Source organism: Collinsella sp. CLA-ER-H7, from assembly GCF_040092345.1.
In the GTDB taxonomy this organism is placed as follows: Bacteria; Actinomycetota; Coriobacteriia; order Coriobacteriales; family Coriobacteriaceae; genus Collinsella.
Genome location: NZ_JBBNLT010000008.1, coordinates 57,672 through 115,342 on the forward strand (window position 1 = coordinate 57,672; position 57,671 = coordinate 115,342).

General features: G+C 60.4%; 39 protein-coding genes, 1 tRNA gene and 1 other RNA gene (2 of these 41 cut by a window edge). 11 read left to right on the forward strand and 30 right to left on the reverse strand.

Annotated elements, in window-relative coordinates:
• A protein-coding gene (locus AAAX75_RS06025) for a KUP/HAK/KT family potassium transporter (RefSeq protein ID WP_349091429.1) crosses the window boundary here: on the reverse strand, positions 1-63 show its start. Its footprint begins 1,965 nt before the window's first position; 63 of the gene's 2,028 nt are visible here — the first part of the coding sequence; it begins with the start codon at positions 61-63; its stop codon lies off the left edge, out of view.
• Positions 64-220: 157 nt separating this feature from the next.
• A complete protein-coding gene (locus tag AAAX75_RS06030) occupies positions 221-1,096 on the reverse strand; it encodes a nitroreductase family protein (RefSeq protein WP_349091430.1) in 876 nt (291 codons plus the stop codon).
• A 213-nt stretch (positions 1,097-1,309) separates the two neighbouring features.
• On the opposite strand from AAAX75_RS06030, the gene AAAX75_RS06035 reads away from it, so the two are divergent.
• Positions 1,310-3,610, forward strand: a complete 2,301-nt coding sequence (locus tag AAAX75_RS06035; RefSeq protein WP_349091431.1) for an LTA synthase family protein — start codon at positions 1,310-1,312, stop codon at positions 3,608-3,610.
• 561 nt (positions 3,611-4,171) lie between these two features.
• Here the strand turns inward: AAAX75_RS06035 and bilS are convergent.
• The 3 genes from bilS to AAAX75_RS06050 form a co-directional block, all read right to left on the reverse strand.
• The gene (bilS, locus tag AAAX75_RS06040) at positions 4,172-4,723 is read right to left on the reverse strand and encodes a flavodoxin family protein BilS (RefSeq protein WP_349091478.1); all 552 of its coding nucleotides are present in this window, start codon (positions 4,721-4,723) and stop codon (positions 4,172-4,174) included.
• Between the two features lie 127 nt (positions 4,724-4,850).
• Positions 4,851-6,710, reverse strand: a complete 1,860-nt coding sequence (locus AAAX75_RS06045; protein WP_349091432.1) for an ABC transporter ATP-binding protein — start codon at positions 6,708-6,710, stop codon at positions 4,851-4,853.
• Complete coding sequence (locus tag AAAX75_RS06050; RefSeq protein ID WP_349091433.1) at positions 6,711-8,567, reverse strand: ABC transporter ATP-binding protein; 1,857 nt, start codon at positions 8,565-8,567, stop codon at positions 6,711-6,713.
• 209 nt (positions 8,568-8,776) lie between these two features.
• On the opposite strand from AAAX75_RS06050, the gene AAAX75_RS06055 reads away from it, so the two are divergent.
• On the forward strand, positions 8,777-9,790 hold the full coding sequence (locus tag AAAX75_RS06055; protein WP_349091434.1) for a hypothetical protein: 1,014 nt from the start codon (positions 8,777-8,779) through the stop codon (positions 9,788-9,790).
• Positions 9,791-10,297: 507 nt separating this feature from the next.
• Here the strand turns inward: AAAX75_RS06055 and ffs are convergent.
• The 4 genes from ffs to tadA all read right to left on the reverse strand — a co-directional run bounded on the left by ffs (position 10,298) and on the right by tadA (position 24,901).
• An RNA gene (gene ffs, locus AAAX75_RS06060) (signal recognition particle sRNA small type) lies at positions 10,298-10,393 on the reverse strand.
• Between the two features lie 94 nt (positions 10,394-10,487).
• Positions 10,488-21,104, reverse strand: coding sequence for an FctA domain-containing protein (locus AAAX75_RS06065; RefSeq protein WP_349091435.1), 10,617 nt, complete (start codon positions 21,102-21,104; stop codon positions 10,488-10,490).
• A gap of 120 nt (positions 21,105-21,224) precedes the next feature.
• Complete coding sequence (locus AAAX75_RS06070; RefSeq protein WP_349091436.1) at positions 21,225-22,436, reverse strand: hypothetical protein; 1,212 nt, start codon at positions 22,434-22,436, stop codon at positions 21,225-21,227.
• Between the two features lie 683 nt (positions 22,437-23,119).
• Positions 23,120-24,901, reverse strand: a complete 1,782-nt coding sequence (gene tadA / locus AAAX75_RS06075; RefSeq protein ID WP_349091437.1) for a tRNA adenosine(34) deaminase TadA — start codon at positions 24,899-24,901, stop codon at positions 23,120-23,122.
• Positions 24,902-24,952: 51 nt separating this feature from the next.
• On the opposite strand from tadA, the gene AAAX75_RS06080 reads away from it, so the two are divergent.
• Positions 24,953-25,042 (forward strand) — tRNA-Ser (locus tag AAAX75_RS06080).
• Positions 25,043-25,044: 2 nt separating this feature from the next.
• Here the strand turns inward: AAAX75_RS06080 and AAAX75_RS06085 are convergent.
• Positions 25,045-25,629 carry a TetR/AcrR family transcriptional regulator gene (locus tag AAAX75_RS06085; RefSeq protein WP_349091438.1) on the reverse strand — a complete coding sequence of 195 codons (585 nt, stop codon included), beginning with the start codon at positions 25,627-25,629 and terminating at the stop codon, positions 25,045-25,047.
• A gap of 211 nt (positions 25,630-25,840) precedes the next feature.
• On the opposite strand from AAAX75_RS06085, the gene AAAX75_RS06090 reads away from it, so the two are divergent.
• Positions 25,841-26,392 carry a LemA family protein gene (locus AAAX75_RS06090; protein ID WP_349091439.1) on the forward strand — a complete coding sequence of 184 codons (552 nt, stop codon included), beginning with the start codon at positions 25,841-25,843 and terminating at the stop codon, positions 26,390-26,392.
• Between the two features lie 480 nt (positions 26,393-26,872).
• Here the strand turns inward: AAAX75_RS06090 and AAAX75_RS06095 are convergent, their stop codons facing one another.
• Both AAAX75_RS06095 and AAAX75_RS06100 read right to left on the reverse strand, forming a co-directional pair.
• Entirely contained in the window at positions 26,873-27,925 is a 1,053-nt protein-coding gene (locus AAAX75_RS06095) for a branched-chain amino acid aminotransferase (protein ID WP_035138743.1), read from the reverse strand.
• 298 nt (positions 27,926-28,223) lie between these two features.
• Entirely contained in the window at positions 28,224-28,862 is a 639-nt protein-coding gene (locus tag AAAX75_RS06100) for a VTT domain-containing protein (RefSeq protein ID WP_349091440.1), read from the reverse strand.
• Positions 28,863-29,085: 223 nt separating this feature from the next.
• Between AAAX75_RS06100 and cysE the strand changes: the two genes are divergently transcribed.
• Positions 29,086-29,790, forward strand: coding sequence for a serine O-acetyltransferase (gene cysE / locus AAAX75_RS06105; RefSeq protein ID WP_195521049.1), 705 nt, complete (start codon positions 29,086-29,088; stop codon positions 29,788-29,790).
• 108 nt (positions 29,791-29,898) lie between these two features.
• Here the strand turns inward: cysE and AAAX75_RS06110 are convergent, their stop codons facing one another.
• The 4 genes from AAAX75_RS06110 to AAAX75_RS06125 all read right to left on the reverse strand — a co-directional run bounded on the left by AAAX75_RS06110 (position 29,899) and on the right by AAAX75_RS06125 (position 34,589).
• A complete protein-coding gene (locus tag AAAX75_RS06110; RefSeq protein ID WP_349091441.1) occupies positions 29,899-31,893 on the reverse strand; it encodes an ABC transporter ATP-binding protein in 1,995 nt (664 codons plus the stop codon).
• Position 31,894: 1 nt separating this feature from the next.
• Positions 31,895-33,619, reverse strand: a complete 1,725-nt coding sequence (locus tag AAAX75_RS06115) for an ABC transporter ATP-binding protein (protein ID WP_349091442.1) — start codon at positions 33,617-33,619, stop codon at positions 31,895-31,897.
• Positions 33,619-34,119 carry a MarR family winged helix-turn-helix transcriptional regulator gene (locus AAAX75_RS06120; protein ID WP_349091443.1) on the reverse strand — a complete coding sequence of 167 codons (501 nt, stop codon included), beginning with the start codon at positions 34,117-34,119 and terminating at the stop codon, positions 33,619-33,621. The genes AAAX75_RS06115 and AAAX75_RS06120 overlap by 1 nt, the downstream gene beginning before the upstream one ends.
• Positions 34,120-34,298: 179 nt before the next feature.
• Entirely contained in the window at positions 34,299-34,589 is a 291-nt protein-coding gene (locus AAAX75_RS06125; RefSeq protein WP_250787203.1) for a CDP-alcohol phosphatidyltransferase, read from the reverse strand.
• 295 nt (positions 34,590-34,884) lie between these two features.
• On the opposite strand from AAAX75_RS06125, the gene AAAX75_RS06130 reads away from it, so the two are divergent.
• Positions 34,885-35,412, forward strand: a complete 528-nt coding sequence (locus tag AAAX75_RS06130; RefSeq protein ID WP_349091444.1) for a nitroreductase family protein — start codon at positions 34,885-34,887, stop codon at positions 35,410-35,412.
• A gap of 209 nt (positions 35,413-35,621) precedes the next feature.
• Here the strand turns inward: AAAX75_RS06130 and AAAX75_RS06135 are convergent, their stop codons facing one another.
• The 3 genes from AAAX75_RS06135 to AAAX75_RS06145 form a co-directional block, all read right to left on the reverse strand.
• Positions 35,622-36,002: a hypothetical protein gene (locus tag AAAX75_RS06135; RefSeq protein WP_349091445.1), complete on the reverse strand. Its 381-nt coding sequence runs from the start codon at positions 36,000-36,002 to the stop codon at positions 35,622-35,624.
• 278 nt (positions 36,003-36,280) lie between these two features.
• Positions 36,281-37,498, reverse strand: a complete 1,218-nt coding sequence (locus AAAX75_RS06140; protein WP_349091446.1) for a helix-turn-helix domain-containing protein — start codon at positions 37,496-37,498, stop codon at positions 36,281-36,283.
• Between the two features lie 264 nt (positions 37,499-37,762).
• Positions 37,763-38,797, reverse strand: a complete 1,035-nt coding sequence (locus AAAX75_RS06145) for a YeiH family protein (RefSeq protein ID WP_349091447.1) — start codon at positions 38,795-38,797, stop codon at positions 37,763-37,765.
• 193 nt (positions 38,798-38,990) lie between these two features.
• On the opposite strand from AAAX75_RS06145, the gene AAAX75_RS06150 reads away from it, so the two are divergent.
• Positions 38,991-39,692 (forward strand): GntR family transcriptional regulator, encoded by a 702-nt coding sequence (locus AAAX75_RS06150; protein ID WP_118081719.1) that lies wholly within the window; start codon positions 38,991-38,993, stop codon positions 39,690-39,692.
• Positions 39,693-39,803: 111 nt separating this feature from the next.
• On the opposite strand, the gene glmS is transcribed toward AAAX75_RS06150, so the two are convergent.
• From glmS to AAAX75_RS06165, 3 genes are all read right to left on the reverse strand, one after another.
• Positions 39,804-41,651, reverse strand: a complete 1,848-nt coding sequence (glmS, locus tag AAAX75_RS06155; RefSeq protein ID WP_349091448.1) for a glutamine--fructose-6-phosphate transaminase (isomerizing) — start codon at positions 41,649-41,651, stop codon at positions 39,804-39,806.
• Between the two features lie 195 nt (positions 41,652-41,846).
• Positions 41,847-42,494: an amino acid ABC transporter permease gene (locus tag AAAX75_RS06160; protein ID WP_349091450.1), complete on the reverse strand. Its 648-nt coding sequence runs from the start codon at positions 42,492-42,494 to the stop codon at positions 41,847-41,849.
• A gap of 33 nt (positions 42,495-42,527) precedes the next feature.
• Positions 42,528-43,409, reverse strand: a complete 882-nt coding sequence (locus AAAX75_RS06165) for a transporter substrate-binding domain-containing protein (protein WP_349091451.1) — start codon at positions 43,407-43,409, stop codon at positions 42,528-42,530.
• 484 nt (positions 43,410-43,893) lie between these two features.
• Here AAAX75_RS06165 and AAAX75_RS06170 point away from each other — a divergent pair, with 484 nt between their 5' ends.
• Positions 43,894-45,006: a LacI family DNA-binding transcriptional regulator gene (locus AAAX75_RS06170; RefSeq protein WP_349091452.1), complete on the forward strand. Its 1,113-nt coding sequence runs from the start codon at positions 43,894-43,896 to the stop codon at positions 45,004-45,006.
• Positions 45,007-45,119: 113 nt separating this feature from the next.
• Here AAAX75_RS06170 and AAAX75_RS06175 read toward each other — a convergent pair whose 3' ends face one another.
• A complete protein-coding gene (locus AAAX75_RS06175; RefSeq protein ID WP_349091453.1) occupies positions 45,120-45,770 on the reverse strand; it encodes an HAD family phosphatase in 651 nt (216 codons plus the stop codon).
• A gap of 173 nt (positions 45,771-45,943) precedes the next feature.
• Here AAAX75_RS06175 and AAAX75_RS06180 point away from each other — a divergent pair, with 173 nt between their 5' ends.
• Complete coding sequence (locus AAAX75_RS06180; RefSeq protein ID WP_349075115.1) at positions 45,944-46,822, forward strand: ATP-dependent sacrificial sulfur transferase LarE; 879 nt, start codon at positions 45,944-45,946, stop codon at positions 46,820-46,822.
• A 307-nt stretch (positions 46,823-47,129) separates the two neighbouring features.
• Here AAAX75_RS06180 and AAAX75_RS06185 read toward each other — a convergent pair whose 3' ends face one another.
• The 6 genes from AAAX75_RS06185 to AAAX75_RS06210 all read right to left on the reverse strand — a co-directional run bounded on the left by AAAX75_RS06185 (position 47,130) and on the right by AAAX75_RS06210 (position 53,125).
• Complete coding sequence (locus tag AAAX75_RS06185; RefSeq protein ID WP_055310174.1) at positions 47,130-47,582, reverse strand: PTS sugar transporter subunit IIA; 453 nt, start codon at positions 47,580-47,582, stop codon at positions 47,130-47,132.
• Positions 47,583-47,593: 11 nt separating this feature from the next.
• On the reverse strand, positions 47,594-48,532 hold the full coding sequence (locus tag AAAX75_RS06190; RefSeq protein WP_349091454.1) for a transketolase family protein: 939 nt from the start codon (positions 48,530-48,532) through the stop codon (positions 47,594-47,596).
• Positions 48,532-49,362, reverse strand: coding sequence for a transketolase (locus AAAX75_RS06195; RefSeq protein ID WP_349091455.1), 831 nt, complete (start codon positions 49,360-49,362; stop codon positions 48,532-48,534). The genes AAAX75_RS06190 and AAAX75_RS06195 overlap by 1 nt, the downstream gene beginning before the upstream one ends.
• A gap of 63 nt (positions 49,363-49,425) precedes the next feature.
• Positions 49,426-50,109 carry a fructose-6-phosphate aldolase gene (fsa, locus tag AAAX75_RS06200; protein WP_006235616.1) on the reverse strand — a complete coding sequence of 228 codons (684 nt, stop codon included), beginning with the start codon at positions 50,107-50,109 and terminating at the stop codon, positions 49,426-49,428.
• A gap of 124 nt (positions 50,110-50,233) precedes the next feature.
• Complete coding sequence (locus AAAX75_RS06205; protein WP_349091457.1) at positions 50,234-51,508, reverse strand: class II D-tagatose-bisphosphate aldolase, non-catalytic subunit; 1,275 nt, start codon at positions 51,506-51,508, stop codon at positions 50,234-50,236.
• A gap of 144 nt (positions 51,509-51,652) precedes the next feature.
• Positions 51,653-53,125 (reverse strand): fructose-specific PTS transporter subunit EIIC, encoded by a 1,473-nt coding sequence (locus AAAX75_RS06210; protein WP_349091459.1) that lies wholly within the window; start codon positions 53,123-53,125, stop codon positions 51,653-51,655.
• 415 nt (positions 53,126-53,540) lie between these two features.
• Between AAAX75_RS06210 and AAAX75_RS06215 the strand changes: the two genes are divergently transcribed.
• Positions 53,541-54,551 carry a LacI family DNA-binding transcriptional regulator gene (locus AAAX75_RS06215; protein ID WP_040359542.1) on the forward strand — a complete coding sequence of 337 codons (1,011 nt, stop codon included), beginning with the start codon at positions 53,541-53,543 and terminating at the stop codon, positions 54,549-54,551.
• Between the two features lie 119 nt (positions 54,552-54,670).
• Positions 54,671-55,654 (forward strand): DNA/RNA non-specific endonuclease, encoded by a 984-nt coding sequence (locus AAAX75_RS06220; RefSeq protein ID WP_349091461.1) that lies wholly within the window; start codon positions 54,671-54,673, stop codon positions 55,652-55,654.
• 129 nt (positions 55,655-55,783) lie between these two features.
• Here the strand turns inward: AAAX75_RS06220 and AAAX75_RS06225 are convergent, their stop codons facing one another.
• Positions 55,784-57,671, reverse strand: partial view of an elongation factor G gene (locus tag AAAX75_RS06225; protein WP_349091463.1) — the 3' portion only. 188 nt of this gene lie beyond the right edge of the window; only the last 1,888 of its 2,076 coding nucleotides appear in the window; the start codon falls outside the window, past its right edge; the stop codon is at positions 55,784-55,786.

Sequence of the window (57,671 nt, forward strand, 5' to 3'; positions counted from 1 at the left end):
CATCGCCGAGATGCTCACAGGAATCGCAGCGTGCGAGGCTGCCTCCTTGGCCTTTTGTTCCATAAGCCGGTTTCCTCCCAACTTTAATGTTCGAAGGGATTATAGGTAATCGGCCCATGTTTTAATGCACTGTTTTCCCAGCTAGATAAAGATTTATACAGTCTTTAGGCCACCGCGGCGATATGGAATGTGACAAAGGGACTGTCCCCTTGTCCATTTGTCATTTTCCGAGCCAGTTTTTGAACCACCACTCCATGGATCGGCTCATCTCGGCCATAAAGGGGCTCGTGTGCTTGCGGGTGTAGATGTCCACGACGCGCTCCCCCACCTCGCGGGCATGCGGACGGAACATCGCATCCATCTCGGCCACCTGTGCATCCATGGTCGCGGCATCCGCACGGCAGTAGCGCTCCTCGTGCACCAGGTTCACCACGGGATGCGCAATGGCCGAACGCTCCTTACGGGGCGTGCCGATGATGAGCATCGACAGCGGCATGGTATAGGGCGGCAGATCGAGCAGCTCGGCAACTTCCTCGGCATTCTCGACGATATCACCGATATAGCAGCTCCCCAGGCCCAGGGCCTCGGCGGCAACCACGGCGTTTTGCGCGGCGATCACGGCATCTTGAGCCGCGATGGCAAAGTCGCCCAAACCCGGCGCGCGGCGGGGCGCCTTGCCCGTACGCTCGACAAACTCGGGCTCAAAGCAGCCCACGTGCTCAAACAGATCGATCCACTTGGCATAGTCGACCACAAATATAAGTGCCCAGGGCGCCTTGGCGATCATGGGCTGGTGGTCGCACAGGTCGGCCAGGCGGTCGAGCGTTGCCTGCTCGCGGATGCTCACGATGGAATACATCATCATGGCGCCCGCCGACGGCGCGCGGCTCGCCGCATGCAAGATCGCCGCCCGCTGCTCGTCGGTCACCGCCACGGGACGGTCGTCGTCATCACGCGCGAAGGCACGCGTGGACGAGCGGTGTTCCAAGATGTCCAGCGCCGCGTTGCCCGTAGTCTCGACCGGATAGCCGCCCGCGTCCACGCCCACAGCTCCGCCGCAGTACTCGGTGCCCGTCATACAAACCTGCTCGCCCATAGCTCTATCCTCGCTAATTCTTTAAGAAGCCTTTACGTTTCCGTGTAATTCCCGTCCATTATCGCGCAGGCCGCCACTACATTGCGCCACACCGCCGCACGTGCGCGTTAATATGGCTGGTTGTTGTGCGCAGCCACCAATTGCAGCGCCTATCTTGGTAACAATCGGGTAAACCCCCGCTTTCGTACGTTTTAGTTTGTGAGGAGTCTCAGCATGTTCGCTGCCGCCATCTCGCTCGTCGGTCTTGCGGCGACCGTCTACCTTGTCTTGCGCGAGGCCAAGGCCATTCGCGCTCAGTCGGGCACCGTTGCCAAAAGCGCTCTTGGGTGGAGCGTCGTCTTCGGCCTGTTCCAGGTCTTTTTGACTATTTGGGGCGCCATTGGCCTCGTCGCCCAAAACGAGCCGCTCGCCTTTGTGATGCTCATCCTGACCAACGCCATCCTCACCGGCTGCGCTTGGGCCAGCATCGCACGCGACCGCATCGCCCCGCGCGTCTTTGCGTTCGCCGCGCCCGACGCCCCCGCTCCCACCGGCAAGCTCGCCCGCCTGCGCGGCGCCTTTGTGGGCAAGCCACTCGTCGCCACCGTGCTGTGCCTGCTGCTCGCCGGCGTCTTTGCGCTGCTAGGCATGGAGGTATCGTCCAACCACGACTTTACCTGGGTCTACCCCCTGTGCATCCTGCTCGAGTGGGCCATCATCACCACGCTCATGACCGGCCTGTTCTTCCTGTTCCAGCGCCACGGCGCAGCTCCCGCGGTCCTGGCCTTTGCCCTCTTTGTCCTGGGCATTGCCGAGTTCTTCGTCATCACGTTTAAATCCATGCCCATCCAGCCGGGCGACCTTTCGGCCATCTCCACCGCCGCCGCGGTCGCCGGCACCGGCTACACCTTCTCGATCTCACTGTTCTGCGTGCTGTCCGTGGGCTTTACCGCCATCGCCATGCTGCTGTGCGAGTACGCCGGCCTGGTGGCACCGCACCGTCAGAAGGGCGCCGCCAACGCCAAGCGCATGCTGCTCACCAACCTGCTCGTCGCCGTGCTGTGCCTGGGCGGTGTGACCGCACACGTCACGCTCATCGACTACTACAACACCCTCGGCATCACCGTCTACACCTGGCGCCCGCTCGAGAGCTACTGGCGCGAGGGCTACCTGCCCGCTTTCATTAGCGCAGCGCAGTCCATCAAGCCGCCCAAACCCGCCGACTACTCCGTCGACGATGCCAAGGCCACGCTCAAAAAGTACGCCAAGGCCTACGACAAGTCCGACGCGGCCAAGAGCGACGAGCGCGCCGCCGCAAAGGAGCAGTTCGATAGCGAGAAGCCCACGGTCATCGCCATCATGAACGAGACGTTCTCGGATCTGTCGATCTACCAGAACATGCGCGCCGGCTACGAGGGTCCGCAGTACTTTAAGAACCTGTCCGACTGCCTCAGCCGCGGCAAGCTCTATGTGAGCGCCTACGGCGGCGGTACCGCCAATACCGAGTTTGAGTTTATGACCGGCAACTCCATGGCCAACCTGGGCTCGGGCGTGTACCCCTACACCATCTACAACATGGAGACGACCGGGAACCTGGCAGAGCAGTTCAAATCGCTCGGCTATTCCACCACGGCTATGCACCCCAACCACGCGACCAACTGGAACCGCGAGAACGTCTACAAGGACTTTGGTTTTGACCAGTTCCTGTCCATCAACGATTTCCAGGGCGCCGATACCCTGCGCGGCATGGTGACCGACCAGGCTACCTACGACAAGATTCTTGAGCTGCTCGACCAGAACGCCGATCCGCAGTTTATCTTCGACGTGACCATGCAGAACCACTCGGGCTACGATACGGGCCTGCTGCCGGTCGACAAGCAGATGCACCTGAACATCGACACGACCGATCTGGACACCAAGACCGTCGAGGATGGCACGCTGTCCGATGTCGACGAGTATGTCTCGTGCATCGAGCAGTCCGACCAGGCGCTGCGTTACTTCCTCAACGCCCTGAGCAAGCTCGACCGTAAGGTGGTCGTGGTGTTCTGGGGCGACCATCAGCCGTTCTTCCCGTCCAAGTTCAACGACAAGTGGTTTAACGGCGAGGACGACGCCACACATCAGGAGCGTCTGTGGCAGACCGACTACATCATCTGGGCCAACTACGACGTTGCCGGTTGCAAGCAGACGAGTGAGGTCGACGACCTGTCCACCAACTACCTGTCCACGCAGCTCATGCAGCTGATCGGCGCACCGCTGACCGACTACCAGAAAGCGCACATGACGCTGCGCGAGTCGCTGCCCGCCATCAACTCCGTCGGCTACGAGGACGCCAGCCTGCGCTGGGCGCTCTCCTCCAACGTCACCGGCGACGACGCCGCAGCAGCAGCCGCCACCAAGGCGCGAGAGGATTACGCCAAGATGCAGTACTACGAGATGTTCCGCGACGGCAAGAACGTGTACACCGAGCACTTCCAGACCGAGGCCAACGAGACCGACCCCAACTTGGCGCCGGGTACGACCAAGATCAAGTAGCGGGTCACTCATAACTGGTTCGTCTGCCCGGCGGCGCGGAACGTAAGGTTCCCTGCTCGGACAGTCCTGCTCGCACGGAGAGCACATTAAGTGCTCTCCGGCTCGTGCGGAACTCGCGATGAACCTTACATTCCGCGTCGCCGGGCAGACGCCTCGGTGTTGAAGCGCGGCTTGTCATGGGGACACCTGCTGAACATATATAAGTTGAAGGCCACGCCATGTGGTCTTTTTGCATCCGGAAACCGTGTCCCAGAATTCACGTCCGGAGTGGGATGCGGTTTCCGCTTACGGCCCCGTTGGGAAACTGCGTCCCACTCCAAAGGCAAATTCTGGGACGGGCTTTCCGAAACCCCATCCATCCGGAAAGCCCGTCCCACTCTGAATACATCCAGCGAACATATGCGAGCGTGTCATCCAGGACGGCCTCGTCATCGGGGTGATGGAAAATGTCGCCCCAAACGCTTGCAGCGGTTGCGCCCACAAGTGCCAAGAAAAAAGCCTCGAGAATTTCGAGGCTTTCACATTTGTATTGTTTTGCACGAAGCACCGCGAACAGCGAAGTTACTCGCCCAGCACGGCCTTCTTGGCCACCGTCGCCATGTTGTCCAGATCTTCCTTGGTGGGATGGTCCTTTGCGGCAACCCAGTTGTCGAGCAGCATCTTATAGCGCGCGTTTTCGGGTTCTTGCTCAAGCATCGCCTCATAGCGCTGCTTGACCGCGGGGCCCATCTTGCCCTGGCACATCGCCCAGCCCGCAAGCTCGGCATCCCCAGCCAAATTAGAAGTTACGCGATCAATAATCTGCTGGTAATAGCTCTGGTCGGCGCCAAAACCGCAGGTGCCAAACAGGAAGACGCGCTTGCCGTGCAAGGCGGAGAGCAACGTCGCGACCGAAGGCGTGCACGCGCCCTTGTCGCACCAAAAACCGACGAGCACCGTGTCGGCCGCGCAGGCGCCCTGCGCCTCGAGCGCAACCTGATCTGCATCCGCATCGTCGCTCAACGCCGCGGCATGGACAAACTCAACACCCGCAGCCTGCAGAGCGCGCTTGATCGCGCCCGAAACCATCCTGGTATTACCGCTCTTGCTGTTAACCACCAAAGAGCACGTCATAGTCACGTTGCCTCGTTTCCCCCAAAACTAAAGCCACTAATGCAATTTATTAGATGAATATCTTAGTACTAACGTGACAGATGTAAACCACCGTCTGTCGATTGATTAATTTGCCCCACGGGCTTGCTTACTGGGCGAATTGGCTGCGGTAGAGTTCGGCGTAGAAGCCGCCTGCCGCTAGCAGCTCGTCATGCGTGCCGCGCTCGATAATCTGGCCGTCGCGCATCACCAAAATGCAGTCGGCGTTGCGGATGGTGCTCAGGCGGTGCGCCACGACAAAGCTTGTGCGGCCAGCCATGAGCTCATCGAATGCCGCCTGCACCTGCAGCTCGGTGCGGGTATCGATGCTCGAGGTCGCCTCGTCCAGCAGCAAAATCGCCGGGTCGGTGAGCATGACGCGTGCGATGCACAGCAGCTGTTTTTGACCCTGGCTAAACGTGCCGCCGTCCTCGCCGATCACCGTATCGTAGCCGCCTGGCAGCTGCACGATAAACTTGTGCGCGTGCGCGCGCTTGGCCGCCTCGACAACCTGTTCGCGCGTGGCATCGGGACAACCGTAGGCGATGTTTTCCGCCACCGTGCCCTCGAACAGCCAAGTGTCCTGCAGCACCATGCCAAAGGCGCGGCGCAGGCTTGCGCGCGTGTAGTCACGCGAGGAACGGCCATCGACCGCAATGCGACCGGCATCGATATCATAAAAACGCAGTAGCAAATTGATGAGCGTCGTCTTGCCACAGCCCGTAGGACCGACCAGGGCAAAGCGCATACCGGGCTTGGCATCGATGCAGATATCCTGCAGCAGCTTGCGGTCGGGCACGTAGCTAAAGTCCACGTGTTCAAAAGTCACCTCGCCCTGCGGGGCGACAAGCTCTACAGCGTCCGACGCGTCGGGCTCCTGCTCGCGCGCATCGAGCAGCGCAAACATGCGGCGCGCCGAGGCGTACGCGGTCTGGATCTGCGTAATGACGTTGGTGACCTCGTTGAACGGCTTGGTGTACTGGTTGGCGTAGGACAGGAAGATCTGCACGCCGCCCACCGTAAGCGCCGCGGGCACGCCCGTGATCACGCCCACGCAGCCGATCACAGCGACCACGGCATAGATGATGTTATTGATAAAACGCGTACCGGGGTTGGAGAGCGAACCCATAAACTGCGCGCACTCGCCCGCGGTGTAGAGCTCGGCATTGAGGGCATCGAAGCGCTGCTGAGCGTTGGGGCCATAGGCAAAGGCGTCGACAAGCTTTTGCTCGCCCACATACTCCTCGATATGACCACCGAGCTGCCCTTGAATGCGCTGCTGAGCCGTAAAGCTCTTGTTGGAGAGCTTGGCAATAGCACCGGCAGCAAAGATGGAAAGCGGCGTGACGAGCACCACCACGAGCGTCATGGTCAGGTTAATGGAGAGCATAAACGCGAGCGTGCCCACGATGGTGATAACGCCGGTGAAAAGCTGGGTAAAACCCTGCAGCAGGCCGTCACCCACCTGATCCACGTCGTTGACCACGCGGCTCATAAGGTCGCCGTGGGCATGGCTGTCGATAAAGCTGAGCGGCATACGGCTGAGCTTGTCGCTCGCCTCCACGCGCATGTCGCGCACCGTCTCGTAGGACAGGCGGTTGACGCAGTAGCCCTGTAGCCACTGGAAGGCCGCAGCACCTACGACGACAATCGCGAGCTTGGTAACGAGCGGCAGCAGTGCGTCAAAGTCCACCTGCCCGGCGGCAACGATCAGGTCGATGCCCTCGCCGATGAGGATGGGCGTGTAGAGCTGCAGAATCACGGAGATGGCGGCGCTCACAAACGACGCAACAAACGAAATGCGATGCGGACGAACGTAGCCCAGCAGGCGGCGGGTCACCGCACCCACGGGATAGCGCTCGGGATCGCCGGGCTGGCGCGGACCGTCGCCCAGGTCGTTGAGGTTATCGTTACCGGACACGTTGGCCGTCATCGTGGCGACCGAACCGGAGGAAGTGTACGGATTCATTTAGCAGCCCTCCTTTGCGCAGACAGATGCAGGGGCGGTCGGGGTGGGCGCGAGCGCTGCACTCCCCTGCTGACCCTCGAGCTCCTCGCGGCGAAGCTGCGACTGGCAAATCTCGCGATAGAGCTGACAGGTCGCGTACAGCTCGTCATGCGTGCCCAGGCCCGCAACCGAGCCGTGGTCAAGTACGCAGATCATATCGGCGTCGCGCACGGTCGAAACGCGCTGGCTTACGATCACCGTAGTCAGCGGCAGCCCGCCCTCAGCAGCGCCACACACGCTGCGCTCGCGGATGGCATGGCGAAGCGCCGCATCAGTCTTAAAGTCAAGTGCCGAGGCGGAGTCGTCCATGATCAGGACCTGAGGCGAGCCCACCAGGGCGCGCGCGATGGTCAGGCGCTGGCGTTGGCCACCGCTGAAGTTTTTACCGCCTGCCTCGACCGGGGCATCGAGCCCCTGCGGCTTGTTGCGCACGAACTCGCTCGCCTGCGCCATGTCGAGCGCCGCCCAGAGATCCTCGTCGGTCGCAGCCTCGTCGCGCCAGGTCAGGTTGCTGCGGATGGTGCCGCTCACCAGCGACGCGCGCTGTGGAACGGTCGCGACCACACGGCGCAGCTGGTCGAGCGGCCAGGTGCGCACGTCGGCGCCCATCACACTCACGCTGCCGGTGCTCGCATCGTACAGGCGCGGGATAAGCGAGACGAGCGTGGACTTGCCGCTACCCGTACCGCCGATAATGCCAAGCGTCTTGCCCAGCGGGAGCTCCAGGGTCACATCGTTGACGGCATTTGCCGCGCCCGCGCCAAAGGAGAAGCTCGCATGGCTCAAGCTCAGCGCGGGGACCGGAACAGCGCCACCCGCCAGTTCGCTCGGCTTGGGCAGCGCAACCGACTGATTGCCCTCGTCGGTGATGCTCGGCTCGCAGTTGAGCACCTCGTTGATACGCGAAGCACTCGCGCTCGCCTTGGTAAAGACCACGACCAGGTTGGCGACGTACACGATGGAGGTCAGGGTCTGCGTCATGTAGTTCACAAACGCCATGACCTGGCCCTGCGTAAGCTCGCCCACGTTGACCTGGATGCCGCCCACCCACAGGATGGCGCACACGCCCAGGTTCATCACCAAAAACGTGACGGGATTAAGGATTGACGAGAGCTTGCCCACCGCGATGGCGGTATTGGCCTGGTCATCGGCGGCTTGGGCAAAGCGCTCGCGCTCGTGATCTTCGCGTACAAAGGCGCGAACCACGCGGGCGCCCGAAAGCCCCTCGCGGCAAATGAGCGCGATGCGGTCGAGCTTTGCCTGCAGCTGCTTGTAGTACGGAATGCAGCGCGCCATGACAAACCAAAACACCAGGCCAATGGCGGGCGTGCAAATCAAAAAGATCATGCCGAGCTTAAGGTCGATGGCAAGGGCCGCGCACATAGAGCCCACCGCCAAGAAGGGCCAGCGGATGAGCATGCGCACGCCCAGCGCCACGGCAAGCTGCACCTGGTTGACGTCGTTGGTGATGCGGGTGATAAGCGACGGCGTGCCAAAGCGGTCGAGTTCGGCATAGCTCAACTTGTTGATGTGCTGGTAGAGCGCACCGCGGATATCGGTGCCCATGCCCTGCGAGGTGAGCGCCGCCATCTTTTGGCAGACGAGCGTAAACGAGATGCCGATCACAGCCATGGCGCCAAGCAGCATACCGTAGTGGACGACGGCGTTGACATCGTGTGCGCCAATACCCTTATCGATCATCTGGGCAATCACGAGCGGCGTAAGCAGGTCAAAGATCACTTCGATCAGCTTGCACGCAGGGCCGATCACCATATATCGGCGAAACTTACCACCAAAACGCCTGAGCAGCTCAATCATAAAAAGGCGCTCCCTATCATCATCCACATTCAATTCGAACCATGATAGTACCGCCACCCCAAAAGAAGCGTAAACAACTCGTCATTTCTAGCGGGGTTCAGTTTTCAGAGGGGTATACGCGCACGCCCGATCAATGGCGGGCAAACCGCCTGATATACTTACATTAGTGCTACCAAGTTAGTCGCCGACCCTTGAAATGAGGTGCCGAGATGAACGACATTCTCGCAAGAAGAGCAAGACGAGCAACTGTGGGCATCGCCCTTTCCGCGGCACTTGTCGCGGGAATCGCCCCCGTAACGGCGATCGCGGCAGAAACCAGCTCCCCCACCGGTGCAGTTGCCTTGCAGACGGAAGATGCGGCCGCCGCAAAAGAAAGAGCGTATGCAGCTATGCAGGAAGCGCTCAAAAACCTCGAGGCCGCGAAAGACGCCGCAAGTCCCGAGAAACTTGCGGAAATCGATGATGACATTGCCGCATTTCAAGAACTCTACGACATGGTGGTGGCGGAAGCCGTCAAACGGAGGGAACCCCTTCCCGCCATGCAAGCGAACGTCGATGCAGCCCAAGCCAAATACGATGAGGCCCACAACCGGACAAGCGGCCTTCAGGCAGAATTGGATAAGGCACTTGAAGCACTCGGCGACGAGGAGCCCAGCACAGCTATTAAGGAGCATATTAAGCAGTTGCGCAGTGAGATCATGGCGGCAGAAAGGCGAGAAAAATCTTATGAAGATGATCTTCACTCCTACCAACGCCGACTCGAAAGCCAGGAAAAACAGGTTCAGCATTTCGAAAGTGAGGCAGAGGAAGCTAAAGCCCACATCGACGAGGACATAGCCAAGCGAAATGCGCTCCTCGGCGATTTGGAAAAGGCGCAAGCGGCCTATGATGACGCCTGCAAGGCATACGAAGAGGCAAAGGCCGCGGCAGATAAGACCACCTCGCCCGAGATAACGAAACCCGCCGAGACAGTGCCTCCCTCCGGCTCAACGCAACCCGCCGAGGCGACACCGCCCGTTGCCTCACCTGCAACCGGCAAAGACGCCCCATCGAGCTCCACCAAGCAGGCGAACTCGAGCAGCGGCAAGCAAGCAGATACGACCGCCGGCAAGCTCGCAAACACGGGCGACACAGCGCCGAGCGCAATCGCACTCGCAGCAATCGCCGCCGCAGGCCTCGGAATAACCGCCACAGCCACACGCCGCGTCAGGAACTCAAAATAGCTGCCAGCGGTTATTGTCTTCGCCAATCCACAAGCCAAGAGACAAAAAGAGGTCCGTTTCCCCAACCCAGGGAAACGGACCTCTTTACTTGAAAAAACAAATGGTAATGCCGCCGTCTCTTGAACCACGCAGCCATCAATGCCCAGACAACGCCAACGAGCAGCATTCCTTAAGGGATAGATTAAATTAGATAAACGCGCCTTTACGGGTGATTTTTGGACGACGGGGCCCGGCCGGCGGCGAGGTGTTTGGTAGTCGAGCGATCCCGCAGGCGCAGCCGAGGACCAGCGAGACACCAAACACTTCGCCGCCTCCTGGACCGCGTAGCCATCGATGTTTTGGCAAAGCCAGCGAGCGCCACCCAGAGCGAACAAGTTGGCATGAAAAAGGCAAGGCATAGACCTTCTGGTCATGCCTTGCCTTTTGAATGACAAATTGTCGCTCTGGGTGGCGCGCAGCGTCGAGCATTGCGCGGTTTGGTAAAACCGCGCAAAAAGAAAGCCCGTGCGCTCGATGGATTCGGATGCCCGACAGAGGCTCCTTATGGCTGCTTCCTTCCGGACCTGACCAGATTCGGAACATGTCGTCATCCGAACCCATCGAACACGCTAGGCGCTCGGTATATCTTACCTGCTCCCGTCCAGCAGGGCAAGTGGGGCGAACCCATCGGATGGATTCGCCCCACTCGTACATATCGCTAGCGGCGCCTACGGTACAGGACCGCGCCGCCCGCTGCGGTCAGCGCGCCGATGCCGGCCATGGCCGCGAGCGCCTCGACCGGCAGGCTGCGGTCGCCGGTGTCGGGCATACCGCCCTTGGAGCCGTCACCGGAGCTGCCGCCGGAGCCGTTATCTGAACCGCCGCCCGAGCCGCCGCCCGGCGTGCCGGGGTTCTCGGGGGTGCCGGGCTCCTCGGCGTAGCTGTTGGTGGAGACCGGCGGCAGGCCGGCGTCGCCCTCGTAGGAGACCTTCGCCGACAGATAGCCCGTCTTGGTGCCGTCTGCTGCCTCGTCGCTCACCGTGACGACGATCTTGTGCACCGCCTTGTCGTAGGTCACGTGCGCCTGGCCGTCGTCGACCTCGCTCACCGTGAAGGTGTAGGTGCCGGCCTGCTTGAACGTCAGCGCATCGAACGTGACGCTGCCATCGGCGGCATTCTTGGCGATCGACATGACCTTGCCGTCCCGGCTCTTGAGCTCAAAGCTAAACTGGCCCGCCTTGAGCTCGGCACCCTTGAGCACCTTGGCGGCGCCCAGCTTGAGGGTGACAGGCGCGGCCTCGTAGCCGTTGGTAAACGTCACCGAGGTTTCGTTCGCGGCATTGCCCCCGGCATCCATGAGCTCGTGCTTGACGACGAGCGTGCCGTTACCGGCGTCGACAACCGTCGTGCGCACGCGGTACGTCGTCTTGTCGTACGTCACGCCGCCCGCCGTGCCGGCGACCTCGCGCAGCTCGTAGCCGTGCGTACCGGGCGCGGTGTAGGTGACGGGGCTGAGCGCGACCGTGCCGTCGGCGGCGTTCTTGCCCGTCGCCGCGATGTTCTCGCTGCCGTCGGCGGCAAGCTCGACCAGCTGGAACTCGAACTCGCCCTCGGCCAGGTCACGACCCTTGAGCTTCTTGCTCACCTTGATCTGGTCGGTGACGGAGCTCGGTGTCGGGTTCACGCCGTAGGTGTTGGTGAACTCGAACGCGCCCTTGCCCTTGGGCGTGCCCTCTGCGGGCAGGACCTCCGCGGCGAGCGTGCCCGCGTTGGTGTCCTCGACCACCCTGACCGTGAAGGTCCTCGTCGCCGTCGCGTCGTTGACCACGCCGTCGACCGAACCGGACTCGCTCACCCGGTAGGCGAACGTCTTGGTGCGCAGGCCGTCGCCGTCGATCTCGACGTCATCGAGATCGCTCGGCTGCCTAAACGTGACGCTGCCCAGCTCGACGTTGCCGGCGGCGTCGTTGGTCGCCTCAGTCACTGTCTTGCCGGAGGCGTCAACCGGTGCGGGCGCGCCGTCCAGCGGCTCGATCTTGAAGGTGTACTTGCCCGCGATGTCGGCCTGCGCCAGGCCGAGTCCGGCCTGGCCGAGCGCCAGCGTCTTGGTACCCGCGATGTCGACCGTCGCCTCGTCGGCGCTATAGCCGTTCACGAACGACAGCGTGCCGTCGGAGCCCTCGGGATAGACCACGGCAGTGTCCAGCCCGCCCTTGCCGTTATCGGTCACCTTGACCGTGATGTCGAAGCTCGAGGCGGTCGCCGTCACGCCCGCGGGCAGCCGGTCCGTGCCGTCCTCGGATACGGTATAGGGAATGACCCATGAGCCGTCGGCGGCCCTGGTGGCGATGCCGCCCGCCACCATCCGCTCGAGAGCGTCGGTGGTGTAGGCAATGGGCGAGAACGCAAGTCCCGCGGCCTCGCCGTCGCCGGAGGCCTGGTTGGTCGCAGTCGCGACCACGTTACCCTGGGCATCGCGGACGGAGAACGAGAACTCGCCCGCCGCCGCGGCGCGGCCCGCCAGCGTCTTGGTGGCATTAATTGCCACGTTGCCCTCGCCGCCGAGCGTTCCGGTGGCCTCGTAGGAGTTCTCGAACGCGACCGTCACGGGCGCAGGCGTCGCCGTGACGTCATCTGCCGTGGAGACCTCGCTGCGGGCGACCTCGACACCGTCCTTGGCAACTGTGGTCGTGACCGTGAGCTTGCCCGTCGCGGCATCGTAGGCGGGCGCGATGGTCACCGTGCGCGGCGCGGTGTCGTTGGCGTAGCCCTCGCCGCCGAGTTTGGTCTCGGTGACGGTGAAGCTGTAGGTCTTGCCCGCGTCGGCGTCGGTGAACTTCGCATCGCTGCCCGCAGCACCGCCGACGAGGTCGATCAGGTCGGCCTCTCCGTCATCGGCAGCGGCCACGGCGTAGGCATCCTTGTCGGTCTTGAGGCCGAGCTTGGCGGCCGTCTCGGCGTCCGCGGTCACGGTGAAGGCGAACTGCCCCGCCTCCATGGCGCGGCCGGAGAGCGTCTTGGACAGGCGCACGCCCGCACGGGCCGAGTAGTCGAGCTCGGTCGTGTAGGTGTTGACGAAGTCGCCGCCGCTCGCCTGCGCGATCGCGGGCGTCGTGGCCGTGAGGTTGCCGGAGCCGTCGTCGGCCACGGTCACCGTCATCGTGGCGACGTGGCCGTCGTAGGCCACACCGGCGATGGCGGAGCCGTCATCGGGCCTGGCCTCGCGCACCGTGTAGGTGAAGGTCTTGGCGCGCACGCGCTTGCCGCCGACCTCGGCGAACCCGGCGTCCTTGATGTCGTTAAGCGTGTAGCGGATGGCTCCGAAGTCGAAGGCGACCCTATCGCCCGCCTTGGTGCCGGCGGCGGCCGTCACGCTGACGGTCTTGGAGCCGTCGGCAGAGCCCTCGGGCATGGGGGCGCCGCCCTCGCCCGTAAGCGTGAACTGGAAGCTATCGCCCTCAGCCCAGTCGCGGCCCTTGAGCGCCTTGGTGAAGAGCCCCGCGGTGGAGACGTCTCTGCCCTCGGTGACCGTTCCGTACGTGTTGGTGAACGCGACGGTCGCGCCGTCCTCGGTCACGGCGCCTTCGGCCTTGGAGCCGTCGGCCCCGTTGACCGTGGTCGTGTAGCCCTCGGCGGCGTCCTCGGTCACGGTGTAGCGCGCGCCCACGGGCAGGCCGGCGATGGTCTTCTCCCCGCCGTCCTTGAGCGTGAAGGTCGCCTTGCCGTCCGTGAACGTCACGGCGTGCTCGCCCTTGCCGAAGGTGCCGGAGACGGGCTCGCCGTCCCCGTCGGTCAGCGTGACCGCAAAGCCGAACTCGCGCTGGCTGTCGCCGCCGACGACCGTCTTCTTGACGGTGAGGCTGCCGGTCTTGGCGGTGTTGGTAAAGACCGCCGCCTCGACCGTGCGCTCAGCAGCGTCGCCCGCATCGTCAGTCAGCTGTGCAATCTTGGTCTTGGCAGACAGCTTGCCGGCGCCGTTGTCGGTCACCGTGACGGTGGCACGATAGGTGGCCTTCGAGAAGATGAGCGACGTCTCGTCACCCGACGGCTCGGTAATCACATAGGTATAGGTACCGGGCTTGGTGTACTCGATGGTACCGAAGTTGCCGACCTGGGCATCCTTGTGCAACTCAATCGTCGACACGCCTTCCTTGGCGCCCTTGGGCATGGGTGCCTCACCCTGGGCAGTCAGCATCATGGTAAAGGCATCCGCCTTAGTCCAGTTGCGACCGGAGATCTTCTTTTGAACCTTAAAAGCGTTCTCCACCTTTGTGGACTCCACGCTGTAGACGTTGGTGAAGCCCACCTTCGTCGCCTGTCCGACGGTACCCTTCTGGGGGTTCGCCTTATCGACAACCGCAAAGCCGTCCTCGCTCGTCATGAGCTCACCCTTGGAGTCGAGCTCCTGCACCTCGTAGTGCGCACCTATGGGCAAGGTAACCGTGACGGAGCCGCCGGCCTTAAGCGCGATGGTGTCACCGCTCTTGATCTGTCCGCTTACATAAGTGCCGTTGGTGCCATCGGGGCGACCGGCGTACGCAAAGGTGCCGGCCAGAGGCGTTGTGCCATCGGCCTGGTAGAGCAGCACCTTAAAGGTAAATGCCTTGTTGGGCGCGGTGATGCCTTCGGCGGCCGTGACCGTCTTGCTCAACGTCAGGCGCCCGTCAGAAACCTGATCGGTGGTGGTGTTGGTCTTGACGGCAGGGTTGTTGCCGACCGCCACCGACGCCTGATTGGAGATGTCGCCCGAAGCGCCACCGCTCTTAAACGCGTCCTCGGTCACGCGGACCTTAAACTGAACCGTGCCCTCCTTGCCGGCGGGAACGTCCTTCAATGCCCAGGTGAGGTTGCCGTCATTGTCCTTGGAGCCGGCATCCTTATGGTCGCCGGCGAACTCCACGAACTCGGTTCCCGCGGGAACGGCATCGGTAATCACCACCGTGGCAGGTGCGTTCTCGGTGTTCTTGTAGCCGATGGTGTAGGTGAGCTCATCGCCCAACCTAACGCCCGACCCCTTCGAATCCTGAGCGTCGTTCTCGGACTTCTTGGGCACGAAGTTCGTCGTGGTGCCGGTATAGCTCTTGCTCTTGTCGCCGACCTTAACGGTGGCAGTATTGTTGATGGCGCCAACAGCGCCTTGGGCACCCTTCACAGCGTCCTCGGTGATCTTTACGCGCACGCGCACCGAACCGTGGCTGCCCGCGGGTTGCTTACCCAAGTTCCAGGTGAGCAACTGACCGCTCGCAGCGCCCTTATCGGCAAACTCGCCCTCAAAGGCCTCGAACACAACGCCCGTGGGCAGCTCGTCGGTCACGGTCACGTTGGCCGAAACCAGATTACCGGCGGCGTCGGCCTCGGTATTGGCCCAGTTGATGGTATAGACGTAGGAGTCGCCCACAGAAAGCAACTGCCCGTCGATGTCCACATCGGGCTTCGCGACCGTGCCAATCGTCTTGACCTTATCACGCGTGTTGTGGAAGACGATCTTACCCTTCTCGGTACCATCGCGATAGGTCACCTTGGACGTCAGATTGCCGTCGTTGTGGTCGGTCACCTCGAGCAGCACTCGGCACGTCGCAGACGTATCCACGGGACGCACACCCTCGGGCAGGTTGGCCATGCGCTCCTTTGCCACCAGGTTAAAGCTGTAGGTGGTGGTGTGGTCGGCATTGTGACGCTTGGTGGCAATGCCATCGTTGACGGCGCCGGCAAGGTCAATCGTCTGCTCATGAGTTCCGCTGGTAGCATCGCCAAGCTTAAAGTTAACCTTACCAAAGTCGACCGTAGCGGTACCGTCCTCGTCCGCCTGAGTCGTGCCCTCATCCATCTTTTCGAGCGAGCCGTCGGCCTTCTCGGCATACAAGTCAAATGTATACTGGTCAGCCTCGATCTTGTCGCGGGAGTCCATTACCTTCTCGGCAGCAAGACCCTCAAAGGTTCCTTTCGCGATGTAGCTGTTGGTAAAGGACACCTGGGCCTTGGCGGTACCGCTCTCGGAGCTTAACTTCGCATCAGCGGAAAGCTCGACGTTCTTGGCGTCATAGTGCTTGGCCGTGGTCACGGTATAGAGCGAACCGTTATCGCGTTTCTTAACCGCAATCTCTACCTTCCAATAGGTGGAGTCGTATGTATAGCCGCCCTTGCCGCCGTCATTCTCGACAACCTTGTAGGTAAACGTCTTACCCGCATCTTTCGTCGCAAAGGTCAGGCCGCCCAAAATACCGGTATGGGACGTGCCGTCGGCCTGCGGCTCATCGTTTGTCACGGTGAGCTTGCCCTCATCCGCGCGCAGCAGCTTGTTGAGCTTTTCGATTGAAGCATCGTCCTCGCCCGTTACCGTAAAGCCAAACATGCCGGCATGCAGATCGTGCCCGTTGAGCGTCTTGACGATCTCAAGACCGCCCTGGAGCTCGTAACTCGTTGAAGTTTGGTAACTATTGGTGAAGATAAAGCCTTCCGAGCCGGTCGTGCCATCGTCGCGGGCCACAAGCTTGCCGCCCTCATCGGTTACGGTGACGGTCACGGTATAGATGTGCTGGTCATACTTCCACTCGCCGAGGCCGCCATTCGGGGCCAGCTCGTTAATAGCAAACTTATACGTGCCCGGCTTGTTAAAGGTGAGCTTCGAGAAGTCGACCTGATAGTGCTCCCCGTCCTTGAGGCCCTCCTTCGTTTGCTTCTTCTCGACATAGCCGTTGTCCGCACTCATCGAGGAGCCGGTGATGAGATTGCCGCTGATGGCAGCCTTGGTAGCATCGTCAGCCGCGGTCATAGCAAAGGTGAACTTGCCCGGAGCATCGGCACCGGCAACCACCTTCGTCACGGACGGGGTGTAGGTTGCCGCCTCGGTGACCGTATAGGTGTTCTTGAATTTGACCGTCGCGACACCGGTGGACGTTGCACCCGACGGATAGATCCACTGGCCCTCGAGCTCGTCCTTGCCATCGACCTGCTTGCTTACCGATGTCGTGACCCTGAGCGTGCCGTCGCCGTTATCCGCTACGACGGCCCTAACCGTATGGACCGTCTTGTCGTACGTATAGCCCGTCGCCTTGTCGTCAATCTCGCTCACCGTATAGGTGAACGTCTTGCCGGCATCATCCTGAGTGAAGGTCAGCCCGCTCGCAGTTACCAAACTCACGGTCTTGGGGGCGTCGGCCTCGACATTTGCGGTCTCAAAGACCCTGCCGTCCGTGGAAATGCCGACCTTGCTGGCAGATGTCTCGTCAGCAGGCTTGACGATATAACGGAACGTGCTCTTAGGCGAGCCAAAAATGGTCGCGTCCTTGGGATACGTCAACGTCTTCTCAATCTGCAGACCGCCAGCAGCGCCATAGTCGAGGCTTGCCTCATAGCGATTCACAAACGAGACGGCAGGCGTTGTGGCGCCGACCTCACTTGCATCGTACTGCTGCACGTAAGTATTCGGTTTTTGCTTGAGCTCGACGATCTTTTCGTCCGTCAGCGCGCTCGCGTCGGCGCCGTCGCCCAGCAGCTCCGTCACACCCGTACCCTTGAGCACGGTCGTCACGGTATAGAGCTTAGCGGGGTCGTTCTTGCGTGCAAGAACCTTGACGAGCACGATGGCATCGCCCGTGTAGCCGATGTCATAGGCGTAGCCGGCAGCCGCTGCAGGCTGGTTCTCGTGAATGCGATAGGCAAACGTATGGCCCAGATCCTGCTCCGTGAGCGTACGAGCAAAGAGCTTCTCTTGCCCGCTTGCGCCCACCACGGCACCGGACACGCCGGCCTCCGCCGCCTTATTGGACAGGCTAGCCTCGGCGCCGTCGACCGACGTCTGAACGCCGTTGTACCAAAGGCCCGTCACGGCAAAGGTAAACTGGCCCGCGATAGAGGCGCGACCCTCAAGGGCCTTGCTCACCGTCATGCCACCAAAGGTGCCCGATGCATGGTACGCGTTGGTAAAGGCAGCCTTGTCAGTTACGGGCTTGTCCACATCGGAGGCACCGGTGTTGGCGTAGGTCACGCTCGACACGCGCAACTCGCCCGCATGGTTGCCCGACTCGTCCAGATCGGTCACCACGACGGTCGCACGGGCGGTGTGCTTGTCCATGGACATGCCCGCCTGGCCATCCTGCGCAGCATCCTCGGTGATGTTGAAGCTAAAGGTGCCTGCGCGGTTGAACGTCACGGTCGGGGCGGCTTCGGTGCCAAAGGAGAACGATGCCATGCGTCCCGACTCGGGCGTGCTGGCGACAGCTTGGTTGGTGTTAATGACAACGACACCATCCGTTACCGCCTGCTTTGTAGTCTTACCCAGGCTAGTTGCGCCGTCATCGTCCGCAGCGGCGGCAAGGTTAAAGGTATAGCTCTCGTCCTGGTTCCAATCGCGACCGCTCACGGTCTTCTGACCCTGCAGGGTCACGCTCGTGGGCTTCACGCTATATATATTGGTAAAGGACGGTGTGGCGTTGTTGTCCAGTTTCTCTACCGAGCCGTCCTCTGCGGCCTTGTAGTACTCAACCGAAGTCTGGATGCCGGCACCCTTCTCGGCGTTGCGCACTACGGCGTAATAAACCGATCCGTCGTAGGTCATACCCGTAACACTGCCGGGATTCTCAGCGAACTTGTAAACGTAAGCGCGTCCCGCATCCGGCTTGGCGGTATAGGAGATCGCCGGCCAGGTCACCGCGCCATCATCGGCGTTGTTGCCCACGGTCGCGGTGTTGCCCTCGGTACCCTGAGGCATGGGGGGCTTGATGCTCGGTACGACCGTCTTGGGGTCGAACGCTGCGTCGTCGTCCGCATAGCCGCCCATACCCTCAAGCGTAAAGCTAAAGGTATTCTGGGCAAGCAGGAAGGTCCCGGCGTTGTCGGTTAGGCTCTTTTGAGCATGGATGGTGATGTTCCTCTCATGCTCGTCGTAGCGGTTGGTGAAGATCGCGTCGGCAACCTCTGTCTTGGTGTCGTCGCCCGCGTCGTTGCGCTCCTGCGTCATCTTCACGCTCTTAACGACAAGAGCACCAGCTTGGTTGTCCTCCACCACGACCTCCGCTTTATAGCGGGCGGCGGAGTAGCTTATGCCGTCTGCCCCGGCATCGGAACCGGGGATAACCTCCGAGATGGTATAGGTGTACGTGCCGGGCTTGGCATAGGTGATGTCGCCAAACGTTGCCGTCTTATAGGTGATGTCGCCAACCGTTTGCGTCTGGGAATTCTTGGTAAGCTCGACCGTCGACACCTTGCTCTTGGCGCCATTGGGCATGGGGACGCCGTCGTCGGCTGTAAGCTGCACGGTAAAGGAATCGCCATCGGCCCAATCGCGACCTTCAAGCAACTTCTTGGCGCCCAGCCTATTCTGGGCGTCGAGCGTTACGGACTTGGCGCTGTAGTTGTTGGTGAACTCAAGCGTGTTATCGGCGGGAATCTGTCCGCCCGCAAGCGCGACAATCTTGCCCTCGATGGTGTTGCCAGTTCCCGACTGCTCCTTGCCGCCGACCTTGCGGCTCACGAGGCTAAAGCCAGCCGGAAGCACCGACTCGTCGGCAGAGCCGGTCACAGTGTTGACGATACTCGCCAGTACATTGCCACTGGACGCCTCGCCCTTGGTGGTGAGCTCGCTCACACTGTAGTTGTCACCCTTCTTGAGGTCGTATACGCGAATGGTCTCGCCGGCCTTGATGGAATGGGTGTCGCCGTTATTGAGCATGAAGGAGTTGCCCACGGCCTTGCCATTCGCATCGAATACGTGTGCCTCATAGCCCTTCTCGGAATCCGGCAGGGTGAACTTAAACGTAAAATCCTTGGTAGGCGCGGTAAGGCCACTGTCCGCCGTCACGGTCTTAGTCACTTGCAGGCGTGCCACACGACGATCGGTATACTGCACGGCCGTTGCCGTGGTAAAGAGATGATTGAGCTGAAGCGTGCCCAGATCGGTGCCATTGGTGGCATCATCGTCTTGATAAAGGGCCATGCGGTTGATGCCCGTATCGGCAAAGATGGTCGCCAGCTGGCCGTTGCGCTCGCCACCGTCCTCGACATAGCGCAAGACGGTCTTGGTGCCCTGCGCCGTCTTGTCATAGCGCATGTGCATCAGGTCGTTCGCCAGAGAAGGCGTTACACCCTCGGCGGTGCACTCCTGGCCCCACGTCAGGCTTCCGCTGGCGTCAACGGTCGCACTCTGCAGCTTGCCCTTGATGTGCGTAAGCGTGTTGTCGATCGAGTCAGGAGAGCCAAACTGTGCCAACGAGGCAATCAGCGAACCCGGGCCGCTCATGCTGCGCACACCGTCGTCTTCCTTGCCGGCATCCACATACACACCCGAATCGTCCACGATTACCTTGGTGATGGTGTTGTTAATCTCATGGCCATCTGGACTTACAGACTCACGCAGGTAGTACGTACCCTTGATAAGGGGTGCATGCTTTGTCGAATCGAGTGGGAAGCATGCAGCACCCTCAATGTCATACGGATAGGTCATGCCGTTTGCCTGCACGGTGTCATACGGCGTGGCGCCGGCTTCAATGGCATACGTGCTGGGGCTATCGCCGGTAACGTCCTTGGCCTGGTACAGCTCAAACGTCGCGCCGTTCACGGGCTTGCCCAGGTCGTCAACCTTCTGCACAAACAGACGATTCTGGACGTTGGTGAGGTGAATCACCGTAGAGAACTGCCTGTTTATCGTTTGATATTGGACCATAGAGGTGTTGTCGATGGTTGCCTCCGCCAGAGACGATGCTGTGGTGTGATACACCGCCACGGTATATTCGGACTGGGACTTGTCCGTCATCATGGCGGCGTACTTCTCGATATCGCCGGGCAGCGACCTGACCGTTACCTCGTAGTCGCCCTTGGTGTTGACGCCAAAGACGCTCGTATCTGCCGATTTGGCAGCCTCGACCGCACCGGCAATGCCATGCGCAGAGCATAGCTTGTAGCCCTCGAGCGGATTGCCCGTGACCGCCGTCCATGCGCTTTCGTCCGTGTCACTCTTGCTCTTATCGGTGCGCTTGAGCACGACAGCAAAGGTCGTACCCAAGCTAATGGGTTTGTCCTTATTGTCTTTTGTCTCTTTGCTAAGGGAAATGGTCTCCTTAGCGGCCAGATAGCCGCCGTTCAGCCACATGCGGCTGCCCGTCCATGACTTGTCGTCGGCTGTTGTAACCGTTGTCTGCGGTGCAACCACCGCGCCACCCGTGCCACTTGCCGCGGCCTTGTACTGCAGGTGCAGCTCACCTGGCGTTGCAGTGGTCGATGAGGTCAGGCTCGAGCGGTATCCCTTGGGCAGGCTAACCTCTTTGAGTACAAAGTAGTCGTTTTTATTGGCGTGCTCTTCGTCGAAGGAGAGAACGGAACCGTCCGGCTTCAGAAGCACCAGCTGGCCATTGGCGTCCGTCGTGCCCTGAGCGATGGCCTCATCCTGCGCGTTCCAGTTGGCATCTGACTGATACAGAGCAAACTCGGCACCCTGGACTGCCTCGCCGTTCTGGTCGACCTACGCGACCTCGGACGACGGCAGGGTGGTGAGGTTGAACTTAAGCGACATGTTCGATGCGCCCGCGCCACGCTCCAGATAGAAGAAGCTCAGCGTGTGCTTGGAGCTGTCGAGGAAGGTGTTGCCGGAGAATCTTCTGTTTGAAGTATCTGCGCCGGCAGCTTGGAACATCGCCTTAATGGTGGTGTCTTGAATTGTCTTTTCGGGATCATTTGCATTGTCGACATGACCGACATGCACGCCACCGGTGGCGAAGTTGATCTTGAGCGTCGCCTTCTCGTGGATGCCACCCAGATCGCCCACGAGTACGCCATCGATGTACACCCAGACGTCATCGTCGCCCGAGAACTCAAAGATCATATCTTTGTTACCGGTGGTCTTGCCGCTCGCAGGCTGGACAAACTCCGTGGTCACGGACATTCCAAAGTGATGGTTGAGGTTCGTGCTTCCATCAATGATCTGCTTAGGGGAGAGGCTGTTGCCCTTCTCATCAAAAACCTTGTCAGCCGAGTCGAAGGGGAAGAACTGGCCCAGATTTGCATCTGATACGCCGCCCTTATATACGCCCGCCTTATCGTAGACGTTAAAGGAGTTGGTCGTGGGGTTATACACGGCATAGTTACCATAGTTACCGTCAGAGCCGTACGAGTCGTAGACGTAATAGCCATCTTTGAGCTGGAAAAGGCCTTGCACGTTGTTGTAAACGGCCTTGCCATTCTGCTTGCCGTTGGCCTGACTGTCGTTGTTAAAGAGATAGGCCAGCGACTCATCGGTGCAATCGCCTTTCGTGCCGTATGAAGCATAGGTGCCAGCCTTGATCTCGGGATAGCCATTCACCAGCGTGTTCTTCACAAATGGAAGACGTCCAAAGCCGTCAATGCCGCTTCTTCCCGTCCATTTATTAATGCCCGATCCGGCACCGCCATTGAACTTGAGCTGGTGACCTTTGTTGATGCCGGTGTTGTCATTGCCATTTTTGTTGTTTATGTTGACGGACTTATCATTGTCGCCGTTCACGACCCAATAGTCGAACAAATTGACCGTAGTGCCGGTGGGATTCACCGTCTGCACGGTGTGGTTGCTAAAGGGATCCGCTTGATCGGCCGACGCACTCGTCGCGCCAAACAAGAGCGCACACGCCGCCAGCGGGACGGCCAAAACCCTAAGGACACGCTTTGCGGTATTGGTTTTCTTGCCAAAAGGCTTTAGCATTTCTCGAGCTCTCGCACACACGCGATTCATGAAGGCCCTCCCCAAATCCATGAGGACGTCAAGCAGCGACTCGCTATATATGTGTGTCGTCCCCATCGATGCAAATATACGCCCCCCCCCGCGCAGAAACGCAAGGCAGGACATCGCTATATGCTTAAAATTGTAGCAATTTGGGTGACCCGAAATTTCGCCTCGGGTTGCCACTCAGGCTCAAAATCGAACCACTCGCGCCATCGACATACCCCAGTAGGACAAATCGACCGGCAATCTTTATCCCCCACATCCCACAAAGTAGCTAGTTTGGGACGGGACTATTTTGACTACTTGGGCAATCAGATCGGCATGTAGTCAAAATAACCCCGCCCCAAAAAGACTGGTCTGACGCTGCGCCACGAAAAGGACCTATCTACTACGTTTAGGCCGCAGGGGTCAACCATAGCCGGCTTTTTCGAAAATCGGCAAGCTTTCTACCTGCGGTTTTAATTTCACAAAATCCGGGATGGTCGAGGGTGCCCGGTTTAACGTAGTAGATGGCCACGTTTCGTGGCAAACGGTCCGACCCAAGACCCAAGGCAGCCAACCTCGAATGGCCATTCTCGAAGTTGCGGTGGAATACGGACTGAATTGGCCCCTTAAAGGCAAAGACGCTCCGTATTCCACCGCAACTTATAGGGAGATAGGCCTTAGAGGCGGGCGAGGTCGTAGGATTGGGCGGCTGCCTCGCCGGCACAGATGAGGTTGGTTGTGGCTTCTTGCGGATCGATCGCCTGTTCCAGGCCCATGGGTTTGCGGCAAATCGGCAAAACCAAGTCAATACCCTGCTCACACACCGCATCCAGGTTGACGGCGCGACCACCCACGACGGCGACCACCGGCTTGCCATATCGCTTCGCACGACGGGCCACACCCACCGGCGCCTTGCCGGCGGCGGACTGCTCATCCATATTGCCCTCGCCCGTTATGACCAGGTCGACATCGCGCACGCGCTCGTCAAACCCCACGAGATCGAGCACCGTCTCCACGCCCGAACGCAGCTCCGCCCCGAGCGCCAGCAGCGCGGCACCCAGGCCGCCTGCGGCACCGGCACCGGGCACTCCGAGCACCGAGCCAAATGTCCGAGCACCCTCGGGCACGCGCAACAATCCCTGAGCCCGCACCCCGGTAATTGCCGCATCGAGCAGGCGACCGTAGCCGACCATCCAGCTGTCGTACCTGCGCAGCGCCTCAGCGCCATCCGTCGGCAGGCCCTTCTGCCCGCCAAACACCGCCAGCGCACCGCGGCGCCCCACGAGCGGATTCTCGACATCCGAAAGCACAACGATACGAGCGCCGCTCAGTGCACGAAGCGCTGACGTCAAATCGATACTCGACACGTGTTCAAGGCCCGCAAGACCGGGGACGACATCGCAGTCCTGATCATCGACCACACGCGCGCCCAGCGCCTGCAGCATGCCGGCGCCACCGTCGTTGGTGGCACTGCCGCCCAGACCAATATAGAGTGTCCTTGCGCCCGTGCGAACTGCGCGAAGCATAAGCTCCCCCACGCCATAGGTCGAAGCCGCCAACGCCGCCGACTCCGTGCAAGGCGAATACCCAATGCCGGCCGCCTCGGCCATCTCAATTACAGCCGACTCGTGCTCGTCGTCCACCAGTATCCGGGCAGACACGCGGTCGCCCCAGGGCCCTGCGACCTCGCAGGTTGAGAGCTCGTCACCGCAGGCGGCAACGGCATCGAGCGTTCCCTCGCCACCATCTGCCAGTGGCAATGCGCGCACCTCGGCATCGGGCCAAACGCGGCGCACGCCTTCGGCAACCGCCGCCTCCGCCTGCGCGCTCGAAACGCTGCCCTTAAAGGAGTCGATTGCCAGCAGCACACGGCGGGGCCGGCGGCACGCGGGGCCAAAGTCAACCGACTCAACGGCGATATCTTCGGCACACGCGAGCGCCTCGGCATGAGCGGCATGCGCCTCAAGATCGGCCCCACAACCGCAATCAGCGCCGCCCGCTCCGCGCAGACCGCCAAAATAGCTACTCAGCAGCTCGCGGCATTCATCCGCCAGGACCCCAGCCGTCACGTTAAAGCGATGATTCAGGCGCGAGTCGGCATTGAGGTCATACAGGGATCCCAGCGCGCCCGCCTTGGCGTCACGCGCGCCATACACGCAGCGCCCCACGCGCGCGTTAACCATAAGCCCCGCACACATGCAGCATGGCTCGAGCGTCACGTACACCGTGCAATCGGAAAGGCGCCAACGACCGAGCGACCGAGAGGCAGCGCACAGGGCCGCGAACTCGGCATGAGCCGAAGGATCCTGGTCGAGCTCGCGCCGATTGTGCGCCCGCGCGACAATCTCGCCCGCGCGCACCACTACGGCTCCGATGGGCACCTCGCCCACCGCCGCGGCGGCTCGCGCCTCCGCCAGCGCCTCGCGCATGAACTTCTCGTCGATTTCGGTGATCGTCATCGTTCGCCTTCCCTGTTGCAAATTCAAAACGATGCTATCATTACGACTCACGGAGAGATGGCAGAGCGGTTGAATGCGGCGGTCTTGAAAACCGTTGAGCGCGAGAGCGTTCCGGGGGTTCGAATCCCCCTCTCTCCGCCACTTTAGTGATTCACCGGTGTCATGGTCCGCTCAAACAGCGCATCGACCACGTCGGCTATCTCAGGTCGACGCTCAAGATCGTGGCCCGATTCCCACCATATCGTGAAAAGTCGAATAATACCGCCGGCGACAAACTCAGACGTCGTCTCGAGTGACACGGGGGCCAGGGCATCCTCGGCAAGCACGTTCATCACACGCTCGCGGATGGAGCGGGCAATGCGGTCGCAAATAACGTTGGTCAACATGCCCGACATGCTGCTTGCCAAAATGTTATCCATGAGCTGCTCGTGCGCCAGAATCAAATCCATGGCATCGTCCAAAATCGCGTGCCGAAGCGCGCGCACGTCCTCGGCAGACACTGCGCCGGCCTCATCGGGCTGTTTTTGCGGCAAGCCCGACATGAGCTCATCGATATAAAAGGCAAAGTAATCGTTCTTGTCGCGAAAGTGCTTGTAGAACGTCGTGCGGCGAATCATGGCGCGGTCGCACAGCATGGCAACCGTCAGGTCCTCAAAACGATGCTCCTCGAGAAGCTCGGTGAAGGCATCGAACAGGGCGTGGTAGGTTTTCTTAATGCGAAGGTCCACTGGTATCGCCATCCTCAGGGCAAAGACAACACTCGTCAATCTGTCGCATATCTTACACCTGTACCTCGCGCGCTTTGCCCCGGTGCCGGCCCCGCCGAAAACACAACGCTTACCGGAAAGTTCGGCACGGCAAAACGTTGCGGGTATACTAGTAGCGTTATACCAACGGCAGCTGGCGCATGCCGCCGCGGCCATTCGAAACGGAGACATCATGCTTCCCGTCATCATCGGCATCGTTGTTGTCATTGTGATTGCCTGCGCCATCGCCGGCATCTACAACAACATGGTCACCAAGCGTAACCGCATCGATAACGCCTGGCAGAACATCGATACGCAGCTGCAGCGCCGCAACGACCTGATCCCCAACCTGGTCGAGACCGTCAAGGGCTACGCCAAGCACGAGCAGGAGACGCTCTCCGCCGTGATCAGCGCGCGTAACACCGCCGTCAAGGCCACCACGCCCGAGGCCAAGATGGAAGCCGACAACGTGCTGACCGGTGCGCTGCGCCAGCTCTTCGCCGTGGCCGAGGCCTATCCCGATCTTAAGGCAAACACCAACTTTACGCAGCTGCAGGCATCGCTCGAGGATACCGAAAACAAGATTAGCTATGCACGCCAGAGCTACAACGACTGCGTGCTCAGCTACAACAACGCCATTCAGACGTTCCCGGCTGTCATCTTTGCTGGCATCTTCCAGTTTAAGGAGCGCCAGGGCTTCGAGGCCGCCGAAGCAGCCTGCCAGGCCCCGACCGTCAAGTTCTAGTAGTTTGGCAGCGCATCCTTAATCGGCCAAATGCATAAACCGCCCCGTCGAATGCATACTTCGACGGGGCGGTTTCCTTTTTCGCGAAGGTCCCCCTCTAAGCGCCGTGCATTTTTAGGAGTATTCAACATAACCAAGAGCTTCGGGCGCCACGATAAATGCCAAAGACCGCGAATATCCCTGCAAATCAAACGCTGTCAGCCCATAACCCCGCCCATCATCCGTAGAAAACATCGAGAAATCCCGATTTTTTGCCCGAGGTCGGTATGCAGGGGCCTTCGATTGCAGAATACTCGCAAAGATGCACGTCGCCACCGCCCCCACATGGCGCGAAGCAAAACAAAAGGGCGACCCTCCTTTCCGGCGCACTCCGCAGGACGCAAGAAGCCCTCGCCGCACGAAGTGCGCAGCGAGGGCTTCTTGCATGTCCGAGGACGCGCCGGGAGGGAACTTGCTCTCTGCCCGGATAGGTAAGACAAATTACGCGACGGTGTAAACCCAGTTGTGCTTGTCCTCGACAGCACCGGACTGGATGCCAGTCAGGGTCTCGCGGAGCTTCTTCATCACAGGACCGATCTCGGTGTAGCCAGCCGGGAAGGTCACGGTCTCGTCGGCGCCGTAAACCTTGTTGTCGATCTCGCCAACCGGGGAGATGACGGCAGCGGTGCCGCACAGGCCGCACTCCACAAAGGTGCCGGCCTTGACCTCGGCCCATTCGACGGGGCGCTGATCGACGGTCATACCCAGGTCCTGAGCAACCTGAACGAGCGAACGACGGGTGATAGAGGGCAGGATGGAGTCGGTGTGCGACTGAGGAACGACGAGGGTGCCGTCCTCCTTCACGAACAGGACGTTGGCGCCACCGGTCTCCTCGACATAGGTGCGGGACTCGGAGTCGAGATACAGGTTCTCGGCATAGCCCTCGCGATGGGCCTCCATCGTGGGCTTAAGGGACATGGCGTAGTTGAGGCCGGCCTTGATGTTGCCGGTGCCGTGCGGTGCGGCACGGTCATACTCGGAAACGCGCAGCTTGACGGGCTTGAGGCCACCCTTAAAGTACGGACCGACCGGGGTCACGAGAATGCGGAACGTGTACTCAGGAGCGGGAGCCACGCCGATCACGTCACCGGAGCCGATCATAAACGGACGCACGTACAGGGTCGCGCCGGAGCCGAAGGGCGGAACCCAGGCGGCGTTGGCAGAAACGACCTGCTTGACGGCCTCAACGAACTTGTCCTTGGGGAACGGGGGCATCTCAAGGCGCTGGGCAGAGTTGTACATACGCTCGGCGTTCATGTCGGGACGGAAGCAGACGATGCTGCCGTCCTCGGCGGTGTAGGCTTTCAGGCCCTCAAAGACCTCCTGGCAGTAATGGAAGATGCCGCCGCACTCGGAGACATGCAGGGTGTGGTCGGTGGTCAGGCCGCCCTCGTCCCACTCGCCGTCCTTCCAATGGGCCTCGTAGCTGTAATCGGTCTTCATGTAGCCAAAGCCGAGGCTACCCCAATCGATATCCTTCTTCTCGACAGTCATATGTCGCTCCTTACATACACAGTTGCATACTCGCGAACCCGCACGCAAGGACCGAGGCCGACCGCGTCGCAACGTCGCACGCCCGGAGCGTAGAGCCGGACGGGACACGCGAGCAGCATCAAAGCCGATGGCACGTCGATTCGCATGCACGAGATTGTACTCCGCACGCGCGTCTGATAAAACGCTTTTCTTTAACTAAGTAAAGTATTTTCATTTGACCGAAGCTGAAGAGGCCCGCCACCGTAAACGGTGACGGGCCTCAACTGTACGGTCTGCGCGCTGGCTCGAGCTAGGCGTTCTATTTGCCCAGCTTGGCCTTAACCAGACCGACCACGGTCGGGATGATCGACACGGCAACGATGCCGATAATCAGCAGCTCAAAGTGCTCCTGCACAAAGGGAATGCCACCAAAGAAGTAGCCCAGCAGCGTAAAGACCGTCGACCAGGTAATGCCGCCCAGCACGTTAAAGACGACAAAGTTGCGCCAGTGCATGCCGCCCATGCCGGCGATAAAAGGCACAAAGGTGCGGATAAACGGGAAGAAGCGACCCAGGAAGATGGCCAGGTGGCCCCACTTGTCCAAGAAATCCTCGGACTTTTTAATGCGCTCGGGCGTCATGGCCTTTACCTTGCCCGAGGCGATAATCTTTTTGCCAAAGAAGTGGCCGATCATAAAGTTGCACTGATCGCCCAGGATGGCTGCGGCCCATGCGGTGGCCAGAAGCGCCACGATGTTAAAGCCGCCGTTGTGGGCAAAGAAGCCCGAGGCAAACAGCAGCGAATCGCCGGGAAGGAACGGGAAGAACACCACGCCTGTCTCGATAAAGATGATCAAGAACACGCAGCCGTAGGCCATAATCGGGCCGGCGGCGATCCAGCTGGCAATCGCGGTGCGCGGGTCTTTGAGCAGCTCAGCGATAAAATTAATGAAACCCATGAAGTAAAACCTCTCAGTTGTGGGCGCGGACACGTCCAAGTTGACCAGTATACGGTTGCAGCGCGAGTACGGGCCAAACCCCTCAAAAGTCTTACGTCATTACCAGCAAGTTTGCATAACTGACACCTGTCACGCAAAGCCGCCAAGATTGTTCTTCCTAATCCCTAGCGAATCGCTATACTTTATTGAATCGCATTGCCATGGCGCTAAGGGAGGGCGGCCGATGAGCTTTATCAATACCATTCGCGAGGACATCAAGACCGTCCAGGCGCAGGATCCCGCCGCGCAAAACGGTCTGGTCATCTTCCTTTCTTATCCTGGCCTGCACGCCAAGTGGAACCACGTACCCGAGCACTGGCTCTGGGAGCACGGTCATCGCTCGCTCGCCCGTGTGCTCTCGCAAATTACCCGCCACATCACCGGCGTCGAGATTCATCCCGCCGCACAGATCGGCAAGCATTTCTTTATCGACCACGCCATGGGCGTCGTCATCGGCGAGACCACCGTCGTGGGCGACAACTGCGTGCTCTACCAGGGCGTCACGCTCGGCGGCACCGGTAACGAGACCGGCAAGCGCCACCCCACCTTGGGCAACAACGTCACCGTGGGCACAGGCGCCAAGGTGCTCGGCAACATTCGCATCGGCAACAACGTCAAAATCGGCGGTAACTCGGTTGTCGTCAAGGACGTGCCCGACAACTGTACCGTCGTGGGCGTGCCGGGACGCATCATCAAGCGCAACGGCTGCCGCGTGTTTGAGGAGAGCTTCGACGCCAAACAGCATCGCGAGTATATGCCCGACGATGCCGCCGAGCAGAGCGCCCTCAACCGCCAGGGCATCACCGAAAACGCCCGACGCGTCAAGGAACTCGAGCGAGAGGTGGCCGAGCTCAAAGCCCTCGTCGCCAAGCTCGTGGACGAACGCTAGAGGCGGACGACCGCCGACAACATTGACGCCAACGCAAAGGCGCGCCAGAGGATTCGCCCCCGGCGCGCCTTATTTGTGATGTGGCAAGGAGACTGTCCCTTTGTCACATTATGCGAACTGACTCAGATAGAGGTCGGCGTAAGCGCCCTCGGCCGCGAGCAGCTCCTTATGCGTGCCCTGCTCGATAATGTTGCCGTGGTCCATGACCAGAATCAGGTCGGCATCCACGATCGTCGACAGGCGATGCGCGATCACAAAGCTCGTGCGCCCATGCATGAGAGCGTCCATGGCACGGCCGATGGCGAGCTCGGTACGTGTGTCCACGCTCGACGTCGCCTCGTCCAGAATGAGAATCGCCGGGTTGTTGAGCAGCACGCGTGCGATGGTCAGCAGTTGGCGCTGACCCTGACTGATGCTTTCGGCATCGTTGGCCACATGCGTGTCGTAGCCCTGCGGCATGGTACGCACAAAGAAATCGACCTGCGCGGCGCGGGCGGCAGCCACGATCTCGTCGCGCGTTGCCTCGGGACAGCCATAGGCGATGTTTTCGGCAATCGTGCCATCGAACAGCCAGGCGTCCTGCAGCACCATGCCAAACTGCTGCCGCAGCTCGCCGCGATCCATACGACTCGTGTCCACGCCGTCGAGCGTAATACGCCCGCCGTCAATCTCGTAGAAGCGCATGAGCAGGTTGATGAGCGTGGTCTTGCCCGCGCCCGTGGTTCCCACCACGGCGATCTTCTGGCCCGGCTCGGCGGTAAACGACACGTCGCGCATGAGCGGCTTGTCGGGCGCGTAGCCAAAGCGCACATGTTCAAAGGCGACGCGGCCCTCCACGCGACCCGGCAGCTTGGCGGCCTCGCCCGGCTGCGGATCCGCCTCCATCTCGGGTTCATCAAGCAGGTCGAACACGCGCTCCGCACTCGCCAGCGCGCTCTGCAGCGAGTTGAAGGTAAACGACAGCTGCGTCATGGGCTCGGATGCCTCGTAGATAAACTGGAAGAACGCCTGGAACACGCCGACGGTCATGTGGCCGGCAACCAGCATGCTGCAGCCCACAATCGCAATCACGATCTGTGCCAGGCGGCCGATAAAGCGCACCGCGGGGCCGACGGCGTTAATCATAAAATCGGCCTTGGCACTCACGCGCGCTAGCTCGCCCGAGGCCTGGTGCACCTCGGCAGAACTCTGACGCTCGCGGTTAAACGCGCGAATCACCAAGCGGCCCGAATAGCCCTCCTCGACCGCGCTCGTAATCTTGGACACCCACTCCTGGCGCTCGCCGGTCACGTCATGCGTGCGGCGCGAGACCACCTTGGTCACCAGCAGCGACAACGCCGTAAAGAACAAAAAGACGAGCGTGAGCGGCACGCTAAACACGAACATCACGCTCACGGCGCCCACCACGGTACCGATCGACACCAGCAGCTGCAGCAATCCGCGCTGCATGCTCTCGGACATCTTGTCCAAGTCATTGGTCGCGCGGCTGACGACCTCGCCGGGACGATGCGCGTCAAAATAGGCGAGCGGCAGACGATTGAGCTTTTGGGCGATGCGGTTACGCAGACGCAGGTTGAGGCGTTCGGCCACGCTCGACATCAAAAAGCTCTGGAGCGCGTAGAACGAGGCAGCGGCCGTCCAGATCATAAAGTAGATGAAGATGGTCCTGCCGCAGTTCTCCCAGGTGATGCTAAAGGTGGTGTCGTTGGCAAACGCCACCTGAATGTGGCTCCACAGCTCATCGATCACGCGGGCGCTATATGCCGGCGCGGCAGTGTTAAAGATGGCATAGAACACAATGCTCACGAACACGATATAGAAGCGCCAATGGTCGCCGGCAGCCTCGCTCCACAGGCGGCGCACCGTCGCCCAGGTATCCCGAGGCGTCTCGTCCTCGTCTTCGTCGTCCACGTCGCGCATACGCTCTGCCTCGGCGCGGGCGCGCTCGTCCTCGGCACGTTCGTTTTCCTCGTAGAGCGCTTGGCGGCGAGCCTCGCGCTTGGCGGCGTCATCCAGCTCGGTCGACGCGGCAGCCGTTTCCTCGACCAGTCCCGCGGCAGCGGCGTCATCGGCGATGCCCTGCTTCTTGAGCTCCTCGGTCATGCTACTCACCTCCCTTCATCTGCGATTCCGCGATAGCGCGGTACACCTCGCAGGTTTCCATAAGCTCGCCATGCGTGCCCAAGCCCACGACCTCGCCGTCCTTGAGCACAACGATCTGGTCGGCATGCAAAATCGTCGAGATGCGCTGCGCGATGATGAGCACCGCGGCGTCGCGCGTCTCGTCCTGCAGCGCATGGCGCAGGGCGGCATCGGTCTTAAAGTCCAGGGCCGAAAAACTATCGTCGAAGATATACAGGTCGGCGCGCTTCATGAGCGCGCGAGCAATGGCCAGGCGCTGGCGCTGGCCGCCCGAAAAGTTCGTACCGCCCTGGGCAACCGGGGTATCGAGCCCCTGCGGTTGGTCGAGTACAAAGGTGCTCTGGGCAACCTCAAGCGCGTGAAGCATGTCGCCCTCGGTCGCGCCTTCGTTACCAAAGCGAAGGTTGCTCGCCACCGTGCCCGAGAACAGCCACGCCTTCTGCGGCACATAGGCAATGCGCCCGCGGATTTCGTCTTGCGTAAGCTCGCGCAGGTCCACACCATTCAGGCGAATGGAGCCCTTGGTGGCATCGTGGAAGCGCAGCAGAAGCTTTGCCACCGTCGATTTGCCCGAGCCTGTCGAGCCAACGATCGCAGTCGTCTGACCGCGACGGCAGGCAAAGCTCAGGTCGCACAGGGTGTCCTCGTCGGCATCGTCAAAGCGAAACGACATGTGGTCGAACACGGCCACCTCATCGGCTTCGTCTTGGGGCTCGCGCGCCCCGTCATCCAGCGTGCGCTCGCCATCGACGATGCTCGGCTCAATCTCCAACACCTGCTGCGCACGGTTCAGGCACGCGGCAGCACGCGGAAGCGTCAGCACCACCATCTGCGCCATCATCACAAAGAACAGGATCAGAATTGCATACTCCAGCACCGCCGAGATACTCGCAATCTGCATGGCGTGGGCGCCTACGCGGTTGCCGCCCACCCACAGCACCGCCACCTCGGCGATGTTCATCAAAAAGAAGCTTGAGCTGTCGAGGCCCACAAACAGGTGGTTGACTTTGATGGCGTTGGCGGCGTATTCGCTAAACACCTCATCCAGGCGCTGCTCCTCGTGGCGCTCCTTATTGAAAGCGCGGATGACGCGAACGCCCACGATGTTCTCGCGCAGCACCACGTTCATACGGTCGATAAAGCTCTGAAGGCGCATAAAAATCGGCGCGGCGTTAGCCACCGTAAAGACCGCCGCCACCAGCACGATCGCAACCACCACGCCCAGCAGCGTTCCCATGGCGGGATCGATGAACCAAGCAAAAATGATGCCCGCGACGGCCAAGAACGGCACCGGCAGCACCAACTGAATCGTCTGAAGGATTGCCTGCTGAATCACGTTGATGTCGTTGAGCGAGCGCGTGATCATCGACCCCGTGCCAAAGCGCTCAAAGTCGCTGGCAGCGAGCTCGAGCGATTTGTCGTACACGGCATTGCGGATATCGCAGGCCACGTTGGCGGCCAGGCGCGCCGAAAGATAGCAGCCCAGCACCGTGCCGCCGCTAGCCATGCTGGTCGCGATAAACATGTATAGGCCGTTGCGTAAAATGTAGTCGACATCGCCCGTGGTAATACCGGTGTTGACCATGTTCGCCAACATCGTGGGAACCAGCAGCGTACCGACGTTATCCACCAGCAGCACCAGCAGTGTCACTGCGACAAGTCCTCGATAGGGCTTCAAAAACCTCATTAGCAGTCGCACGACTCCCCCTCACGTCGATCTTGCATCTGACTTTCAGCTGCCACCTGCTGCTTAAATGTCTCGCACTCGTCACCGAGCACCTGAGAAAATTTGCCGATCAAGCGCATAATCTCGCGCTGCTCCCATGGCTCGAGGGCATCGAAGGCTCTCTGCTCGGCCCCTTGCGCCGGCAGCGCATAACGCTCGGCAAATCGCCTGCCCTCTTCGGTCAGGCTCACAACCTTGTTCTTGCGACTGCCTTCGGCAAACTCCAGCGTGGCGAAACCCCGCGCCGTCAAGGTTTTAATGGCCGAGTTGATGGTCTGTGTGCTATAGAACCATTCGCTTGTCAGACGACTCACAGCGATGCTGCCGCCGGCCGTGCTGGTGTCGACGAGCACCCAGTAGGCGCAATCCGAAAGACCGCAGGCGCGTGAGAACTCCGAATAGATATGCTCAAGTCCATTGAGCATCCGGTCGAAATCGACCAGCGTAACCGCGCTATTCATCTATCCCGCCATTCGATTGTCCGAGTTTTGACTAATTTGTTTTTAGATTAGTCCGAATTTTGACTATCATCAATAAGCTCGATATATATGGTCGGCTCTTCATTGCACATCGACAGTAAAAGACCGCCGGCGCGGGGGCGGCGCAGGCGGTCACGCGAGAATAGCGATGTATTTGCCCGTTAGGCAGCGACGGCCTCGTAGACCGTAGCGCCCGCAAAGCTGTCGTGCAGGCTCTTGCCGCAGATCCAAGGCAGCTCGACGACCTCGCAGACCGTGTTGACCAGCTCAGAGCAATCAGTAAAGTGGCCCTTATCGTTGAGGGTCTCGCAATCCTGAACACGCCAATAGCCATCGGTGTGCGTGATGTAGTACTCATGATCGTTGATCGACACGAAAGCGCGCGTCTTGGAACGCAGCAGCTTCAGAAATCCTTCGAAGTCAGTCTCGACGACATCTCCAGCCTGGAACATGATAGTTACCTCCTGGCCCAGCGCCACCACAGCGCATTGATAAACGTTGGTACCCCTTTAGTAAAACCTTTATCAATTGATATGCGCCCCTGTTTTAGGCAAGTGGTAAAAAACCGCAGGGTAGACGGGATAAAACGTTTAACCATCTCATCAGTTTCTCACATTCTTGCCGCAGTTTTATGCAAGCCGACTTTTCCGATTGGTAGCTATTGCTGTTTGGGGCCCTCTGCGCGATTACGGCTACGGCGCGACGGGTAAGAACGGAGCATCTGCAACGTCATCGCTAGGAGAACCCATGGAGACCATCGAAGCGCTCATCCATCGCCGTAGCTGCCGCAACTACAGCGATCGCCCCGTCGAGGCAGAAAAGCTTGCACGCATTATCGAGGCAGGCCAGTACGCGCCGAGCGGCATGGGACGTCAGCCGGTGACGTTTGTCGCCGTCACCGACCCCGCGACCGTCGAGTGTCTCTCGCAGCTCAATGCGCAAGTCATGGGCAGCAACGGCGACCCCTTCTACGGTGCCAAAACGGTTGTGGTGGTGCTCGTCGACCGCAGCGTGCCCACGCACCTGGAAGACGGCTCACTCGCCATGGGCAACCTGCTTAACGCAGCCTATGCGCTGGGCGTCGATTCGTGTTGGATCCACCGCGCGCACGAGGTCTTTGACTCACCCGAGGGCCTGGAGCTGCTGGCCAAGTGGGGCCTGCCCGCCGACGGAAGCCTGCGCGGTGTGGGCAACTGCATTCTGGGCTACGCCGAGGACGCACTCCCCAAGGCCAAGCCTCGCCGCAACAACGTGGTGTATGTTCCGCCGTTCTAACGAACGGCGGACCCGTTGACGCTGCGCGAGCCGCATTCACGCCAATCTGACGTTCAATTTCGAGGGCGCGACCAAAAGGTCAGCGCCCTCTCATTTCACGTCACCTTGGCGCAAATGCGGCCCGCTCGCTGTTGGTGCCTGACATCGAGTGAGCCACTGTCTTGGGCAGCTAAAAAGCCCCGTCCCATATTTGCTGCCCCACTCGCAACTTATCTTGCCGATGGAGTTGTCGTCGTTTCGTTCGTGTGAGTCGTTTTGGCGCCGTCGCCTTGTTCGTCCTCGTTCTTTTGCGCATCGGCAATGGTGGCAGCAGCTGCGACCATGCCACGCTGGGGCGCCACACCCGTCTGGTCTCGTGCGCCTTCAACAAGCTCCGTGCCAACATGCGCGAGCTCGGGCGATTTGAACATCGTGCCCAGGCTCGCGCCGCCGCCGGCATAGCCAAGCGCTGCGAGCGCGATGACGACTATCGCAGCAACGACCACGATCGGCACGTAACGATGCCAGCCTGCAGGATTGAGGCCGCTACGGCGGGCAGCACCACGGCTAATGTAGCCAAGCGTGCCATCGTGCTTGAGCTTTGAGCCCACCACGCGCCTTCGTCCCCACAACGAGGATTCGGCCTGCATAGCCAAGCGAGCGCTTGCCGAAGGATAGCCATATTTTGTGCGCTTGAACGAGCCGTCGAACCCCGAGGCGCTTTTGCCCCACGTCCGCGAAGTCGTACGTCGGCTGACCGGCGCCGCACTTCGTTTTGTTCGGTTCGGTTTTGAAGTCTCCGCCATACTCCCCCGCATGCCGTAACACAATCGAAACAATGCTTCTTTGGACTGTAGCACACGCGACGCACGCGGTCACGGCGCCTCGCTCAGCGGTCGCTGTCCTTCAGCAGGCGCCATAAGGTCGTACGGCTTATATCGAGCACCTCTGCCGCACGAGTCCTGTTGCCGTGAAGGTGCTGCAGGACCAACCGCGCGATATCGCGCTCGGTATCGGCCAGTGGACGCAAGATATACAGATCGCTATCGAGCGTCGGGGCACCAAAGGTCGCGGTCTTGATAACGTCCTCCTGGGCGAGTACCTCTTTCGCCACGGCACGCTCCACCGTTCCAGCCCCCACTAATATATAGAGTCGTTCAGAGACTTCACGCAGCTGCAAGTAGTTGCGGGGCCAACGGTACACATCGAGCGTCTCTGCCGCGGCGGCGGACAACATGGGGGCACCCGTCTTAAACATATCTGCCAGATACTTCAGGTAGCACGCAGTCTTTTTCGACGCGCCGCCCTGCTCGGCAATCGCAGGCGCCACGCTCACTGCACATGCCAAGCGCTCGGTCACAAAGGCAGCCTGGTCGCTTTCGCCACCACCCGGCATATCGTTTGCCGTCAACACCACATGGCAACGAGTTGCGAGCGCCGTGTCGATCATTGCGGACACGAGCTCGCGCAGGCGCTGGGCCCCAACGGCATGCCAGCCGCTCACGCAAAGCGTCAGCCCCGTTTGGAATAGCGGCGATTCGGAACTTTTGAGCAGATGGCGCCAACCGCGATCCGTAAGCTCATCGAGCGCAACGGACACAAAGGGCTGATCGGCATAGGGTCCATCCAGGTACAGGCGTTTTGCAATCTGGTCCTGCCCCGCGCCCAGTTCACCCTCGAGCATAAGGGGCACCCCGCGTGCGTAGCTCTCCCGTACGGGGGCAGCGACCGCTGCCGCATCTTCGACGATGCCGTACGTGCTCGACTCGTAGCGAGCCTCGACTTCGTCGGCATTGAGCCACTCGATGCCCGCATGCGTCGCAGCGGCGCGCACCTCATGCGCCACGACCACCCAAAGCGCTCCGCGCTCCTTGGCCGTCGGGCGCACCGTCAAGCTCAACCGCACGCCCTCGTGGCCCATCACCAGGCGTGCCCCATCGCCCACGCGAGCGAGACGCTCGAAAACAAAAGCAGCGATATCCTGCTCGAGCGCCGCGTCACTCATAGTCGAGATTACAACGCCACCGCGCCCGTCGATTGCCAGCGCCGATGCTCCGGCTGCGGACAATGCCTCAATCAGAATCTGCAGCTTGGCATCGCTGTCCATGGTTCGCCCCGTCTCCAGCCGCGGCCCCATCTGAGACCCGGCATCTCAAGTGTTTCAAAATTGAACGATAATGTTCACCAAACACTATAGGATCCGCGGTGCCTTCTTGCGAATATATGAATTGCCCCGCATCGCCATCCTGGCGGGGCGATAAGAGCTCTTCGGGACCTATCAACCTGCGGACAAGCCATACCCGCAAGAGCTCCTATCGCTCCACCGTGAGAATGCGCCCACCAGCATGCAACACGCAAATAAGCTGCTTCTCTACCAGATTCCCAGCACGTGCTGCATTCCCAAACTCATGCACGCAATGCCAATCCAGCAGCAAAAGCCCAACGCGATAGGCTTTCCGCCCTTTTTGACCAGCTCGACGATATCGGTATTAAAGCCAATAGCCGCCATGGCCATCACAATAAAGAACTTCGACAGCTCCTTGATGGGCGCCGTAATGGACGCGGGAAGCTGAAGCACCGTGGTGATCACGCTCGCCAGCACAAAGAACAGCACGAACATGGGAAACGCTCGTTTAAGCGAGAACGTGCTTTTGGCGTCGCCGCCGGCCTTGCGCGCCAGATGCATCTGCCAGCATGCGAGAACCAACGTAATGGGAATAATGGCCAGCGTCCTGGTGAGCTTAACCACTGTGGCGCTTTCGAGCACATTGGCGCCGGGATGCATGCTGTCCCAGGCGCTCGCCGCAGCCGTTACCGACGAGGTGTCGTTGATGGCGGTGCCGGCAAACAGGCCAAAGCCCTCGTTGGTCAGCCCGAGCATGCCGCCGAGCGTCGGAAACACGAGCGCCGCGATAACGTTAAACAGGAAGATGACCGAAATGGCTTGGGCAATCTCGCGATCATCAGCATCGATAACGGGCGCGGTCGCAGCGATGGCCGAACCGCCGCAAATCGACGAGCCCACACCCACAAGCGTCGCGATCTTGCCCGGCACGTTCATAACGCGGCAGAGCACAAAGGCGATGACAAGCGAGGTCGAGATCGTCGCCACGATAATCGGCAGCGACTGGGCGCCTTTGGACAGAATCTGCGAGAGGTTCATGCCAAAGCCAAGCAGGACAACCGCGTACTGCAAGACTTTTTTAGACGTATAGGTGACACCGGCGGCGAGCTGTTCGCGGCGATTCTTGGGAAAGACAAGCGCCAGAACCATGCCAAAGAGGATGGCAAATACCGGCCCACCGACCACCTCAATCTGTTTGCCAAACAACGTCGCGGGGATGGCGATGATCAGGCAGAACAAGACGCCCTTCCAGCGCTCGCGTACGATATTTGCCAGTTGCATATGGGATTCCTTCTTTCTATTTCACGTTTGCGACGGCTTATGATACGGCAACATTGGGCACAGCCCTGCGCAAATACAGACTAAGATGCCGCAATAGTTCTTGGGCAACAGCCGAATTACCCACCGCGGAGAGCTGATTCGCGGCATAATTAACAGCTGATATATGAGTGTGATAGAACGGTTGTGAGGCACTATGGAAGAATCGATGCACGTCGGCGAGCAGGAAACGAGCCTACAGGACCAGTCCTACCACACCATTCGACGCAAAATCGTCTACCTGGACTACAAGCCGGGCGAAAAGCTAGGCGTCAAGCAGCTTTGCGACGACCTGGATATGGGGCGCACCCCTGTGCGCGAGGCACTGGTGCGTCTGGCGCAAGAGGGCCTGGTGCGCACCGTGCCCCAAAGCGGCACCTATGTCTCGCCCATCAACCTCACCTTTGCCGAGAGCGCCTGCTACATTCGCGAACACCTGGAAAAACAGGTGATTGTGGAGTGCTGCGCCCGTGCCACCTCGGCAGGCATCGAGCAGCTCGACCGAGCCATCGCGCTGCAGGAAAAGGCCATGGCCGAAGAGGATCGCATCGGATTCTTTTTAAGCGACAACCTCATGCACCGCATGATCTTTAGCATCGCGTGCCGCAGCACCGTGTGGTCGTGGCTCGAGGCGACCAATGCCGACCTGGAGCGCTTCCGCTGGCTGCGCGCCGCCACGCAGAGGCTCGACAATCAGGAGATTGTTAACGAGCACAAGCAAATCCGCCGCGCCATCGCCGGCCGCGACCCCATCGAGGCGAGCTTTTTGGTCAGCAAGCACCTGCATATGATGTTCCGCAACCAGACCGAGGTCCTGGACCAATATCCCAAGTATTTCGAGACCAGCAAGCTCCGCTAACCTGCCAAAAAGGGACAGGTTTATTTCGGCAGGTTTTATCTGGTCAAATGCAACAGGGCCCGACTCCGCCACAACGGAGCCGGGCCCTGGTCGCTAAAACGGCGGAACCAACTACTCGACAGTAACGCTTTTCGCCAGGTTACGAGGTTGATCAACGTCGCAACCGCGCAGGATGGCAACCTCGCGGGCGAGCAGCTGCAGCGGCACGCTCGCCGTGATGGGGCTGAACACGTCGCGGACGGCAGGCACGCGAATGATGCAGTCGGCAATCTTGTTGATTTCCTCGTCGCCCTCGGTAGCAACGACGCTGACCTTGGCGCCGCGAGCCTTGCACTCCATGAGGTTCGACACCGTCTTATCGTACGTTGCGCTCTTGGTTGCCACCGCGATGACAGGGAAACCCGGATCGATCAGCGCGATGGGGCCGTGCTTCATCTCGCCGGCGGCATATGCCTCGGCATGCAGGTAGCTGACCTCCTTGAGCTTAAGCGCGCCCTCGTAGGAAATGGCGGCGCCCATGCCGCGACCCACGAACAGCGCAGACTGCGCGTCCTTGCACACAAGCGCGGCCTCGTGCACGGCCTCGGTCTGCGTATCCAGGATCCACTGGATCTGCTCGGCCGTATCGGAAAGCTCGCGGAACAGCATGCGCGTCTGCTTGGTGGTCAGGCGGTACTTGACCTGCGCCAGCAGCAGGGCCAAAAGCGTGAGGCTCACGACCTGACCGATGAAGCTCTTGGTCGAGGCGACGGCGATCTCCTTGTTGGCCTTGGTATAGATGACGCCGTCGCTCTCGCGCGCCACGGGGCTGCCCACCACGTTGGTGATGCCAAAGACCTTGGCGCCCTTGATACGCGCGTCACGAATGGCGGCGAGGGTATCGGCCGTCTCGCCCGACTGGGACACGGCAACAACAAGCGTCGTCGGCGTGATGATGGGGTTGCGATAGCGGAACTCGCTGGCAGCCTCAACCTCGGTGGGAATGCGAGCCCAACCCTCAATAAGGTTCTTTGCGATGAGGCCGGCGTGATAGCTGGTGCCGCAGGCGATCACGTAGACACGGTCGATGTCGTTGAGCTCCTCGAGGGACAGGCCCAGCTCGTCGATGTCGAGCTCGCCGGCAGGCGTCATACGGCCAACCAGCGTGTCTCGCACGACGCGCGGCTGCTCGTGGATCTCCTTGAGCATAAAGTCGGGATAACCGCCCTTTTCGGCCATGTCCAGGTCCCAGTCGATATGGGTGATCTTGGGCTCAATCACATTGCCGGCCTCGTCGGTATACTCGACGCCTGCGGGCGTGAGCTTGGCAAACTGACCGTCTTCGAGCACCACGACAACGCGGGTGGCATCGATGAGCGCGATCACGTCGGAGGCAACGTAGGAACCGGTCTCGCCCACGCCGACCACAATCGGGGAGTCCTTGCGGGCAACGGCAATCACACCAGGCTCGTCGGCGCACACGGCGGCCAAGCCATAGGCGCCCACCACGTGGGTGCAGGCCTCGCGCACGGAAGCCATCAGGTCGCGCGTCTCGGCATAAGCCTCTTCGATCAGATGCGCGAAGACCTCGGTATCGGTCTCGCTCTTAAAGTGGTGGCCGCGGCCCTCCAGCTCTTCGCGCAGCTCGGCGAAATTCTCGATGATGCCGTTGTGGACGATGGCGATGCGACCATCGCAACTGGTGTGGGGATGGGCGTTGACAACGGAAGGCTTGCCGTGAGTGGCCCAGCGGGTATGGCCGATACCGCAGGTAGCGTCGCTGTCGATATTGGAAAGCTCGCTCTCCAGGCCCGCAACCTTACCCACGCGGCGGATGACGTCGAGGTGAGCCGCGGCGCCCTCGCCCACCTCGAGCGCGACGCCCGAGGAGTCATAACCGCGATATTCCATACGCTTAAGGCCCGTGACCAGAATGCTCTTTGCAATATCAGAGCCGGTGTAGCCGACAATTCCGCACATAGGATAAATCCCTTCGCTCGCGTGACTGCAAAACGCCCACGCACGACGGGCGCTGAGACGTATAACGTCCGAGTATTGTACTCACACAAACGCAAGCTGATATACCAGAAGTGGTATCTTAAACTGGATACCACTCGATGCACACACCCTACCACCACAACGGTGACAGGCACCTTTGCGGCGGTTGGCACTCCCCTAGGGACGCAGGCGGCGTTCGAGCCGATTGCCCAGGGCCGTGAGCGCCATGACAATGACGTAGTAGACCACGGCCACCACTAAAAACGGTTCAAAGGCTCGATAGGTGAGCGCCTGCACGCTCTGGGCGGCGCGCATCATATCCATCAGGCCGATGGTTGCCACCAGCGAGGAGCTCTTGAGGACCATGATCACTTCGTTGACCAGGGCGGGGGCAATCGAGCGCATCGCCTGCGGAACGATGATCTTGCGCATCATGGGAACATAGCGAAGCCCGATGGCCCGAGCGGCATCGTACTGCCCCCGGTCAACGCCCTCGATACCACCGCGCACCGTCTCGGACACCGTCGCTGAGCCGTTGAGCCCCAGCGTAATGGCACCGGCGGCAAACATCGAAATTTTGAAGCCCGTGAGCTGCGGCGTCGCAAAGTACGCCAAAAAAAGCAACACGATGAGCGGCACGCCGCGAAAGATAGAGGTGTAGAAGTTGAGCACCGCACGTAACGGGCGACAGGGCAAAACCTTGAGCACGGCAATAAGAAAGCCCAGGACGAGTGCTATGGCCAGCGCGGCGGCCGTCACCTGGCAGGTCACGACCAGGCCGCTCATAAACATCGGTATATATGGTTCTAGCAGTTCAAACTTCATCAGCATGCCCTTGGCGCGCGCCTCACCGGCTCGCTATTTTCCGGCAACCGTCGACGTACCGGAAGCGGAATAGTCGCCGTTCCACATAAAGTCGGCGCCCACATACTGCTTGATGCAGTCATCGATGGTGCCGTCCTCGAGCATCTCGCCGATGCATTCGTCAAGCGCCGCGACAAATCCGGCACCCTTCTTGGCCATCAGGCGGTACACGCCCACGTGATCGCTCGTCTCGGAGCGATCGAGCAGGCCCAGCACCAGGCCCTCATTCGCATCGCGCATGGACTGGCCCTCGGCGCCGTCACACAGGTAGGCATCGATGCGCCCGGCGAGCACCTCTTGCAGGCACTGGTCGCCACCGTCGTACGTGTGAATATCAGCATCGGGCATGACCTTGGCGATGAACTTGTTCTGCACGGTACCGGTGGTGCAGGCGATAGACTTGCCGGCGAGGTCCTCAACGCGCTTGACGGGATCGCCGCCGAGCGTGAGAACGCCCACAAGCGGCTGATAGTAGCCGCGCGTGAAGTCGTAGGTCTGCTCGCGCTCTTCGTTGGAGCTCATCGCCATGGTAAAGGCCTTGTCATCGCTCTGCACCGATGCAAGCGTGGCTGCAAAGTCCTGCGGCTCAAAGTCGTAAGAAAAGCCCAAGCGCGAGGCCATCTCGTCAGCGATGGCGATGTCCAAGCCGACAACCTTCTGCTTGCCGTCCGACTGCGTCTCCAGATAGCGATAGGGCGCAAAGGCATCGTCGCCCACAAAGGTGAGCTTGGTGCCCTTGATATCGTCGCCTGCAACCGCGGCAGAACCAGCGGCAGAGCCCTTGTCGGCGCCACTGCCAGCGCAACCGCTCACCGCAACCATTGCGGTACCGGCCAGCAAACCCAGGAAATCACGACGAGAAACAGAGCGAGCCATACCAAAGCCTTTCAATCTACGATCAAAACGGCTTCTATTGTAGACACTCCACCGTTTAACGCGCAGCCCAGCCGCACCAAAACCACCACAAAGGGGACAGGCACCTTTGTGGTGGTTCGGGTGTCTGACAACAAGCTCCGCCGAAACGTCTCAATCTGTAACATCTGGGGCGCCGAAAGAGGGTTTGCTGTTACAGATCGAGATTTTCCGCCCGGCCCCGGCGATCTGTCTCAATCTATAACAGGTAGGTCTTGTTTTGTCGTCCAGATGTTACAGATCGAGACAATTGAAGGGCCAGGCAACGCGACCACCGCAAAGGAGGCAGCGCGCTGCGCCACCCTTGCGGTGGTTTGGTCTGGGCTTCGGTGTTTGCCCAGATAAAACCTGCCAAAATAAACCTGTCCCTAATTGGTAGGTTTTGACACCCTGGAAACGGGCGATGCTACAATCTGACTCGTACTTGAAACGCATCAAAGGGGCCGCTATGGCAAAGGTAAAAATCAGCGACGTCGCGCGCGAGGCAGGGGTCTCGCTGGGCACGGTTTCCAACGCGCTCAACCATCCCGAAAAGCTGCGCCCCGAGACCCTCAAACTCATCAACGAGACCATCAATCGCCTTGGCTACCTGCCCAACCAAAGCGCCCGTCAGCTCGCGGGCGGCACCACCAAGTCCTTTGGCCTGGTCCTCCCCCGTCTCGATCACGGCTTCTCGCTCCAAATTGCCAGCGGCGCCCATAACGAGGCCCGCAAGCACGGCTACGACCTGCTCATCGCCAACGCCGATAACGACGACATTCTCGAGGACCATTACCTGCGCTATTTTATGGGCACGCAGATGTCCGGCGTCATGGTTCAGCCCATGGCGTCCCCCGACTGGCATCCGGCCATGACTAAAATGCCCGTGCCGATCGTCCACCTGGACATCCATTGCTCCGAGCCCGGCTACTACGTAGCGGCCGACAACGAGGCCCAGGGTCGCATCATTGCCGAACTCGCCATCGCCCGCGGCGCGCACCATATTGTCGTCGTCGGCCGAGCAGCATTTATGCAGCTCACCCTACGCGTGCTTGGCATTCACAAGGCCCTCGCTCTGCACCCCGATATCAAGATCGAAGTCATCGACGCCGGCGAATGGAATACCGCTGCCGACGGCTACGGCATCGGTGCCCAAATCGCCGAGCGCCCCGCAAACGAACGCCCCGATTTTGTCGTCGGCCTGACCGACGTGTTGGCCTCGGGCGTTATCTCGGCGCTGGTCGACAAGGGCATCTCTGTCCCCGGGCAAGTACGCGTAGCAGGTTGCGATGGCAACCCGCTCGCTTGGAGCGGATCGGTCCCGCTCACTACGGTAGCGCCCCCGGGCTACGAGATTGGCCGCAAGGGTGTCCAACTGCTGATGGAGCAAATCGAGAACAAGGCCCCGGCAAAGACCAAGCATATCCGCGTCGGCTCTGCAGCGCGCACCGTCACCGCAGTCACCGCCGCCGAGGATATCAACCGCCAAGAACTGGTACGTCCGTTCCTATTGGAGCGCGCCAGCACCCAGGCAAGCACCCAGACCGACGCCACGGCCATCAACCTCGGCGCGTATCTATAGCACGCCCGCAAGTATGCTATGTCGCCGCTTAAGCAAAAGGGGCCCGACCATTGCCGGGCCCCTTTTGCTTAAGCGCAAACGTGAGCAATCGCTCGTTTCAACGCCGCAATTTTCTAGCGCACAGTCTTGATTGCCGCCGCCAGGTCGAACAACGTATCGAGCACGGCCTCGCAGCCATCCACCACGTCCTGCGGCAGCGGCACGATATCGGGAACGGCAAAGACATGGCAACCGGCCGTAATGCCCGAGACGCAGCCGTTACGCGAATCCTCGACCACGGCACATTCCCCGGGAGCGAAGCCCGCGCGCTCGCAGGCAAGCAGGTACATCTCGGGGTCGGGCTTGCCGTGCACGACGTCCTCGCCACAGGTCACCGTTTCAAACTTGTCAAAGAGTCCGACCATCTTAAGGTTGCGCTCCGCTGTAACGTGGCGCGACGACGTCGCAAGGCCCACGTGATAGCCCGCAGCCAGCAGCTCGTCTAGGCACTCGGCAGCACCGGTCTTAAGCTCCAGTTCGGTCTTGACCATCTCGTCGCGAATCTCCTTGTGGCGACGATAGATCGCCTCAGCGGTTTCTCTGCTGCCGTAATGTGCCTCAAGGATGTCCATGACATCGGGCAGCGTGCGACCGATAAACTGATGGATCAGCGCTTCATCAATCGCGAGCCCCAGCTCAGCGGCGCCTGCCTTCCAGGCCTTAATCCCCAAACGCTCGGTATCGACCAGCGTTCCATCCATGTCAAAAATAACAGCCTTGATCATATCGGTCCCCCATCGACTCTCGCTGTCGCGTTGCTGCAACTCTACCGCATTTGGCAACTTGTATATAACGTATATGCTATATTGCACTTTCGTTACACAGATAGAAGTCTTATGGCAAGTAACGCATTAGGATTATAGTTTTCGATCGAGTACTCAACGATAAGGATCGTTTCATGATTTTAGACACCACGGCACCCGCAGAGGAGCTTCAAGACAAGCTATCGGCGCTCGAACAGCTGCTTTTGGCATACGGGCGCGTGGCTATCGGGTTTTCCGGCGGCGTTGACAGCAGCTTTTTGGCCGCCGTATGCGCCCGCGTCATGCCTACCAATACCCTCCTCGTCCATCTCACCACGCCGCTCATCGGCACGCCCGAGCAGGCTTCGTTTGAGCAGTCCGTTGATGGGCAGGCCAATGAGGGGCCGCATTTTAAGCTCCCCGTGCTCAATCTTTCGGTTGATCAGCTGCAGCTCCCCCAAGTAGCCTGCAACGATGCCAATCGCTGCTACCACTGCAAGCACGCCGGCTTTACCGCCATCGTCAACCACGCCAAGTCGCTCGGCTTTCCCACCGTCATCGATGGCAGCAATGCAAGCGATCGCGGTGACTACCGCCCCGGCATGCGTGCGGCAGAAGAGCTCGGCGTACGCTCACCCCTTATGGAGGTCGGCTTTACCAAGGACGAAGAGCGCGAGCTGCTGCGCGCATGGGGTTATCCCGTTTGGAACCTGCCGGCGGGAGCATGTCTTGCCACGCGCGTCCCCACGGGCGAGGAGCTTACGCGCGAGAAGGTCGATTTAATCCGCGCCTGCGAGGATTACCTGCACGATCTTGATCTGGCACAGGTACGCGCGCGCTTGATCGGCGGCTGCATGCATATCGAGGCCGCACCCGCAGATGTCGCCAAGATTGCTGCCCTCGGCGGCAACGCCGTCGATGCCGAGGGCAAAACCCCGCTGCCCGCCGTTATCGAGTCCGCGCTGCGCGAACTGGGCTGCGACCATATCTCCCCCGAGGTCACCCCCTACATTCACGGCAACATGAACCTTTAGGTTACGCCGTTTTACAAACGGCGTAACTGCTCGGCGCTGCGCGGGCCCCGGGCACGGCAATCTGACGTTCAACTTCACGGGCGCGACCAAAAGGTCAGCGCCCGCTTGTTTCACGTCACCTTACCGCACCCGGAGCCCGCTCGCTCGCATATGCTCAACCTGCACTGCGTTAACTGACCTGCCAATAAGGGACAGGTTTATTTTGGCAGGTTTTATCTGGGGAAACGCAAATAGGGCCGTGACACCCATACGGCGTCGCGGCCCTTTTCCTTGGAGAAGGATCAATTGATTGAACGGGATGACCGTTCTAGTCTTCGAGTCCGCTATTGATGAGCTCCGCAATCTCAACGGGATCGGTGCTCGCGCGCACCTTGTCACGGAAGCCGGCGTCCATCAGCATCACGGCAGCCTTGGAGAGCAGACGCAGGTGCGTAGTTCCGGCCTCGCCGGCGGGCACGTACAGCGCGAGCGCAACATCGACGGGCACCCCATCGAAGCTCGGCCATTCAACGGGCTCGGTCAGTTTAAGCACGGCAACGCCCGGCGTGTGGATCGCGTCGCTTTTGGCATGCGGAACGGCAAAACCGGCGACAAGGCCGGTCTCGGCCTCGTTCTCGCGAGCAATGAAGGCGGCCTCTACGGCAGATGCGTCATCGGCAAAGCCGAGCTCGATGGCCTGCTCGGACAAATAATGTAGGGCGTCCTCGCGCGAGGCGGCGGTATACCCGATTGTCACTTGGTTGGCAGATACAAATCCCATGGAAACCTTCCTTACAACACGGACCTGACCGCAGCTTCGATGCCGTCGGCGTCCAAACCGTACTTGTGCAGCAAATCGACCGCAGGGCCGGACTCGCCATACACATCGCGCACGCCGACGCGACGCATCGGCACCGGATGCTGCTCCGCGAGCACCGAGGCCACGGCCTCGCCAAGACCACCGATAATCGAATGCTCCTCGGCGGTGACCACGCGACCAGTCTTCTTGGCGCTGGCAACCACCAGGCGCTCATCAAGCGGCTTAATCGTGTGCATGTTGATGACCTCGGCATCGATACCATCGGCAGCGAGCGCCTCGGCAGCCTCAAGCGCCTCGGCGACCATAAGGCCACAAGCGATGATGGTCACATCGGACCCCTCGCGCACGACCACGCCGCGACCAATCTTGAACTCATAGTCCTCGTGATCGTTGATGACCGGTGTTGCCAGGCGGCCGAAGCGCATGTAAACCGGGCCCTCAAACTCATAGGCGGCGCGCACACAGGCACGAGCCTCGACGTCGTCGGCGGGAACGACCACCGTCATACCCGGAATCGTGCGCATGAGTGCGATATCCTCGCAGCACTGGTGCGTGGCGCCGTCCTCGCCCACCGAAATGCCGGCATGAGTAGCGCCAATCTTGACGTTGAGGTGCGGGTAGCCGATGGAATTGCGGACCTGCTCGTAGGCGCGACCGGCAGCAAACATCGCAAAGGTGCTCGCAAAAGCAACGCGGCCCGTGGTCGCGATGCCGGCGGCGAGCCCCATCAGGTTGCTCTCGGCAATGCCGGCGTCGTAGAAGCGCTCAGGGTGCGCAGCCTTAAACTTACCGGTCTGCGTGGCGGCGGCCAGGTCGGCATCGAGAACTACAAAGTCATCGCGCTCATTGCCCAGCTCGACAAGTGCCTCGCCATAGCTAACGCGCGTGGCGACTTTCTTGACGTCTGCCATTAGAGCTCCTCCCCTGCTGCTGCGAGCTCGGCCATGGCCTGCTCAAACTGTTCATCGTTGGGTGCCTTGCCGTGCCAGCCCACCTGGTTTTCCATAAAGGAGACGCCCTTGCCCTTCACCGTCTCGGCGATAATGGCCACGGGCGAGTCGCTCACTTTGCGGGCCTCGGCAAAGGCGGCGGCAATCTGCGCCATGTCGTTACCGTCGGTGAGCTCGATCACATGCCACTTAAAGGCGCGGAACTTGTCAGCGAGCGGCATGGCCGAGTTGACTTCATCGATCGTGCCGTCAATCTGCAAGCCGTTGTGGTCGACGACGGCAACAAGATTGTCGAGCGCATGGTTGCCGGCGAACATGGCCGCCTCCCACACCTGGCCTTCCTCGCACTCACCGTCGCCCAGCAACGTGTAGACACGGTAGCCGTCGCCCCAGTGCTTAGCGGCAAGCGCCATTCCAACTGCAGCAGAGATGCCCTGACCGAGCGATCCGGTGGACATATCGATGCCAGGGGCGTCGTTCATGTTGGGATGGCCCTGCAGTCGGCTGCCAATATGACGGAGCGTCTCGAGCTCTTCGACGGGAAAATAGCCGCGATTTGCCAACACCGAATACAGGCCCGGCGCCGCGTGACCCTTGGAGAGCACAAAGCGATCGCGATCGGCCTTGTGAGGGTCGGCAGGATCGATATTCATTTCCTCAAAGTACAGATACGTCATGATGTCGGCAGCACCGAGCGATCCACCCGGGTGTCCCGACTTGGCCGCGTGAACCGCAGTCACGACACCCTTCCTGACCTCATTGGCGACCTTCGCCAGCTCCTGGTTGGTCATACGAATTCCTCTCTTGAGAACAACCCCGGCACCGGATGACGCGATGCCGGGGCAATCCACTCGTTAAGCCTGAGCGACGACCTTCTGCCAGTCAGCCTCAAAAGAGGCGAGGCCCTGGTCGGTCAGCGGATGATGCAGGCACTTCTTGAGAGCGGCCATGGGCACGGTCGCAATATCGGCACCGAGTAGCGCGGCCTGGGTCACGTGGTTGGGCGTACGAACCGAGGCGGTGATGATCTCGACGGTGTCGTCGACGTTCTTGCCCGTCCAGTCGTAGTTCTTAATGCAGGTCACGACGTTGTCGAGCTGCGAGATACCGTCCTCGGCGATGTCGTCGAAACGACCGACAAACGGGCTGATGTAGCGAGCACCGGCGTTGGCGGCCATAAGAGCCTGCGTCGGCGAGAAGACGAGCGTCATGTTGACGCGCACGCCAGCATCGGCCAGCGCACGGCAGGCGGCAAGGCCGGCCTCGCACACGGGAAGCTTGACCACGATGTTGGGGGCGAGGGCGGCAAGGCGCTTGCCCTCCTCGATCATACCCTCGGCAGTGGTCGCGGTAGACTCGGCGGACACGGGCAGGCCCTCGCAGAGCTCGGCAATCTTGAGCATATGCGGCTCAAAGTCGGCAAGCTTGCCGCCGGTCTTGGCGTACAGGGACGGGTTGGTGGTAACACCGGCCAGGCAGCCCCAGCTCTTGGCCTCGGCAATCTCGTCCAGATTGGCGGTATCGATAAAGAACTTCATGGTGAACCCCTTCAAAGGAAGCTAAAACTCAAAAGAATGGGACAAAGGGACTGCCCCTTTGTCCCATGTGCCGGGCCTGCAGCTGGGACATGCCCCAGGCCCGGCGTCGCGTAGGAAAAGCTACTTACTCGGCAAGAGCGGCCTCGATGCGGGTCGTGACGCCCTTGAGGTTAAGACCGACGACGTACTGCTTGATCGGGCGCTTGATGTGTTCGATGACAAAGCGCTTGCCGTCGATGTCCTGAGCGGCGAGGTTGCGGTAGAGCTTCTCGACCTGCTCCTTGACCTCAGGATCGTTGAACGCATAGTGACCGGAGACATCCAGGATCTTCAGGCTGAGCTCATCGTCGGCAAGGATGTCGTCGACCTGCAGGTTGACGTCGTCGCCAGTCATCCACTTGCGCCAGCGCTCGGTCTTGATAGCCTTGACCAGCAGGGTGTGATACAGGTCGGAGGGGTCATCGCACAGACCGTTGTCGACCAGGATCTGCTCGATGGCGCAGAGCTTGAGGTAGGCGCGGGTCTCCTCGGTGCCATACTGCGGAGCAACGTTGGAGGCGGTCACGTGTGCCGGGATGTGCTCGAGCAGCGTCGCGTCGTCCAGATAGTCGGCGTTGTGCTCCTTCAGGCCCACGCCGTAGCGCTTGGCCATATCGGCAAGCTCGCGGGCGTTCTTGAAGTTGTAGTGACCGACCTGCTCCGTCCAGCGGGTAAGGGTGCCGGTCTGGCCGACGATAAAGGTGGGCATGGGGCAGCCGCGCTTCTCGAGCTCGGGCTGCAGCTGAGAAATGAACTCCTCGTACTTATCGGTAGAGGTCAAGCCGCCATTGGTCTCCTCGGTACCGACCTCATAGGCGACCTCGGGCAGGTTATGCTCGCGACGGTACTGCTCAAGGTAGTCGATAAGATCGATCGTGCGGCGAAGCACCACGTCGAGCGGAATAACCTTGCCGATCTGATAGGGATCCTTGGTGGGGTCGACCATCAGCAGGTCAAAGCCTGCCTCCATGTCGGCGACGAAGGACTTGCGGGCGAGCTCCATGGCCTCGTCCTCGGGCAGGTGGGCGTTACGCTCCTCGTCGCGCTGCCACGGACCGCCGTGATCTCGGCACAGGTAGTACGGACCGGTGTAACCCACCTCGTCGGCGACCTTCTTGATGTCGGCGGCAAAGCGCGTCTGGTCCCAACCGTTGACGTAGCCGGCGCCTATCTCGTCCATATCGACCTGGTTGCGGCTAGCAATAAACATGGGCGGGAAATCCTCGTCCTTGGCAAGCTCGAACACGGCCTGAATCAGGTTGGGGCTCATGGGGCCAATGCCGACCATGGTTGCGTGATCGCCGCTATCCTGCAGCTTGAGCATGCCCTGAACGGCCTGACGGATGGTGAGGTTGGACATTTTGTTCTCCTTCTCCAGAGGATTTTTGACAAAAGTTCCCTGGGACCCAGATGTGGGCCCTATCAGTACGGATGGATTTTGTTGTGTAGGGGCGGTTGTGCGGAGTCAAATCCATCCCTCCGCACAACCGGAGTCCTTAAAGGTTTACTTGGCCTGCTTATCGAGCGTGGGCTTCATGGCAATCAGGATTGCAGCGGCGACCACGGCGCCAATCACGATGTCCAGGCAGAACAGCGCGACGTTGTTGGTGGCAAGGGCGACGATAAAGCCACCGTGCGGGACGTAGCAGTCGATGCCCTGGAAGGCGGCAAGTGCCGCACCCACGGCAGAGCCGATGCAAATGCCGGGCAGGGTGTGACCGAGGTCCTTGACCGCGAAGGGGATAGCGCCCTCGGTAATACCGATGCAGCCCATGAACAGCGCGGAGATGCCCATCTGGCGGTCAGCGTCATCGAACTTGTTCTTGGCGATGAGCGCAGCGAGGCCACAGGCGATCGGGGGAACGGCGACGGCGACGCGGAACATACCGTTAGGACCGTAGATACCGGAGGCCATGATGGCCATGGTGAAGGTCGAGGCGGTCTTGTTGATGGGGCCACCCATATCGAAGGCGGTCATAACGCCAATGACCAGACCCAGGACAACTGCGGAACCGCCCTGCAGGCTGCCGAGCACGCCGGTGAGCCAGTCCATCACAAAGCCAAGCGGCGTGGCCAGGATGTAGATATAGGCCATGCCCAGGACAAGCGAGGTCAGAATCGGGATGATCAGGATGGGCATGATGGTCTGGATGGTGTTGTTGACCTTCCAGGTCTTCATCCAGCGGACAAAGTAGCCGCAGATGACCGCCATGATCATGGCGGCCAGGAAGCCGGTCGAAACGCTGTTGCCGTTAGGGGTAACGACTGCGTTGTTGACCAGGTAGCCCAGGACAAAACCGGGGGCGAGCGCGGGCTTGCCGGCCATCGAGTAGGAGATGTATGCCGCAAGCACCGGGATCATCATGGAGATGCCGGCCATGCCGATGGTGTTAAGGCTCACCATCAGCGGGTTCGTAACCTCCATGCCGTTGGCGCCGGCGGTACCGGATGCCAGCGAGAAGGCAAGAAACACGCCGCCGATAACGACGATGGGGATAAAATAGGAAACGCCGGTATTGAATGCATTGAGCAGCGTCTTGCCAGGATCGGCAAAGATAGACTGCTTGGACGCCGGTGTCGGGGCCTGCGGGGCAGCGGAGACGGCCTTCTTCTCTGCCTTGGCCTCGGCCTTGGGCGCGTCAACGGCGCCACCCGTCGCCTTGATGATCTCAATGGCCTGGTCGATGATCTTTACCGGATCGGCGATTACATCCGAGGTGCCGACCTTCAGGAACTTGCCCTCGGCCATCTTCTGCTCAAAACGGTCCTCGTTCTCGACACCCACGTCGACGGACTCCAGGACCAGGTCGGCGGAGTCCACGTCTTCCTGCGTGAGCTCATTCTCGATACCCAGGCCACCCTGAGCCTCGACCTTGCACTCGATGCCACGGGCGGCGCATTCATCCTGAATCGCCTTCTGGGCCATATACGTGTGGGCGATACCCACAGTACAGGCGGCAACGCCTACGATCTTCATTGCTTCCCTCTTTTCATAGAGTTGCGTGCGCAAGACACCGTTTGCGGAGGCCTCCGGAGCATCCCCTGCCGTTTGGACTTGCTGTCTTTTCGACAAGAACAATATAGGTGCTCGTTTTTCTTAATGCCAGCTTATTTCGGTAAACGCGCAGGTCAGAGCGTTGGTTATGCGATTTAGTTATGCGTTTAACCAAAAATGAATCCTGCGATTTTGCCCTCGATTTCAAAAGTCAAGAAGTATTTGATTTTCTCGGTAGACGGCAGATGCGCATGCCGGTCACAAATTTCGACCCCACCCGTATGCCGCATTTGTTGCATACTCATATGAAAGGAAAAAGCCGCTCACCGAAGCGTATCCTTCACCAAGACTCAAAGTCATCATGTTGGAAAATGCTCATCTGTCGGAAGGAGTCGCTGTGGCAAAACAGCGCGTTACGATCGCAGACGTCGCTCGAGAGGCGGGAACCTCGACGGCAAGCGTCTCGTATTACCTCAACGACAAACGAGAAAAGCTTAGCGAGAAGACGCAGAACAAAATCGCGCGCGTCATTAAGGAACTCGGATACGTTCCCAACGCCCAAGCGCAGACGCTCACCGGCAAGCAAACCCACGTCATTGCCATCATCATTTTGGATAACACCAACAAATGGGCGGGGCTCGTTCTCAATGGCATGGAGCAGGTCATGCTCCCCGCGGGCTACCAGACGGTCGTTTGCACGAGCAACTTTAACCCCGAGACCGAGCTCATGTACGTCGACAAGATGCTCTCGCTGGGCGTCGATGGCTTTATCATCCAGCCCACGGCAAACTTCAAAGCCGTGCATGACCGCATTAGACGCGCCGGCAAGCCGGTCGTCTTTTTCGATGCGGCCATCTATAGCCCAGGTACCAGCTGGATCAAAACCAACCTTTACGACGGCGTGTACAACGCCACACAGGCACTCCTCGACGCCGGCTACGAAGATTTCTTTTCCATTGCCGCCAACATGACCGAAATGCGCACCCGCATGGAGCGTTTTCAGGGGTATGCCGAGGCGCTGGCAGCGAACGGGCAGCTCTACAAAGCGATTCCCATCGATCACAACAAGCCGTCAATCAACGAGCTCACCGAATACTTTAAATTCAAGTTCAATCCCGCCAAGCGAACCCTTATCTTCGTGCAAAATCAGTGGGCACTTCCCCGTGTCTACAAGGCCCTCCAGCCAATGGCCCATCTGCTTCCGCAGCAAATCGGCCTTTTGGGACTCAACTGCGAAGACTGGACTAATCTCACCACACCGACCGTCTCCACCATCATCGAGCCCGTCGACCAAGAAGGTCGCGAAGCAGCCGAGATGCTGCTCGCCCTACTTGACGGAAGCAGCGAACCCGGCGAGCAGCGCATTCTCGAGTGCAAGCTCAACTGGCTCGACTCCACCTCGATCTAGAACGCGGGACAAATGAATCAGTAGCGTCTATCCCAAATCTTGAGTATTTGTTCGACAGAACGGCCCCTGCCGGCTCCTGCTAGACTGGTAGATTCCCAACCGTCCATCCAGGAGCCTCAATGTCGCGCAAGCCCGCCTACAAGCAAGTACTTTCCATCGGCACCGCCGTGGTGCTCGGGTTTGCGCTGTTTACGGGATCGCTCGACGGAGCGCCCAAGTTGCTGTCGCCGCAAAGCGATGAGCAGGCGGTAGCTCTGGCCGAGAAACAAAACGAAAGTCCCAGCCGCACCGACGACGAGGCGGACCTGGTCGCTCGGCTCGAATCGGGAACGGCGAGCTCCCCGGACCCTCAAAACGGCCAGGACCCTGGCGATGGCTCCGATTCCGCCGCAACCGACACCGGCGACGGCGCTTCCGCGGACAGCGCCGCCACCCCCATCGACGAGGTCGAAAACCCCGACCTCAACCGCGCCCGCGGTGTTTATCTCAGCAGCATTCCCGACTACGCCGGCAACCCCTACGTTGCCCTTCGCGCCGACAGCACGCACCCGCTCGGCACGCCGTCATTCACACTCGATGAATACGATCGCGCCACCGAAGAGGGCTGCTTTAAGAAATTCTCCAAGCTCGACAGCCTGGGTCGCACTCGCAAGGCGCTCGCCTGCGTAGGCCCCGAGTCGCTCGGACAGGGAAAGCGCGGCGATATCTCGCGCATCCATCCTGCCGGTTGGCACCAGCAGCGCTACGACTTTATTCCGGGCCAGAGCCTCTACAACCGCTGCCATCTCATCGCCTGGTCGCTCTGCGGCGAAAACGCCAACCGCAAGAATCTCCTCACCGGCACGCGTTATCTCAACGAGACAGGCATGCTGCCGTTTGAGGAGCAGATTCTCGGCTACATCCGCGATACGGGTAACCATGTGCTCTACCGTGTCACGCCCATGTATAACGAAGAGGAACTTATCTGCCGTGGCGTGCGCCTTGAGGCGCAATCGGTCGAGGACCACGGCAAGACCCTCTGCTTCCACGTATACTGCTACAACCTGCAGCCGCACGTGCAGATCGACTACGCCACCGGCCGCAATCAGACCTCGGGAGTTTAGGGCCGACCAAGCTGCCCGTAACCCAAAAAATGATCCGTTTTCCTCCGTCCCCAAGGAATCAAATAAGGCCGCCCCGGTTACCCAGGGTGGCCTTTTCGTCAGCACCTACATTGCAGGCAAAATCGCACGCTACTTGGCGCGACCCTCCTCATAGCGCTCGACCAGCTTGGCCTGAACGTCATAGGGAACCTGCTCGTAGCCAGCGGGCTTCATGGTAAAGTCACCCGTGCCGCGCGTGATAGAGCGCAGGCGCGTCGAGTAATCCGCCAGCTCTGCCAGCGGCGCCTGGGCAATGACCACGGTGTCTCCGCGCTCATCGGTCTCCATGCCCGTCACGCGACCGCGCGAGGCCGAGATGTCGCCCATCACGGCGCCGGCGTAGCTCTCGGGGATAGTCACCGTAATTTCCTCGATGGGCTCCAGCACCACTGGGTCGGCATCGGCACATGCCTTGCGCAGGCCGATGCGAGCCGCCGCGCGAAACGCCATCTCGTTGGAGTCGACGCTGTGATACGAGCCGTCGTACACAGCCACGCGAATGCCCGTGAGCGGGTAGCCGGCAATGATGCCGTCCTTCATGGTCTCCTGGACACCCTTGTCCACGGCAGGGATCAACGAACGTGGAATACGGCCGCCTACGACCTCGTCCACAAACTCATAGCCATCGCTCGTGCCGTCGGGTCCGATGAGCGGCTCAACGCGCAGCCAGCAGTCGCCATACTGACCGGCACCGCCAGTCTGCTTCTTGTGGCGGCCCTGGGCGCTCGCCGTGCGGCGGATGGTCTCGCGATACGGAATGCGGATCGGCACGCTCTTGGCCGCGACCTTGGTACGGTCCTCCAAACGGTTGAGCAGCACCGAAACCTGCGCCTCACCCACGGCGGAGATAATGGTCTGGCCGGTCTCCTCGTCGCGGTCGATGCTCATGGTCGGATCAGCCTTGCAGGCCTTCTCGATAAACGTGTAGAGCTTCTCTTCGTCGCCGCGGTTCTCGGCCTCGATGGCAATGCGGTACTGCGAGTTGGGAAACTTAAACGCCGCGGCCTCGACCTTACCGGTAATCGAGAGCGTGTCGCCCGTCTCGGCAGCCAGCTTGGGCGCCACGATGATGTCGCCGGCATAGGCATGGCCAACCTCGGTCATATCGCGGCCGCACATCACATACAGGTGAGCCAGACGGTCGCCCTTGCGGGTACGCGCGTTGATCAGCTCAAGACCCGGCTCAAGCGTACCCGTCAGCACCTTGATAAAGCTGATGCGACCCTGCTGCGGATCGGCCAGGGTCTTAAACACAAACGCCACCGGACGGTCATCGTCGCTCGAGATTTTGAGCGAATCACCGTCGATGAGCGGCATCTCGCCGTAGTCCGTCGGCGCCGGGAAGTACGTGGCGATGTCGTCCATCAGCGAGTTGACGCCCTGCTCCTTAATGCAATCGCCCGCAAAGACCGGCACAAAGATGCGCTCGGCAATCGCCTTCGACAGCAAGCCCTCAAGCTCCTCCTGCGTCAGCGTCTCCTCGCCTTCCAAGTACTTCATCATCAGTTCGTCGTCAGCCTCGGCCACCAGCTCGCACAGATGGTCATGGGCCTCCTCGGCCTGGGCACGATACTCCTCGGGAATCTCCGACTCAACGGCTTCGGCGCCGTTGCAATGGCGCGCCTTCATGCGCACCAGGTCGATGATGCCGTCAAAGTCCTCGCCCTCGCCCCAGGGAAGGGTCACGGCGCCCAGTCGCGTGCCAAAGCGCTCCTGCAGCAGGTCCATCGTGGTCGCAAAGCTGGCCTCGGAGCGCGACAGGCGGTTTACGAACACCGCACGCGCCAAGCGCAGGTCCTCGGCGGCATACCAGAGCTTAACCGTCGTAGGCTGCGGGCCGGCCTCGGCGTCGACCACAAACAGGGCCGTCTCGCAGACGCTCATCGCGGCAAAGGCGTCGCCGATAAAATCGGGGTAACACGGGGCATCGAGCACATTGATGCGCGCGCCCTTCCAGTCGATCGGCGCGATGGTCGTC

Coding starts and splice junctions, on each gene's coding strand:
- AAAX75_RS06180 (WP_349075115.1), top strand. CDS start 45,944: ATGATTTTAGACACCACGGCACCCGCAGAGGAGCTTCAAGACAAGCTA.
- AAAX75_RS06175 (WP_349091453.1), bottom strand. CDS start 45,770: ATGATCAAGGCTGTTATTTTTGACATGGATGGAACGCTGGTCGATACC.
- AAAX75_RS06165 (WP_349091451.1), bottom strand. CDS start 43,409: ATGGCTCGCTCTGTTTCTCGTCGTGATTTCCTGGGTTTGCTGGCCGGT.
- bilS (WP_349091478.1), bottom strand. CDS start 4,723: ATGACGTGCTCTTTGGTGGTTAACAGCAAGAGCGGTAATACCAGGATG.
- AAAX75_RS06210 (WP_349091459.1), bottom strand. CDS start 53,125: ATGAAGATCGTAGGCGTTGCCGCCTGTACTGTGGGTATCGCCCACACG.
- AAAX75_RS06030 (WP_349091430.1), bottom strand. CDS start 1,096: ATGGGCGAGCAGGTTTGTATGACGGGCACCGAGTACTGCGGCGGAGCT.
- glmS (WP_349091448.1), bottom strand. CDS start 41,651: ATGTGCGGAATTGTCGGCTACACCGGCTCTGATATTGCAAAGAGCATT.
- AAAX75_RS06205 (WP_349091457.1), bottom strand. CDS start 51,508: ATGTCCAACCTCACCATCCGTCAGGCCGTTCAGGGCATGCTCAAGCTG.
- AAAX75_RS06035 (WP_349091431.1), top strand. CDS start 1,310: ATGTTCGCTGCCGCCATCTCGCTCGTCGGTCTTGCGGCGACCGTCTAC.
- AAAX75_RS06100 (WP_349091440.1), bottom strand. CDS start 28,862: ATGGGTTTCATTAATTTTATCGCTGAGCTGCTCAAAGACCCGCGCACC.
- AAAX75_RS06125 (WP_250787203.1), bottom strand. CDS start 34,589: ATGTTCCAGGCTGGAGATGTCGTCGAGACTGACTTCGAAGGATTTCTG.
- AAAX75_RS06090 (WP_349091439.1), top strand. CDS start 25,841: ATGCTTCCCGTCATCATCGGCATCGTTGTTGTCATTGTGATTGCCTGC.
- AAAX75_RS06195 (WP_349091455.1), bottom strand. CDS start 49,362: ATGACCAACCAGGAGCTGGCGAAGGTCGCCAATGAGGTCAGGAAGGGT.
- AAAX75_RS06070 (WP_349091436.1), bottom strand. CDS start 22,436: ATGCTAAAGCCTTTTGGCAAGAAAACCAATACCGCAAAGCGTGTCCTT.
- AAAX75_RS06170 (WP_349091452.1), top strand. CDS start 43,894: ATGGCAAAGGTAAAAATCAGCGACGTCGCGCGCGAGGCAGGGGTCTCG.
- AAAX75_RS06055 (WP_349091434.1), top strand. CDS start 8,777: ATGAACGACATTCTCGCAAGAAGAGCAAGACGAGCAACTGTGGGCATC.
- AAAX75_RS06185 (WP_055310174.1), bottom strand. CDS start 47,582: ATGGGATTTGTATCTGCCAACCAAGTGACAATCGGGTATACCGCCGCC.
- tadA (WP_349091437.1), bottom strand. CDS start 24,901: ATGACGATCACCGAAATCGACGAGAAGTTCATGCGCGAGGCGCTGGCG.
- AAAX75_RS06140 (WP_349091446.1), bottom strand. CDS start 37,498: ATGGACAGCGATGCCAAGCTGCAGATTCTGATTGAGGCATTGTCCGCA.
- AAAX75_RS06050 (WP_349091433.1), bottom strand. CDS start 8,567: ATGATTGAGCTGCTCAGGCGTTTTGGTGGTAAGTTTCGCCGATATATG.
- AAAX75_RS06045 (WP_349091432.1), bottom strand. CDS start 6,710: ATGAATCCGTACACTTCCTCCGGTTCGGTCGCCACGATGACGGCCAAC.
- AAAX75_RS06145 (WP_349091447.1), bottom strand. CDS start 38,797: ATGCAACTGGCAAATATCGTACGCGAGCGCTGGAAGGGCGTCTTGTTC.
- AAAX75_RS06150 (WP_118081719.1), top strand. CDS start 38,991: ATGGAAGAATCGATGCACGTCGGCGAGCAGGAAACGAGCCTACAGGAC.
- AAAX75_RS06120 (WP_349091443.1), bottom strand. CDS start 34,119: ATGAATAGCGCGGTTACGCTGGTCGATTTCGACCGGATGCTCAATGGA.
- AAAX75_RS06095 (WP_035138743.1), bottom strand. CDS start 27,925: ATGACTGTCGAGAAGAAGGATATCGATTGGGGTAGCCTCGGCTTTGGC.
- AAAX75_RS06110 (WP_349091441.1), bottom strand. CDS start 31,893: ATGACCGAGGAGCTCAAGAAGCAGGGCATCGCCGATGACGCCGCTGCC.
- fsa (WP_006235616.1), bottom strand. CDS start 50,109: ATGAAGTTCTTTATCGATACCGCCAATCTGGACGAGATTGCCGAGGCC.
- AAAX75_RS06190 (WP_349091454.1), bottom strand. CDS start 48,532: ATGGCAGACGTCAAGAAAGTCGCCACGCGCGTTAGCTATGGCGAGGCA.
- AAAX75_RS06220 (WP_349091461.1), top strand. CDS start 54,671: ATGTCGCGCAAGCCCGCCTACAAGCAAGTACTTTCCATCGGCACCGCC.
- AAAX75_RS06130 (WP_349091444.1), top strand. CDS start 34,885: ATGGAGACCATCGAAGCGCTCATCCATCGCCGTAGCTGCCGCAACTAC.
- AAAX75_RS06115 (WP_349091442.1), bottom strand. CDS start 33,619: ATGAGGTTTTTGAAGCCCTATCGAGGACTTGTCGCAGTGACACTGCTG.
- AAAX75_RS06160 (WP_349091450.1), bottom strand. CDS start 42,494: ATGAAGTTTGAACTGCTAGAACCATATATACCGATGTTTATGAGCGGC.
- cysE (WP_195521049.1), top strand. CDS start 29,086: ATGAGCTTTATCAATACCATTCGCGAGGACATCAAGACCGTCCAGGCG.